The sequence below is a fragment of the Lysobacter arseniciresistens ZS79 genome, assembly GCF_000768335.1.
Lineage (GTDB): Bacteria > Pseudomonadota > Gammaproteobacteria > Xanthomonadales > Xanthomonadaceae > Novilysobacter > Novilysobacter arseniciresistens.
Genome location: NZ_AVPT01000006.1, coordinates 1 through 53,161 on the forward strand (window position 1 = coordinate 1; position 53,161 = coordinate 53,161).

Genomic DNA, 53,161 nt, shown 5'->3' on the forward strand with positions numbered 1-53,161 from the left:
GCTGCCCGAGGCGCCGGCCGCGACGAAGCCGGAACCGGCGCCGAAGCCGGTCGCCAGGACTCCCGAGCCCAAGCCCGAACCCAAGCCTGCGGCGCCGTCCGCGCCGGCGCCCGCGGCGGCCGGCGTCGGCTTCGCGGTCCAGCTCGGCGCGTTCAGCAGCGCCGCCGATGCCACCGCGCTGCGCGACCGCGCCCGCGCCGCCGGCCTCAGCGCGTTCGTGCAGACCGTGCAGACCGACAAGGGACCGTTGACCCGCGTGCAGGTCGGCCCGGTCGCCGACCGCGCCGCGGCCGAGCAGCTGAAGGCGCAGGTCGCGGCGAAGCTCGGCATCAGCGGCTTCGTCCACGCCCACCCGTGAGGCGCGGCGCGCCAGCACGATGAGCGCGATCGACTGGGTCCTGCTGGCGGTCGTCGTGGTGTCGGCGGTGTTCGGGCTGATGCGCGGATTCGTCGGCGTGCTGGCCTCGCTGGCCGCCTGGGTGCTGGCGGGCTGGGCGGCGTTCCGCTTCGGCGCCGACGTCGCGCTGGCGATGGCGGCCGATGGCGAGCCGAGCGCGACCCAGTTGCTGGGCGGTTACGCGCTGGCCTTCGTCGTGGTGCTGCTGGCGGTCGGCGTGGTCGGCTGGCTGGTGCGCAAGCTGGTGCAGTCGGTCGGTTTGACGGGCGTGGACCGGATGCTGGGGCTGGTGCTCGGCGTGGCGCGCGGTGCGTTCGTCGCCTGCGCGCTGGTGCTGCTGCTCGGCCTCACCGCGGTGCCGCGCACGCCGGAGTGGCACGCCTCGCCGGTGGTGCCGGTGCTGGTGCCGGGCGCGCAGTGGCTGCGCGCGTGGCTGCCGGACTGGGTCGCACAGCGGGTGGATTTCCGTGGCGAGTCCGACGCGCCGGCGCTGGTGTCGCCCGCCGGTGCCGCCGCGCTGCCGCTTCCGCTGCCGGTCGAGCTGCCGGCCGGTCTCGACACCGCGGCCGCCGACACACTGGTCGAACGGATGCAGTCGATCCAGGGCCACGGCCCGCGCGACGCCACGTCGCCGGACGGCGCGCCGCACGACACGCTCCAACCTGTTTCGCAACACCCCTCCAAACCAGGATCCTGAACCATGTGCGGCATCATCGGAATCGTCGGCCACAACGACGTCGCGGCCCAGCTCTACGACGGCCTGACGGTGCTCCAGCACCGCGGTCAGGACGCGGCCGGCATCGCCACCGCCAACGGCAGCCGGCTGCTGGTGCACAAGGGCAACGGGCTGGTCAGCGACGTCTTCGACGAGGACTCGATGCGGCTGCTGCGCGGCGGCATCGGCATCGGCCATTGCCGTTACCCGACCGCCGGCAGCGAGGGTGACGACGAGGCCCAGCCGTTCTACGTCAACTCGCCGTTCGGCATCGCGCTGGCGCACAACGGCAACCTGATCAACACCGATGCGCTGCGCCGCGAGGTGTTCGAGCAGGACCGCCGCAACGTCAACACCGAGTCCGACTCCGAAGTGCTGCTCAACGTGTTCGCGCACGAGCTGGATGCGCAGAAGGCGCTGACGCCGGAGGCCGCGTTCAAGGCGGTCGAGCGCGTTCACCAGCGCTGCGTCGGCGGCTACGCGGTGGTGGCGACGGTGCTTGGCCTCGGACTGGTGGCGTTCCGCGATCCCAACGGCATCCGCCCGCTGGTGCTGGGCAAGCGCAGCACAGCAGCCGGTGACGAGTACGCGGTGGCGTCGGAGTCGGTCGCGTTCGACCTGCTCGGTTTCGAGCGCGTGCGCGACGTCGCCCCGGGGGAGGGCATCGTCATCACCGCCAACGGCGAGCTGCACGCGCGCCCGTGCGCGCAGCCGGGCAAGCACACCCCGTGCATGTTCGAGTACGTCTATTTCGCGCGGCCGGATTCGATGATCGACGACATCTCGGTGCACAAGGCGCGGATGCGGATGGGCCAGACGCTGGGCGAGAAGATCCTGCGGCTGCGTCCGGACCACGACATCGACACGGTGATCCCGATCCCCGACTCCTCGCGCGACGCCGCGCTGGAGGTCGCCAACGTGCTGGGCGTGAAGTACCGCGAGGGCTTCATCAAGAACCGCTACGTCGGCCGCACCTTCATCATGCCGGGGCAGGGCGAGCGCGCGAAATCGGTCCGCCGCAAGCTCAACCCGATCCCGCTGGAGTTCCGCAACCGCGTCGTGCTGCTGGTCGATGATTCGATCGTGCGCGGCACCACCTCCAGGCAGATCGTGCAGATGGCGCGCGATGCCGGCGCGCGCAAGGTGTACCTCGCCTCGGCCGCGCCGCCGGTGCGCCACCCGAACATCTACGGCATCGACATGCCGACCCGCGAGGAGCTGATCGCCTGGAACCGCACCGACGAGGAAGTGCAGGCGCTGCTCGGCTGCGACTGGCTGGTCTACCAGGATCTGGATGCGCTGGAGCAGGCGGTTTCGGGGCCGAAGCACCGGCTTGAGCATTTCGACTCGTCCTGCTTCAACGGCGAGTACGTCACCGGCACCGAGGCCGATTACTTCGAGCATCTCAAGCGGCTGCGCTCCGACGACGCCAAGACCACCCGCCGCGGCGGCTGACCGGCCCCCGTTCCCCTGAAATGCCCACCTCGCTCTTCAGCGCCGCCCGCCACTGCCTCGATGCCTCCACACCGGAGGCGAAAGTGTCGGCGACCTTCGAGGCCGCGCAGGCATTCGCACGCGGGGAGCTGACGGTGCCCGCGGACGCACCGCCGCCCGAGCCGATCCGCATGCCCGGCCGTCCCGAACGGCCGCGGCTGGTGCCTCCGCGCGAGCTGCCCCGTCGCGGCCTGGGCAGCGACGAAGGCCGCGCCGCCTTCATCCACGCCATCGCCCACATCGAGTTCAACGCGATCGACCTGGCCTGGGACGCGGTCTACCGCTTCCGCGGCCTGCCGGCGCAGTTCCACGCCGACTGGGTGTCGTGCGCCAACGACGAGGCGCGCCATTTCGAGATGCTGTGCGCGCGCCTGCGCGAACTCGGCCATGACTATGGCGACTTCGATGCCCACAACGGCCTGTGGGAGATGGCGGAGAAGACCGCGCATGACGGGCTCGCACGCATGGCTCTGGTCCCGCGCGTGCTGGAGGCGCGCGGGCTCGACGTCACGCCCGGCATGATCGAGCGCCTGCGCGGCATGGGCGACGCCAACACCGTGGCGATCCTCGAGGTGATCCTGCAGGAGGAGGTCGCGCACGTTGCGGCGGGGTCGCGCTGGTTCCGCTGGTACTGCGAGCGCGCGGGGGTCGAGCCCGGCCCGGCCTTCCGCGAGCTGCTGGCCGAGTACGCCCGCCCGGTGCTGCATGGCCCGTTCAACCTGGACGCGCGCCGCGCCGCCGGTTTCGACGAGGACGAACTGGCCGGGCTGCTGGACAACGCGGCCGCCGGCCGGGCGTGACGCCCTCCAGACGCCGCGGACGCTACCTTGGGTCGGCGTTTGTTCCTTCCCGTGGAGAGTCCCATGCGTCGAACGATCCTGCTTGGCGGCATCCTCGCCGCATTCGCGCTGATGGCCTGCGACCGGCCCGCAGACACCGTCCCAGCCGACACCGCACCGGCCGAGCCCGAGGCACCGGCAAGCGAGCCGGTCGGCACCGGCGTCGCCGCGACGGCGCCACTGCGGGCCTTCGGCAACGAGCCGTTCTGGAGCATGCGCGATGTCGGCGGCGGCATGCTCGAGTTCTCCACCCCGGAACTGCCGGACGGCACGCGCTACGCCGCGACCCGCAGCGCGGACGCGTCCGGCATCCACTACGCCGGCGCGAACGTGCAACTGGATATCGTGCCCGGGGACTGCAGCGACGGCATGTCCGACAACATCCACCCCTACAGCGCGACGATGACCCTCGATGGCACCTCGTATTCCGGCTGTGCCGCGCCCGTATCGGCGAACGGAGAGGCCGCGGAAGAGGTGTCGCCGACGCGCTGAGGTGGCACCGGCCGGGGGGGCCTCCCGCTCAGTCGTCCAGGGCGAAGGCCTGCAGCTGTAGACCAGTGTCGTCCGCGCGCAGGAAGCGTCCCGCGCCGCCGTACCAGTCGCCCAGCACGATGCGCTGGCGACCGTCGCCGTGGTCGTGCACGGCGGGCCGGTGGGTGTGGCCGTGGATGATGCGGCGGATGCCTGACTGCTGGAACACCGCCTCCACCGCCGCCGGCGTGACATCGGTGATCGTCTCGGCGGTGCCGGCCTGCTGCAACTCGCCGTAGCGCGCCTTGCTGGCCTGCCGCGCCTGCTGCGCGAACGCCAGCCGCGCCGCCAGCGGCTGCGCCAGGAACTGCGCGCGCCACTGTGGCGAACGCGTCATCGCGCGGAACTGCTGGTAGCCGACGTCGTCCACGCAATACAGGTCGCCGTGGCCGATCAGTGCCGGCTCGCCGTCGAGCATGATCACGGACGGGTCGGGCAGCAGCCGCATCCCGCAGCGGGCGGCGTAGTCGTGGCCCAGCAGGAAGTCTCGGTTGCCGTGGATGAAGGCGATCGCGGTGCCGGCCGCGGCCAGCGATGCCAGTGCCGGCGCGACCTGCATCCCCGTCTCCGAGGGGTCGTCATCGCCCACCCAGGCTTCGAACAGGTCGCCGAGGATGTACAGCGCTTCCGCGCCCGCTGCCTCGTCCTGGAGGAAACGGAGGAACGCATCGGTGGCGCCGGGGCGCGCATCCTCCAGATGCAGGTCGGCGATGAACAGCGTGGTCATGCGTGGTGGAGTCTGGCTCGGGTGGCCATCGGCGCGGATGCGCGTGGCGGGTCCGGTGAAGAGTAGCAGGCTAAAATGACCGGCCCTGCCCGATGCCCCGCCGCACATGACAGCCCGCACCCGTTTCGCCCCCAGTCCCACCGGTTACCTGCACATCGGCGGCGCGCGCACCGCGCTGTACTGCTGGCTGGAGGCGCGCCGGCGCGGCGGCCAGTTCATCCTGCGCATCGAGGACACCGACCGCGAGCGCAGCACCCAGGCCGCGATCGACGCGATCCTGCAGGCGATGGACTGGCTCGGCCTCGACTACGACGAAGGCCCCATCTACCAGGCCCACCGGCTCGACCGTTACCGGGAGGTCGCCGAGCAGCTGGTCGCCTCCGGCCACGCCTACTACGCCTACGAGACCAAGGAAGAGCTGGAGGCCATGCGCGAGGCCGCGATGGCCGCCGGCGACAAGCCGCGCTACAGCGGCGCCGCGCGCGACGAGAACCTGCCGTACCGCGACGACCCGAACCGCGTCATCCGTTTCCGCAACCCGCTCGACGGCACGGTCGCGTGGGACGACAAGGTCAAGGGCCGCATCGAGATCGCCAACAGCGAGCTCGACGACCTGGTGATCTTCCGCTCCGACGGCTACGCCACCTACAACTTCGCGGTGGTGGTCGACGACATCGACATGGGCATCACCGACGTCGTCCGCGGCGACGACCACGTCAACAACACCCCGCGCCAGATCAACATCTACCAGGCGCTCGGCGCGCCGGTGCCGCACTTCGCCCACCTGCCGATGATCCTCGATCCGGAAGGTGCGAAATTGTCCAAGCGCACCGGCGCGGCCGACGTCATGCAGTACCGCGACGCCGGCTACCTGCCGCACGCGCTGCTGAACTACCTGGTGCGGCTGGGCTGGTCGCATGGCGACCAGGAGATCTTCTCGATCGAGGAGATGAAGTCGCTGTTCGACCTGAAGGACGTCAACGCCAAGGCCTCGCGGCTGGACCCGGCCAAGCTCGGCTGGCTCAACCAGCAGTACCTCAAGACCGACGATGCGGCGGCGGTCGGCCGGCACCTTGAATGGCACCTGCGCGACGCCGGCTACGACCTCGCCGCTGGCCCCGCGCCGGCCGACATCGTGCTGGCCCTGCGCGACCGCGTGCAGACGCTGAAGGAGATGGCCGAGCGCGCCGCGGTCTGGTTCGGCCCGCTGGTCGAATACGACGAGGCCGCGGTCGCCAAGCACCTCAAGCCGGCCGCGCGTGCGCCGCTGGCCGATGCCCGCGAGCGCCTGGCCGCGCTGCCGGACTGGACCGCCGAGGCGATCAATACCGCGCTGCACGACACCGCCGCGGCACTGGAGCTGGGCATGGGCAAGGTCGCCCAGCCGATGCGGGTGGCGATCACCGGCACCCAGGTCAGCCCCGACATCTCGCACACCGTCTACCTGGCCGGCCGCGACGAGGCGCTGAAGCGGATCGACGCCGCGCTTGCAAAAGTGTCCGCGGAGTCATAGATCAGACCCATGGCGAGCACGCACACCTGCACCGACCCGCAGCACCACGTCGACGACGGCGATGCCTTCGTCCGCGAGGTCGAGCGGGTGTGCAAGTCGCGCGGGCTGCGGCTGACCCCGATCCGCGCCCACGCGCTGCGGCTGATCGCCGCGGCGGAGCGCCCGGTCAAGGCCTACGAACTGCTCGACCTGATGAAGGCGACCCACGACGCGGCGGCGCCGCCGACGGTGTACCGCGCGCTGGAGTTCCTGCTCGAGCACGGCTTCATCCACAAGCTCTCGTCGATCAACGCCTTCGTCGGCTGCCACCATCCCGGTGGCGAGCAGCACGCGGTGCCGTTCCTGATCTGCGACCGCTGCAACTCGGCGACCGAGCTGGAGGACGAGCAGATCGTCGACGCGCTCGACCGCCGCGCCCGCGCGCTGGGCTTCCTGCCGCAGGCGCAGACGCTGGAGGTCCACGGCCTCTGCGCGGAGTGCGCAAAGGCCGGTTAGGCGTCAGAAGAACGCGCGCACGCCGAACTCGATGCCGCGGCCCGGCAGCGGCGCCAGGTCCTTCAGGAACGAGGTGTGCGGCCGTGCTTCCTCGTCGAGCAGGTTGCTGCCGTCGACGAACACCTCCCACGCGTTGCCGCTGCGGGTGTCGGCATGCCACGCCAGGTGGGCGTCGACCAGCGTGTAGCCCGGTGTCGCGGTTTCGTGCTCGGCGACGTCGTCCTGCTCCATGTAGCGGACCGCGCCGAGCGACGCGCGCCACGAGCCGGTTTCCCAGCGCAGTTCGGCGCCGGCGCGGGCCGGTGCGATCCGCGGCAGGTGGCCGTCGTTGGCGAGGCTGGCGGTGTGGTGGTGGTCGTGGTCGCCATGCGGCACCGCGATCGCCACGTCGCGGCGGCCGCTGCCGTCAAGCTCCGCATGGACCACGTCGCCGAACACCCGCATCGTCCACGCGCCACTGGCATTGTCGACGAAGGTCCAGTCCAGTTCCGCCTCGGCGCCGTTGAAGCGGGCGTCGTGCTGGGTCCACGCGCGTACCGGCAACCCGTCCTCCACGATGCCGGTATCGGCGAGATAGACGAAATCGTCGAACCGCACCTGGAACACCGACGCGCCGATGCGCAACGGCCCGTTGTGCCAGTGGACGCCAACCTCGGCGCGGTTGGCGGTCTCCACGTCCATGTCGGGATCGCCCAGCTCGATGCTGCCGGTGGCGACGTGCATGCCGCTGGAGTACAGCTCCTCGGCGGTCGGCGCGCGCTGGGCGCGGTCGAGGCCGAACGACAGGTGCACGTCCTCGCCGATGTCCCAGCGCAGCGCGGCCGACAGGCTGGTGGTGTCGAAGTCGCGGTCGGGGCCGATCGCCGTGGCGTCGTCGATGTCGATCCGGCTGCGGTCGTGGCGGGCGCCCAGTTCCAGCCGGGTCGGGCCGATCGCGCGTTCGCCGATCCAGAACAGGCCGGCGTCGCGCGAGTCCGAGCCGGGCACGAAGGCTTCGTCGCCGATCGCGAGGAACTCGCGCTGCGACCACTGCACGCCGAGCGCTCCGTCCCAGCCGGCCAGCGGCTGGTGGACCAGCTCGACGCGCGCCTCGGTGGCGGTGTTGTCGAACACGGTGCCGACCGCATCGCCCTCGAACTCGGTGTGGGTGTACTCGGTGCGCGCCAGCTTCACCCGCAGCGATTCGAACGCGCCGAGGTCGTCGAGGCCACCGCGCATCTCGCTGCGGCGCTGGTCCATCACGATCCGCGCGCCACCCTCGGCGTGGGGCTCTTCGGCGTGCTCGTCCTCGTGCCCGTCCTCCTCGTGGGCGTCGTGCGCCTCGTGGGCGTGGCCCGGCACGCCGTAGCGGCTGTTGAACAGGCTGTAGCCGGCGCCGAGGAAGCCGCGGTCGCCGATCCACGACACGCCCAGCGCGGCCGAATCGGTGCGGATCGCGCTGCCGGGCAGGATGCCGGCGATTCCGGGCTCCTCGTGGTCGGCCTCGTCCTCGTGCTCCGCGTGCGCGGCCTCGCTCTCGGCGAATCCGGGAATCTCGTAGTCGCCGGTCTCGCGGTGCAGCGCGTCGAAGTGGAACACCACGTTGCCCGACGCCGAGGTGCCGTCCAGCCGGACCATGCCGGTGCGCTGGTCGTTGACGGTGCCGGCGCGCAGCTCGGCGCGGCCTTCCAGCGGCGCCAACGTCGTGGTTTCCGGGATCCGCCCGTCGATCACGTTGACCGCGCCGCCGATCGCGCCACTGCCGTACAGCAGCGTCGCCGGGCCCTTCAGCACCTCCACCTGGTCGGCCAGGAACGGCTCGATGCTGACCGCGTGGTCGGCGCTGATGGTCGACACGTCGCCCGAACCCAGTCCGTCGCTGAGCACCTGCACGCGCGCGCCGTCGAAGCCGCGGATGATCGGCCGGCCGACGCCGGGGCCGAAGTAGGACGACTGCACGCCCGGCAGCTTGTCGACGGTCTCGCCGAGCGAGTTGGACTTGGCCGCGTCCAGCGCCTCGCCGGTCAGCACCTCGACCGGGCGCACGAGGTTGTCGGCGGTGCCCGCCAGCGGCGTGGCGCGGACCTCCACCCGGGCCAGGTCGGTCGGGTCGTGGTCGTGGCCGGCACCGGTGGGGTCCTGGGCTTCGTGCGCGGAGGCGGTTGCGACCGGCAGCGACAGCGCGATGGCAAGCGAGATGGCGAGGGGGAGGCGGCGCAGGGGAATGGAAGGCATGTCGTGGACTGTTGCGGGGATATCGAAATGTTATATTATTCCGAAACGGAATCCACCCCTCCCGGAAGTCACGGATCATGCCCCCCCAGCACCGCCATCGCCTGATCGACCGCCTCGGCGCCTACGGCTCGCTCGCCTGCGCGCTGCACTGCGCGCTGTTGCCGGTGCTGATCGCCCTGCTGCCGTCGCTCGGGGTGGCGGTGTTCGCGGGCGAGGGGCTGGAGCTGGCGTTCGTGGTGTTCGCCAGCGTGCTGGGGCTGGGCAGCCTGGCCTGGAGCTACCGCCGCCACCGGGTGCTGCGCGCGCTCGGCCTGCTCGTACCGGGCCTGCTGGTGTTGTGGTTTGCGGTGCTGTACCCGCCGCTGCACCATTCCGTGGTGCCGCACGCGGTCGCGATGACCTTTGGCGGCACCCTGGTCGGCCTGGGGCACCTGGCCAACCTGCGCCTGAACCACGGCCACGTGCACGACGCCCGCTGCGCCCACTGAGCTGGGCGGGCGCGTCGCTGTGGTAGGCTAGGCAGCTTCCCGCGCCACGACCGCGGCTCCGATGCGACATCACGGGCCCGCGCCTTCCAGTGCGGGTTTTTCAACTGTTCAGTACCGATCCGGGAGCAAGACCATGGGCAAGGGCGACCGCAAGACCGCCAAGGGCAAGCGCTACAACTCCAGCTACGGCAACGCCCGCAAGGCCGTGGCCGGGGCCGCCGGCAGCGCTGCCGCGCCGGTTGCGAAGAAGTCCGCCACCACCAAGACCGTCAGCAAGGCGCCGGCCAAGAAGGTCGCCAAGAAGGTGGTGAAGGAGTAAGCATCGGCGCCATGCCGGTGTGACAGAAAAGCCCCGCGACCGCGGGGCTTTTTCATTGCGGGGACGGGGCGACGGGTTCAGGCCAGCCGGCGGCCGCCGATGTGAACCGCGGTGGCCAGCCGACCGCCGAGCCAGTAGCCCAGCTCGCTCGGGTGGCCGATGTCCCAGCACGCGAAATCGGCCCGCATGCCGGCCCGCAGCACGCCGCGGTCGGCCAGGCCGAGGGCGCGCGCCGCGTGCACGGTGGCGCCGCGCAGCGCTTCTTCCGGGGTCAGGCGGAAGTGGGTGCAGGCCAGCTGCATCGCCTGGCGCATCGACAGCAGCGGTGAGGTGCCGGGGTTGCAGTCGGTCGCCACCGCCATCGGCACGCCGTGCTCGCGGAACGCATCCAGCGGCGGCAGCTTCGTCTCGCGCAGCACGTGGAACGCGCCGGGCAGCAGCACCGCGACGGCACCGGATGCGGCCATCGCGCGGACGCTGTCGGTGCTGGTGTGTTCGACATGGTCGGCCGACAAGCCGCCGAACTCCGCCACCAGCCCCGCGCCACCGAGGTCGCTGAGCTGGTCGGCATGCAGCTTGACCGGCAGGCCCAGGCCGCGCGCGGCCTCGAATACCCGCCGCGTCTGCTCCGGGCTGAAGCCGATGCCCTCGCAGAACGCGTCGACCGCATCGACCAGCCCCTCGCCGTGCAGCCGCGGCAGCCAGTCGATGACCGCGTCGATGTAGGCGTCGGGCCGGTCCTTGAACTCCGGGGGCAGTGCGTGGGCGGCGAGGTAGGTGGTGCGCACGTCTATGCCGAGTTCGGCGCCGACCTGCCGTGCGACCCGCAGCATCTTGCGCTCGTTGTCGAAATCGAGCCCGTAGCCGGACTTGATCTCCAGCGTGGTTGCGCCGTCGGCCAGCAGGGCGCGGGCGCGGGGCAGCGACTGGCGCAGCAGCCCGGCCTCGTCGGCCGCGCGCACCGCGCGCACGGTCGAGACGATGCCGCCGCCGGCGCGGGCGATGTCCTCGTAGCTGGCGCCCTGCAGGCGCATCTCGAACTCGCGCGCGCGGTCGCCGGCGAACACCAGGTGGGTGTGGCAGTCGACCAGCCCGGGGGTGACCCAGCCGCGGGCCTCGATCACCTCGTCGGCGAGGGTGGCCGGGTCGCCGGGCAGCTCCGCGCGCGGGCCGACGTAGGCCAGCAGGCCGTCGCGCCAGGCGAGCGCGCCGTCGCCGATTTCACCGTAGCCGTCGCCGTCGAGCGTGGCCAGCGAGGCGCCGAGGAGCAGGCCGTCCCAGCGGCCGGTGGTGGATGCGTCGTTCGTGTCCATGCCGGCATTGTAGGCGGCGCCCCGGCCCCGCCGGCGTGGCGGGCGCCCTGCCGGGGTCGCCTCCCGCGCCGCGCCACGCGACAATCGCAGCATGACCGAGCCCCGAGACACCCTTCGCACCTGGCAGCCCGACGGCTGGCACGGCGCCGCCGCCGAAGACGCGCACGCCCCGCTGCCGTGCCGCGTGCCGGGCATCGCCAACCTCCACTCGCACGCGTTCCAGCGCGCGATGGCCGGCATGGCCGAATGCCGCTCGCCGGCGATACCGGGCACGCGCGCCGAGCACGACTCGTTCTGGACCTGGCGCGAGACGATGTACCGCTTCGCCGGCCGCTTCACCCCCGACACGCTGTACGCGGTCGCGGCGCAGCTGTACGCGGAGATGCTCGAAGCCGGCTACACCAGCGTCTGCGAGTTCCATTACCTGCACCACGCGCCCGGCGGCCGCCGTTACGACGACCCCGCGGCGATGTCCCGCGCGCTGCTGCGGGCCGCGCGTGATACCGGCCTCCGCATCACCCTGCTGCCGGTGCTGTACATGACCGGTGGCTTCGACGGCCGCGCGCTGGGTGAGCGCCAGCAGCGCTTCGGCCACGACGTCGACGGCTACCTGCGCCTGCTCGACAGCCTGCGTGGCGAGCAGGATGACACCGTCCGCGTGGGTTGCGCGCTGCACAGCCTGCGCGCGGTGCCGCCGGATGCGATGCGCACGGTGCTGGCCGCGTTGCCGGCCGACGGCCGCGTGCATATCCATATTGCCGAGCAGATGGCCGAGGTCGAGGAATGCATCGCCCTGCGCGGTGCGCGGCCGGTGCAATGGCTGCTGGAGAACGCCGCGGTCGACCGCCGCTGGACGCTGGTGCACGCCACCCACCTGGCCGGATCGGAAGTGCTCGGGATCGCCCACTCCGGCGCGACCGTCGCGATCTGCCCGACCACCGAGGCCAACCTCGGCGACGGCCTGTTCCCGCTGCGCGAGTACCTGGACGCCGGCGGCCGGTGGGGCATCGGCTCGGACTCGCACATCTCGGTGTCACCGGTGGAGGAGCTGCGCTGGCTCGAGTACGGCCAGCGCCTGGCCACCCAGCGCCGCAACATCGCCGCCGACGCGCGCGTCCCCAGCGTCGGCGAGACCCTGCTGCGCGGCGTGGTCGCCAGCGCCGCCGACTCGACCGGGCAGGCGGTCGACATCGCGGCGGACAGCCTGCTGCTCGACACCGACGCGCCCCTGCTTGCCGGTGCGACCGATCTTGACGCGATCGACCGCTGGATCTTCGCCGGCAACCGCAACCTGGTGCGGGAAACGGTGGTCGCGGGCAAGCGCGTGGTCGAGGGCGGGCGGCATGTCGCGGCCGACGCGATCGCCGCGGGTTACCGCAACGCGATCCGCGAGCTGCTGCGCGACTAGCGATCGCAGGCCCCCGCGGACGCACGTGCATACGGATGTAGGAGCGACGTGAGTCGCGACCCACTGACAACCGGAAGTATCGAGGTCCACGCGATGTTGCAGTCGCGCGACCGGAACACCGCGTCAATCGAAAGCACTGTTGCGAGGTCAGTGGGTCGCGACTCACGTCGCTCCTACCTCCCGGATACCCGTCACGCGACGGCGAACAGGTCCGACCGCGGCAGCGCACCTTCCAGTTCCAGCAGGAACTGCTTGGTCGGCAGGCCGCCGCCGAAGCCGGTCAGGCTGCCGTCGGCGCCGATCACGCGGTGGCAGGGCAGCACGATCGGCAGCGGGTTGCGGCCGTTGGCAGCGCCGACCGCGCGCATCGCGGTCGGCCGGCCGACCCGCGCGGCCAATTGCGCATAGCTGACCGTCTCGCCATACGGGATCGAGGCCAGCGCGTGCCATACCGTGCACTGGAACGCCGTTCCGCGCGGCGCCAGCGGCAGGTCGAACCCGCGTCGCTTGCCGTCGAAGTACTCGCGCAGTTGCTGGCGCGCGCGGTCGAGCAGCGGATGCGTGCCTTCGCGCCAGTCATCGCCGCGGCGCACCGGATGGCGCGAGACGTGGAATTCGACCGCGTGCAGGCCGTCGTCGCCGGCCGCCAGCAGCAGCGGTCCGATCGGGCTTTCGATGGTGGTGTAGATCGTACTCATCGGGTTTCTCCGTGGGTCCGTGCGCGGGCCGTGCGCGTGGGCCGTGATCGCGTGCGGCTGGTGGCCGGAGCGGGGCGGGTCGGGTCGCCGCGCGGCTCGCCTGCGCTGCGGCCTCGGCATCGTCGGTGGCCTTGCGCCAGAGCTGCATCACCGCATAGGCCCGCCACGGGCGCCAGGCCTCGGCGCGTGCCGACAGCGCCCGGCTGGTCAGCGCCGCGTCACCCGCCGCGGCGACGCGCCGGAGCACCAGGTCCTCGGCCGGGAAGGCATCCGGGTGGCCGAGCGCGCGCATCGCGATGTACTGCGCGGTCCACGGGCCGATGCCCGGCAGCGCGACCCAGCGGGCGGCGAAGTCGTCGAGCGTACGCTCGGGGTTGAAGTCGACGCGGCCGTCGAGCACGGCGCGCGCGACCCCGCGGATGGTCCCGGCGCGCGCCCGCATCAGCCCGATCGTCGACAGGTCGGCGTCGGCCAGTGCCGCGGGCGTGGGGAACAGGTGGTCGAGCCCGGGCGCGCACGGTGTATCGAGCGGGCGGCCGAACCGTTGCGACAGCCGCGTCGCCAGCGTGCGTGCCGCGGCCACGCTGACCTGCTGCCCGAGGACCGCGCGGACCGCGATCTCGAAACCGTCCCAGCCGCTTGGCAGGCGCAGCCCGGGCCGGTGCCGCAGCAGCGGCCGCAGGACCGGGTCGGCCGAGAGCGTCGCGGCGATGACCTGCGGGTCGGCGTCGAGGTCGAACATCCGCCGCAGCCGCGCGACGATTGGCAACAGCCGCGCCGGCGCGATGCCGTGCATCTGCAGTTGCAGCGCGTGGCCGTCATCGGCCACGGCCGATACGCGCAGCCAGCCCGGTTGCGCGTGGGGGGTGTCGTCGGGCGGCGGGACCACCCGCGCATAGCTGTCGGCGTCGACCACCTCCACGCCCGGCAGTGCCCGCGTGCGCAGGAAGTCGAGCATCGCTCCGAACTCGTACGGTGGCCGGTAGCCCAGCCGCAGCGTCAGGGTTTGGTCGGACGCTGCGCGCGGTCGCCGCCGCAGCTCGCGCGGCGCCATCCGGTAGGCCTCGCGGAAACTGGTGTTGAACCGCCGCAGGCTGCCGAAACCGGCTGCCAGCGCGACCTCGGTGATCGGCAGCGAGGTCTCGGTCAGCAGCTGCTTGGCGAACAGCAGCCGGCGGGTGCCATGCACGCCCAGCGGCGCGGCGCCGAGGCGGTCGACGAACAGCCGCCGCAACTGGCGCTCGCCCAGCCCGACCCGCTGCGCCAACGCCGCCAGCGGCTCGTCGGCCAGCACACCCTGGTCGATCAGCTGGAGCGCGCGGGCGACGGTGGCGTCGCCGCGGCGCCAGGCGTCGTCGCCCGGCGACAGCTCCGGCCGGCAGCGCAGGCAGGGTCGGAAGCCCGCGGCTTCGGCCGCCGCGGCGTTGGGGTAGTAGGTGACGTTCTCGCGCCGCGGCGGAGGCGCCGGGCAGACCGGCCGGCAGTAGATGCCGGTGCTGGTGACCGCGGTGAAGAACAGCCCGTCGAAACGCGCGTCGCGGCTCAGCCGGGCCTGCTCGCAGACCTGTGGGTCGGGGGTGGCGGCGAGGGCGGCGGTGGACGACATGGGTGCAGGCTAGCACCGGGTCCGGGCCGGAACTCGCCGGTTTCGGACATGGATGTTCCGGGGTTCAGGCGATGGCGTCGCGTCGCCTACAGGTGCCCGGGTTCCAGCACCTGCAGCGCATCGCCGTCGCCGTCGTTCGCCGCCGGCGGCAGTCCCAGCAGCCGCATCAGCAGCGGATACACGTCGACGTTGTCGAACGCCGGCACCACCACGCCGTCGCGGATCGAGGGGCCGCGCGCGATGAAGATCGCCCGCATCGACGGCAGCGCCGGGTCGAAGCCGTGGGCGCCGCGGATGCCGGTCTTCGGCCACTGCGCGATGCGCTCGCGCGGCGCCGTGCTCCAGCCTTTGTCGGTCTGGCAGACGATCGCCGGTACGCGCGGGTGGCTGCCGTAGTGCCAGTGCGCCGGCAGCTCGCCCTTGCGCCAGCAGCGGTAGTGGTCGTGCCTGCCGAGCAGTTGCGCCTCGGCCGCGGCGGTGCGCCCCGGCAACGGCTCGAAACCCGCCGACGGCCCGCCACTGACCGCCTGTGCGTCGGCCGGGTCGACCATGTCCTCCAGCGCGATCACCTGCGCCGCCGGCACCGGCGCCATGCCGTGGTCCGACACCAGCACGATGTCGACCGCGTCGGCGAGGCCGCGCGCGTCCAGTCCGTCCAGCAGCCGGCCGATCGCGTCGTCCACCTCGGCCAGCGTCGCCGCCACCCCGGGCGAGTCAGGCCCGGCGTCGTGGCCGGCGTGGTCGAGCGCATCGAAGTACAGCGTCGCGAACCGCGGGCGCGTGGCCGCAGGTTCCGACAGCCAGCCCAGCACGGTGTCGACCCGCGCCGGCATCGTCATGTCGCCGTCGTAGGGCAGCCAGCGGGTGGGCCGCACGCCGCCGATCGCCGCCTCGCTGCCGGGCCAGAACAGCGTCGCGGTCGGCAGGCCGGCGTTTTCGGCGGCGACCCAGACCGGTTCGCCGCCCCACCAGCGGCCGTCGCCGACCGCTTCCTGCCGGCCCAGGCTGAACCTTCCCAGCGCCGCGTCGCGCATCGTGTTGTTGACGATGCCGTGCTGGTCGGGCCGTAGGCCGGTGACCACGGTGTAGTGGTTCGGGAACGTCAGGCTCGGGTACGACGGCGAAAGCCACCGGGCCCGCGCGCCGTCGGCGGCGAGGCGCGCGATGTTCGGGGTGACGCCGCGATCGAGGTAGTCGGCGCGGAAGCCGTCGATCGAGACCAGCAGGAGCGCCGGGCGCGCCGTATCCGGCCCGGTGTCGGCCCCCGGCGCGGACGCCGGCCCCCGCACCAGCAGGGACTGGCAGCCGGCCGCCGCCAGCGCGATGAAGGCGGCGACGGCCGCGACCCGGATCCTGTGCATCCCCCGATCATAGCCAGCCGATGTTGCAGGCCATCGCCCGCCGGTTTGCACGTTCCGGCGGAACGCCGCGCGCGCCCGCGCATTCACGCTGTCGGCGTGCTGAACCGTGGCCCCGCTGCACCCGGACGATGATCGGGCGGGGCGTATGCTGGCCCGGACGGGCATGCGCCCGGCCATCCCGAGGTGACCCATGAAACGCCTGCTGCTCACCTGCCTGATCGCTCCGCTCGCATTCGCTGCGGCGGCGCAGGTCGAGACCACCGACGCGCGTGTCGACGCCGGGGCTGCCGAAGCCGAAGCTATCGTCGACACCCGCACCAGCACCGAGACCACCACCGAGCGCGATGCCCGCCGCGACTGCATGCGCTACACCGGCAGCCTGATCCTCGCCGAGCGCAACCGCCGGGCCGCGGATGCGGAAGGCAACGATGTCGACGAGATGGACCGCGACGACTGCGTGGCCGCCAACGGCCGCGTCTACAGCCGCGAGGATCTGCGTCGCACCGGTGCCACCGACATCGCCGACGCGCTGCGCCGGCTCGACCCGGCGATCCGCTGAGTCGCGCCGCTCAGTCCAGGTAGGCCGGGAACGCCGGCAGCGCCTCGAAATCCTCCGGCGCGTGCTGGATGACCAACCGGCCGTCGTGGACCTGCAGCAACTGCCGCACCCGGTCGAATGACGCCAGCGTGTCGGCGCGGTCGACATTGAACGCCGGCACCCGCCCGCGCTCGTAGTTGCTGCGGCTATGGTAGAGGTCGCCGGACAGCACCACCGTGCCGGCGTTGTCGAGTTCGAGCAGCAGCACGCGGTGCCCCGGCGTATGCCCCGGCGTGCGCAGGATCCGCACCCGGCCGTCGCCGAACACGTCGTGGTCGCCCTCGATGACCTCGCGCTTGCCCGCGAAGCCGTCGAAATGTGCCCGCGTGACCGGTCCCGGCGTCGGCGACTGCGAGGCCCACGCCAGTTCGGTCGCATCGACCAGCCAGGTCGACGCCGGGAACCGCGCGAGGTTGCCGGTGTGGTCGTAGTGCATGTGCGACAGCGCCACGTAGTCGATCGCTGTCGGCGCCAGCTCCAGCGCCTGCAACTGGGATTGCAGCGTGACCGGCACCCGGAACCGCACGCCTTCCTCCTCGAGCACCTGTCCCGGCCGCGCGGCGATCGCGTCGCCCAGGCCGGTGTCCCACAGCAGCGTGCCGTCGGGGTGCCTGACGAGGTAGCACGGCTCGACGAGCGCGCCGGGCTGGCCGGCATAGCTGTCGTCGTCGGCGAACATGCCCATGTCGTCGAACTCGATCCGGCCGCAGTCCAGCGCGTACAGCCGCACGTCGCCGCTGGTGTCGGCTGCGCGGGCGGGGCCGGAGGCGGGCAGCGCCGTGGCCAGCAGCACCGCGGCGAGCAGGAGGGAACGTGTCGGAAGGTGCATGGGAACAGGCCGGTGGGGGAGGAATGGCAAGCCTACGGCGATCGCGCGTGCCATGCCGCCGACACTGCATGCCCCAGGTGGGATAATCGCGGCTTCGCTCCAGACCACAAGGATCCGCGTCGATGTCCACCCGCCACGACCCCTCACGCACCATCCGCGCGCCGCGCGGCACCGAACTCAGCTGCAAGTCGTGGCTGACCGAGGCGCCGTACCGGATGCTCCAGAACAACCTGGACGCCGAGGTTGCGGAGCGTCCGGAGGATCTGGTGGTCTACGGCGGCATCGGCCGCGCCGCGCGCGACTGGGAGAGCTACGACGCGATCCTCGAATCGCTGCGCAACCTGTCCGACAACGAGACCCTGCTGGTCCAGTCCGGCAAGCCGGTCGGCATCTTCCCGACCCATCCCAACGCCCCACGCGTGCTGATCGCCAACTCCAACCTCGTCCCCGCGTGGGCGACCTGGGAGCACTTCCACGAGCTCGACCGCAAGGGCCTGATGATGTACGGCCAGATGACCGCCGGCTCGTGGATCTACATCGGCAGCCAGGGCATCGTGCAGGGCACCTACGAGACCTTCGTCGAGATGGGCCGCCAGCATTACGGCGGCGACCTCACCGGCAAGTGGATCCTCACCGCCGGCCTGGGCGGCATGGGCGGCGCGCAACCGCTGGCGGCGTCGCTGGCCGGCGCCTGCAGCCTCACCGTCGAATGCCAGCAGAGCCGCATCGACTTCCGCCTCAAGACCCGTTACGTCGACGAGCAGGCCACCGACCTCGACGATGCGCTCGCCCGTATCGAGAAGTACACGAAGGCCGGCACCGCAAAGTCGATTGCGCTGCTCGGCAACGCCGGCGAAGTGCTGCCAGAGCTGGTCAAGCGCGGCGTGCGCCCGGACGCGGTCACCGACCAGACCAGCGCGCACGACCCGGTGCACGGCTACCTGCCGATCGGCTGGAGCGTCGAGCAGTGGATCGAGGCGCAGAAGGCCGACCCCGACACCGTGCGCGACGAGGCCAAGAAGTCGATGCGGGTGCATGTCGAGGCGATGCTGGAGTTCGAGAAGCGCGGCGTGCCGACCTTCGACTACGGCAACAACATCCGGCAGATGGCCAAGGACGAAGGCTGCGACAACGCCTTCGACTTCCCCGGCTTCGTCCCCGCCTACGTGCGGCCGCTGTTCTGCCGCGGCGTCGGCCCGTTCCGCTGGGTCGCGCTCAGCGGCGACCCGGAGGACATCTACAAGACGGATGCGAAGGTCAAGGAGCTGATCCCCGACGACAGTCACCTGCACAACTGGCTCGACATGGCGCGCGATCGCATCGCCTTCCAGGGCCTGCCGGCGCGCATCTGCTGGGTCGGCCTGGGCCAGCGCCACAAGCTTGGCCTGGCGTTCAACGAGATGGTCCGCAACGGCGAGCTGAAAGCGCCGGTCGTGATCGGCCGCGACCACCTCGACAGCGGGTCGGTCGCCAGCCCCAACCGCGAGACCGAGGCGATGCAGGACGGCAGCGACGCGGTCAGCGACTGGCCGCTGCTCAACGCCATGCTCAACGTCGCCGGTGGCGCCACCTGGGTCAGCCTGCACCACGGCGGCGGCGTCGGCATGGGCTACAGCCAGCACAGCGGCGTGGTCATCGTCTGCGACGGCAGCGAAGAAGCCGACCGCCGCATCGAGCGCGTGTTGTGGAACGACCCCGGCACCGGCGTCATGCGCCACGCCGACGCCGGCTACGACATCGCGAAGCGCTGCGCGAAGGAGCAGGGGCTGAAGCTGCCGATGGTCGATTGACGCGGCGGTACGGTTAGTCTGTTGCAACCGGCCGTTCACGAACGGCCGGACCATGGATCAAAGTCAACTCAGGGAGGAGAGTCAATGGACGCCAGAAGCGGCGCGCATTGGGTCGCGTGGGCGAACACCCACGCCAGGAACAGCCGCCGGATCGAGGATCTCGAAGGGTCCTTCCGGCGCGATGTCGAGACGTTCATCACCGTATTGGAAAGGGCGGGAGCGCGCGTCGAGGTCTCGGCGACGCGCCGCAGCCGGAAGCGTGCCTACCTCTTCCACTGGTCATGGAAGATCGCGAACGGCAAGTGCCGACCCGCCGACGCCGACCCGATGGCCGGGGTCGGTATCCGCTGGGACCATGGCGACGATGTCGCGAGCAGGGCGGCGGCGCTGGAAATGACCCGCGGCTTCGGCCTGGCGATGCCGCCACGCAGCGTCTACGCGCCGGCGCTTTCCAGCAACCATATCGCCGGGCGCGCGATCGACATGACCATTCGCTGGAACGGGACGGTGGAACTGCCCCGCAAGGACGGCTCGACGGTGGCCATTGCCTGGACGCCGAACGTCAACAGCAACCTCCCGCTGCATGATGTCGGTGCTTCGTACGGTGTGCGCAAGCTGCGTTCCGACGCGCCGCACTGGTCGTTCAACGGGAGGTAGCGAATCATGCGTAACCGCTTCATCAGGAACATCGCCGCCACGAGCTGCTGTGCGCTGTTGGCGGGATGCGTTTCGGGCGTCGCCGCCGACGGCTTTGGAAGCCAGCCGGCGGACGAGCCAACGATTGGCTGGTTGCATGGTCCGTGCATCGCCCTGGCGGATGACAACGTCGCACCGGGATCCGCCGTCACGGTCGTGACGCTGGACGATCCGCAACGCGTGGCCATGGCACGGATCGAAGGGCGCGCCGAAGCCGCGGAGGACTGTCCGGCGCTGATCGAGGACCGCCGCGAAGCGAACCTCGCCAGCGGTGTGTCGTTCTACCGGGTAGCGCCGCTCGACGAGGCGGCGTTGGCAATCGGTGTGTTGCAGTCGCCAGGCGCCGCTGCGGGATCCGAAGCGGCGCTGGATATCAACCGCGACGGTCGCCGCGATACCTACGGTCACTGCGCCACGGCCGAAGGGATCCGGTTCTTCGTCCGCGGCGATCCAGACGGGAACGGCCGCCCGCTGTGGACCGGGTACTACTATCTCGGCTACGACCTGCAGCCCGACTGTAGCGACGACTTGGCAGGAACCTGAGCGCGGGGACGCAAGCGACGACGGGCGAATCGACACCCCGCCCGCCGCCGACCGTCCGGGCTACTGCCCGAACGCCACCGTGCCGGTGTAGCTGACCATCCACTGCACGCCGTAGCGGTCGCGGCAGATGCCGAACTTCTCGGCCCATTCGACCTTCTGCATCGGCATCTCGACGTTGCCGCCGTCGGCCAGCCCGGCGAACACGCGATCGGCTTCGTCGCCGCTGTCGGCTTCCACCGCGACGTAGCTGTTGGTGCCGACCTTGAAGTCCTGCGGCCGGGTCACGTCCGAGGCCATCAGAACCGACGAGCCCAGCGGCAGGGCGATGTGGGCGATGCGGTCGAGCATCCCTTCGGCAATGCCCATCTTCTCGCCACCGAACTCGCGGAACGTCATCGCCATCGCGAGTTCGCCACCCAAGACGCGGCGGTACTGGTCGAAGGCCTCGCGGGCGTTGCCGTCGAAGTTGAGGTAGGGGTTGGCGTGCTTCATCGTCGGGCTCCATGGTGGGGAGGCGGGGTGCCTCCCTTTCCCGATGCGACGAACGACGATGCCGGGGATCGACAACAACCCGGCGCGAACCTCAGAACTTGTGGGTCACCCGCACGTACAGGTCGCGGTCGACGCGGGCCCGGGTGCCGGCGGGGTGCTCGATCTCGCGCCGCTCGCGGAACCGCGCCTCCATCGAGGTCTTCGGCCGGAACTGCCACTGGTAGGCGATTTCGGCGAGCCGGTCGTTGGGGCGGTGGTCGGGCGAGAGCAGCCAGCCGGCGTCCACCCGACCGGCGACCAGACCGATGTGGTGGCGCGGGGCGAAGTCGAGCACGCTGGCCTGCACCTGCCAGGCGAGGCCGCCGGCGTCGCCGCTGCCACCGGTGCCGGTCGCGGCCGCGAGCGGGGTCTCCAGTGCGTAGCCGACCTCGGCACCAACCACCAGTTTCGGCTCGTCGGTGCGCAGCGGCCATTCGGCGGCGACGCGCGCGTCGACGGTGGTGTAGTCCTCGCGCGAGGGGTCGGCCAGGCCGCGGTCGGCGAGGCTGTCGGGCATCCACGTCACCGATACCATCCGCTGCGTGACCGGGCCGAGCCGCTACCGGTTCTCCAGCCCGAGGAACACGCTGGCGCGGCTGTCGCGGTCGCTGAAATCCAGCGGCGCGTGGGCGACGCTGCCGCTGCCCTTGCGGTGCCGGTACTGGCCGATCACGTGGCCACGCCAGCCGCCCGCGACCGGGACGTCGACGTGCACGCCGTCGGTCCAGTTGATGTCGGTGTTGGGGCTGTCGTTGCGGTCCAGCCCCTTGGAGGCGACGCCCGGCACGGTGAAGCCGGTCTGGAAGCGGCCGACCTTGAACCGCGGGCCGTCGTCCGGCGCCTGGTAGCCGAGGTAGGCCTCGTCGAGGGTGACGTCTCCGAACGCGGCGCCGGTGCGGCTCGGTGCCCAGGCGCGCAGGTAGGCGTCGCTGCCGTCCTGCTCGCTGCTGAAACGGCCCGCCAGCCGGGTGCGGACGCGCCAGTGGTCGTTGAAGCCGCGCTCCACCGCCAGCCGCAGCCGCGCGTTGAACGCGTCCTCGTCGGACTCGACGCCGGTGCGGGCGGTGCGCTCGCTGGCGAAGTAGCCGGCGCGCAGGTCGCCGCTGAATGCCCAGCCGCCATCGCCGGCCGGAGCCGCGGTCGCGCCGGAACTGGCCGCCAGGCCGGTCGCGAGCAGCACCATCGTCATCGTGGGGGAGGGGAGGAAGGGGCGCATCGGGGGAGCCTCGGCATGCCGGAAACGGCGACGGCGCGAGCATCCTCCCGCCCCGCCCGGGGCGCGTTGATCCGGGTCAATCCGGCGTGTTGTGACGGGGTTCCCGCCGGGCGTGGCGCGTGGGTGCCGGGCGCCGGCGCCGGGAGGTGAATAATGCGGTGACGCCCCCCCGCCGCCGGAGCCGCCCGATGCGCCTGATCCGCAGCCTCACCCGCACCAAGTCCATCGAGCAGTCGATCGCCGACGCCGCCGAGCCGGGGCGCCAGCTCCGGCGCTCGCTCAGTGCCTGGGACCTGATGATCCTCGGCGTCGCGGTGGCGGTCGGAGCGGGCATCTTTTCGGTGGGCGCGCGTGCGGCGGGCGACTTCGCCGGGCCGGCGGTGACGCTGTCGTTCGTGCTGGCGGCGCTGACCTGCGCGCTGGCGATCATGTGCTACGCCGAGTTCGCCTCCACCATCCCGGTCGCCGGCAGCGCCTACACCTACACCTACGCGACGCTGGGCGAGTTCCTGGCCTGGATCATCGGCTGGGACCTGATCCTGGAGCTGCTGACCGCCGCGGCGGTGATCGCCAAGTACTGGGGCATCTACCTGTCCACGGTGTTCGACCTGTTCGACATCACCGTGCCGACCACCCTGCAGCTGGGCGCGGTCGCGCTGGACTGGGGGCCGCTGTTCATCGTCGGCGTGTTCACCGCGCTGCTGATCGCCGGCACGCAGATCTCGGCGCGGGTCAACAACGTGTTCACCGTGATCAAGGTCGGCATCGTGGTGTTCGTGATCGTGGTCGGCCTGACCTACTTCAACGCCGACAACCTGAGTCCGTTCGTGCCGCCATCGGCGCCGACGGCGGGCGCCGCGGCCGACGTCTGGTCGCAGTCGCTGGTGTCGTGGCTGACCGGTGCCGAGCCGGCCAGGTACGGCGTGGCCGGGGTGCTGTCGGGCGCGGCGCTGGTGTTCTTCGCCTTCATCGGCTTCGACGTCGTCGCGACCTCGGCCGAGGAGGTCCGCGACCCGCAGCGCACCCTGCCGCGCGGCATCTTCGGCGGCCTGCTGCTGGTCACGCTGCTGTACATCGGCGTGGCGCTGGCGTTGACCGGCATGGTCCCGTACGGGCTGCTGGCCGAGGCGGAAAACCCGTCGCTGGCGACCGCCTTCGTCGCGGTCGGCGCCGACTGGGCGGCGCAGCTGATCTCGGTCGGCATCCTGGTCGGCCTGACCACGGTGATCATGGTGCTGCTGATGGGGCTGGCGCGGGTGCTGCTGGCGATGAGCCGCGACGGCCTGCTGCCGCGCTGGCTCAGCGTCACCTCGTCCACCCGTCGCACGCCGGTGCGCCTGCAACTGCTGTGCGGCGCGGTGGTGGCGCTGCTGGCCGGCTTCACCAACGTCGAGATCCTCGAGGAGATGATCAATATCGGCACGCTGTCGGCGTTCGTGCTGGTCAGCATCGGCGTGCTGGTGCTGCGCCGCACCCGGCCCGACCTCGACCGTGGCTACCGCGTGCCGTTCGCGCCGGTGCTGCCGGTGGCCTCGGCGCTGCTGTGCTTCTACCTGATGCTCAACCTGACCACGCTGACGTGGGTCCGCTTCGCGGTGTGGCTGGCGGTGGGCGTGCTGATCTACTTCGCCTATGGCCGGCGCCATTCACGGGTGGGAATGGCGCCGGAGCGGGGCGTGCCGCCGGCGGCGTAGCGCCGTCGCGCTCAGAGCCTGCCCGGCGCTTCCACGTGCCGGGCGAAGCTGTCGAGGATCGCCTGCCAGCCGTCGCGCTGCATGTCGGCCGGGTTCTGGTCCTCGGCGTCGAAGGTGACGTGCACGCGCACGCCTTCGGCTTCCTCCTCGAACCGCACCGTCGCCTCGCGGCCGTCGTCCATGCGGTAGGCCAGCCGCGACTGCGGCACCACCTCGGTGTAGGTGCCGCCGAAATCGAAGCCGGCGCTGCCGTCGCGCGCTTCCATGCGGGTGTTGAAGCGGCCGCCCTCGCGCAGGTCGACGGTGCTGCTCGGGGAGTGCCAGTCCGGCGAGGCGGTGTTCCAGCGGACGATGTCGTCGGGGTTGCTGTAGGCGTCCCAGGCGGTCTGCAGGTCGGTGCGGGCGAGGGTGTCGACGGTGATCTTCATGCGGGGCTTCCGGGTGGGTGGCGCGCGGGAGTGGCGCCTTCAACTGGACGACGGGCGGCGATGCGTGGATTCGACACGCAGGCGCGTAACCGGGATGTGTCGATTCCGCCGCCGCCCGTCCGTCGCCAAGGATCCGGTGCCGTCACGCCGGCCCCGTACCATGCCCCGTTCCCGAGCCAGGACCGCCGATGAGCCACGACGCCCCGCCCACCACCGCCGACGAATCCGCCGCCGCCGCGCTGCCCGGCCACGTGCCGAGCGGCCCGCTGTGGGCCGAACTGCGCGACGCGATCCGTGGCACCGGCGCCGACTACACGAAGATCCCGCTGCGCCGCGCGGTGTTCCTGCTGGCGGTGCCGATGGTGCTGGAACTGGTGCTCGAGTCCACCTTCGCGGTGGTCGACATCTTCTTCGTCGCCAAGCTCGGCGCCTCGGCGGTGGCGACGGTCGGGCTGACCGAGAGTTACCTGTTCCTGCTGTACGCGATCGCGATGGGGCTGGCGATGGCGACCACCGCGGTCGTCGCGCGCCGCGTCGGCGAGCACAAGCGCGAGGCGGCCGCGGTCAGCGCGGTGCAGGCCATCTGGATCGCCGCGCTGGCGTCGCTGCCGTTCGCGCTGGCCGGCATCGTCTGGGCGCGCGAGCTGCTGCAGCTGATGGGCGCCGACCCGTGGACGCTCGAGCACGGCTACCGCTACATGCAGTGGGCGCTGGGCAGCAACGCGGTGATCATGCTGCTGTTCGTGATCAACGCGGTGTTCCGCGGCGCCGGCGACGCCTCCAGCGCGATGCGCGTGCTGTGGGTCGCCAACGGCCTCAACATCGTGCTCGACCCGCTGCTGATCTTCGGTTTCGGCCCGGTGCCGGCGATGGGCATCGAGGGCGCGGCGATCGCGACCACCATCGGTCGTGGCGTGGGCGTGCTGATGCAGCTGTGGATCCTGTTCCGCGGCGGCCAGCACATCCGTGTCGCCGCCTCGCAGCTGGGCTGGGACGGCGCCACGCTGCTCAACATCGTGCGCACTTCGCTGGGTGGCATTGGCCAGATGATCGTGGCGATGACCTCGTGGGTCTTCCTGATGCGCATCCTCGCCAGCATCGGCAGCGAGGCGGTGGCCGGCGCGACGATCGCGATCCGGCTGATGATGTTCACCACGATGCCGGCCTGGGGCATGTCGAACGCGGCGGCGACGCTGGTCGGGCAGAACCTCGGCGCGGAGCAGCCGGATCGCGCGGAGGCGTCGGTGTGGCGGATCGGCTGGTACAACATGGCCTATCTGGTCGCGGTGTCGGTGCTGTTCTTCCTGTTCCCGCGCGAGCTGGTCGGGTTTTTCACCGGCGACGCCGGCGTGATCGACGTCGGCGCCGAGTGGCTGCGGATCTTGTCGTACTCGTTCTTCGTCTACGGCTGGTGGATGGTCGCGGTGCAGGCGTTCAACGGCGCCGGCGACACGGTCACGCCGACCAAGATCAACCTGGTGTTTTTCTGGCTGATCCAGATCCCGTTGTGCTGGTGGTTGGCGCTGCAGCTGGACTGGCGGCAGACCGGCGTGTTCTGGGGCGTGTTCGTGTCGGAGACCGCGGTCGGCCTGTTCACCCTGTGGCTGTTCACGCGGGGCAAATGGAAGACCGCGCAGGTGTAGCGGCCCTGCACGGTTGTTGCAGGAAGCGTCGGCCGGTGTCGGGGCCGCCACCCCGCATCGACCCGACCCGGGTAGGCTGGCCGGACCCGCCCGCCTCCGGAGCCCCGCCATGTCCGATCCCACCAACGCCCCCGTCCGCCTGCGCATCGATTTCGTGTCCGACGTGGTCTGCCCGTGGTGCGCGATCGGGCTGGCGGCGTTGGAGCAGGCACTGGAGCGCACCCGCGGCGAGGTCGAGGCCGACATCCACTTCCAGCCGTTCGAGCTGAACCCGGGCATGGCGGCCGGGGGCGAGGACGCGGTGGAGCACCTGCAGCGCAAGTACGGCATGCCGCCGGCGCAGCTGGAGGCCAACCAGCAGGCGATCGTCGAGCGCGGCGCGGCGCTGGGCTTCACCTTCGACATGGACCGGCGCCGGCGCATCCACAACACCTTCGACGCGCACCGGCTGCTGCACTGGGCCGAGGCCGAGGGCCGTGCGCGGGAGCTGAAGCACGCCCTGTTGCGCGGCTACTTCACCGAGGGCCGCGACGTGTCCGACCACGACACCCTGGCCGATATCGCCGCCGCCGCGGGGCTGCCGGCGGACGGCGCGCGGCGCATCCTCGCCGGCGACATGTACGCCGACGAGGTGCGCATCGCCGAGCAGTTCTTCCAGGCCAACGGTATCCGCTCGGTGCCGGCGGTCATCCTGGAGCGCAAGCACCTGGTGTCCGGCGGGCAGCCGGTGGACGTGTTCGAGCAGGCGCTGCGGCAGGTCGCCGCGGCGAAGCTGGCGGGCGCGGCGTCAGCCTGACGAGGCGCCGTCCAGGTCCACCACCGGCTTGAACCCGCCGTAGATCATCCGCGCGCCGTCGAACGGCATCGGGTTGGTCTTCGGGTCCATCCGCGGGTCGTCCATCATCTTCTTGAAGCCCGCGTCGCGGGTCGCCTTGTCGGGCCATTCGACCCACGAGAACACGATCGTCTCGTCCTCCTTGCCCTGCACGGCGCGTCGGAAGTCGGTCTGCGTGCCGTCGGGCACGTCGTCGCCCCAGCACTCCACCACGCGGGTGGCGCCGTACTCGATGAACACCGCGTCGCCGGTGCTCGCGTGGTCGATGAACTTCTGCCGGTTGGCGGTGGGTACGGCGATGACGAATCCATCGATGTAGGCCATGGCGGTTCTCCTGTGCGGTGAGGGTGCTCTGTACGACGGGCGATGGCGACGGGATTCGACACCCCGCGCGGGTCATTGCGGCGACGGCGGCGGGTAGGGCGCGTCCCGTAGCAGCCGGGCGAGGTGGGCGGCGTTGCTGGCAAGCGTCTTCGTGGTCGAGGCGGTCTTTTCCGGCGTGTCGTCAAGGTCCTTGTAGTCGGTCTTGTGCATCGCCTCGCCGACCCAGTAGGTCGCGCCGGCGGCGGGGATGGTGAAGCCGAGGTCGGCCAGGCCCTGGTACAGCTCGGCGGTGACGTGGTGGGCGCCGTCCTCGTTGCCGACCACCGCCACCGTGGCGACGCGGCCGAAGGTGGGATAGCAGCCGTTGTCGTCGATCTCGCCGAGGAAGGCGTTGAGCCGCTCCAGGACCTGTTTGGCGAGGCTGCTGGGCTGGCCCATCCAGATAGGCGTGGCGACCACCAGCACCCGCGCGTCGAGGATGCGCCTGCGGATCCCCGGCCACTCGTCGCCCTCGCCTTCGTCGGCGCGCACGCCGTGCTTGATGTGGTTGTCGACGATGCGCGTGCTGTCGGTGTCGAAGCCGTGCGACGCGAGCGCGGCGAGGACCTGGTCGAGCAGCAACTGGGTGGAGGATTCGGCGGGCGAGGCGGTCAGCGTGCAGTTGAGGCCGAAGGCGGACAGCGGCATGGAGCACTCCCGGGACGATGAACGGACAGCCTCGCACCGGCCGGGTTAATGCCGCGGGCAGGCGCCGTGAGCGCGTGCGCCGACCGGTGCTCGGCCGGGGCCACGCTGCGGGCACGAGCGCGCACCGGCCGCACGCGGACGCAGCGTTCCGCGGGCCGCGTGCCGTGCCGCACCCGCCGGCGTACGCTCGTGGGCCATCCCCGTCCCGGAGCCTGCCGTGCCCGACCTGTCCATCTTCCCGATCACCCGCCGCTGGCCGGCGCGCCACCCCGAACGCATCCAGCTGTACTCGCTGGCGACGCCCAACGGGGTCAAGGCCTCGATCATGCTGGAGGAAACCGGGCTGGCCTATGAGCCGCACCGGGTCGACATCACACAGGGCGAGAGCCACACGCCGGAGTTCCTCTCGCTCAACCCCAACGGCAAGATCCCCGCGATCATCGACCCCGACGGCCCGGGCGGCCGGCCGCTGGCACTGTTCGAGTCCGGCGCCATCCTGCTGTACCTGGCCGACAAGACCGGCCGCTTCATCCCCGCCGACCCGGCCGGCCGCTGGGAGGCGATCCAGTGGCTGTTCTTCCAGATGGCCTCGATCGGGCCGATGTTCGGCCAGGTCGGCTTCTTCCACCGCTACGCCGGCAAGGAGATCGAGGACCCGCGCCCGCGGCAGCGCTACGTCGACGAGAGCCGGCGCCTGCTCGGCGTGCTCGACGCGCGCCTCGACGGCCGCGACTGGCTGCTCGGCGACGACTACACCATCGCCGACATCGCCACGCTGGGCTGGGTCGACAACCTGATCAACTTCTACGAGGCGCGCGAGCTGGTCGGCTACGACGACTTCGCCCACGTCGACGCCTGGCTGCAGCGCGGGCTGGCGCGGCCGGCGGTGCAGCGGGGGCTGAAGGTGCCGGCGGGGGAGTAGGGCGGGAGTCGCTGACCGGCCCGGTTGGTTCGACGTCGGGTGCGTGCTACGGTTGCATCGCAAATGCAACGCAAAAGGTCCCGCCGATGAAATCCGCCACCCTGCCATCGCTGCGCGTCGCCCCCGAGCTGCGCCAGGCCGCCGAATCGGTGCTCCGCGAAGGCGAGAGCCTGTCCAGCTTCATGGAGCAGACCCTGCGCGATGAAGTGAACCGCCGCCGCATGCAGGCCGAATTCATCGCCCGTGGCCTCGCTGCGCGGGACGAGGCCAGGCGCACCGGCACGTACTACTCCGCCGATGAGGTCCACGCCGGGCTGCGCGACATGCTCACCGCCGCCGAGGCCAAAGCCGGGCGCGGCGCGTGACATGGCAGGTGCGTTACACGCCGTCCGCGCGCGACGACCTCGAGCGCCTGTACGGCTTTCTGCTTGAACACGACATCGCGGCGGCGCGCGGCGCGCTGACGGCCATCGGGAAGGGCGCGGAGCTGCTGCGGGAGTTTCCCTTCACCTGCCGCAAGATCGATCCCGACAACCCGCTGCTGCGCGAACTGCTGATGCCCTTCGGCAATGCCGGTTACGTGCTGCTGTATGAAATCGAGGACGAACGCACCGTCACCATCCTCGCCGTACGCCACCAGCGCGAAGACGATTACCACTGAGGGTGTTGCAGGCCCTCGCCGACGGGGTTCCGGGGGTGGTGATCGGGGTCGCCGACCTCGTCGACCGGGTCGCTGAGGTGGCGCGAGAGGTTCGCGACGTCCCGAACGGGGTCGCGGACCTCACGAGCGAGGTCCCGGACCTCGCGGATGATGTCCGCAACCCCGCGCGCGAGGTCCGGAACCTCGTGATTGATGTCCGGAACCTCATCGATGAGGTTCGGGACCTCGTGTTCGCGGGAGATGGCTGCATGATCGCCACAGATGCCGGTTTCCTCTGCGGTATCGGGCCGCAGGGGTGGTTGAAGCCGTGCACGGCCAGGGGCGACACTGGCTCGCCAATTCACCCAGGAAGGGACGCATGACAAGGATGTGGGCCGTGGTGGGCGACGCCACCAGCAGCGGCGGGCAGGTGGTGACCGGCTCGCCCTTCACCGATATCGACGGCAAGCCCGTCGCCCGGGTCAACGACAAGGCGACCTGCCCGACGCACAAGGGCACGTTCCCGATCGTCGACGGCGACCCGACCACCATCATCGACGGCGAGGCCGTGGCCCTGCATGGCAGCTCGCTCGCCTGCGGCTGCAAGGTGCTGGCTGTGCAGCAGGTGCGGGTGTTTCTGGATGCGGGCGGTGGAGGTGGCGGGGGCCGTGGCGGCAGCGGCTGTTCCGGCGCATCGGGCGGCGCGAGTGGCGCAGCGGCCGGTGCATCTCCCACCGCTGCAGTTGACGCGAAGGCGGCTGCGACTACGGCTGTGACGACGGTGCCGGCGTTCGACGAGCAAATCCGCTTCGTCGGCCCGACCGGGGCACCGCTGTCCAACCTTGGCTACCGCCTGCACCTCGCCGACGGCTCGACCGCGGAAGGCGTCACCGATGCGGATGGGCGGACCGGGCGCGTCGCCACCGCGCAGGCGGTCGGCTTCGATTCCGCCGAACTGCTGCCGCCGACGGGCGCGCAGGATTGCTGCGCGGCCGCCGCGCTGCCGGCGCAGCGCGTCCCGGTTGCGTTGAACGGCGCCGCGACCAACGCCACGGCCGTCGGGTCTTCCACCCACGAGGTGGCCACCAAGGCCGAGGACCGCGGCCTGACCTCCGGCGAGGTCGCGATGCTGCGGCAGGTATTCGGGTCGTCGGTGGACTACAGCGCGGTGAAGCTGCACAACCACGGCTACTGGATGCTCTTCGGCTTCCAGCCGGACGACACGGCGACCGCGCCCAATGGCGAGATCTACTTGCCGGCGGAGCTGTTCAAGGCGGATTTCTCACTGGAGATGGACGTCCACAAGCGCCTGCTGGTCCACGAGATGACGCATGTCTGGCAGTACCAGCTGGGCTATCCGGTCAAGCGTGTACGGGCGCCACGCCCGCGGATGTCCTACGCGTACACACTGGCTGTGGGACGGAAACTCCGCGACTACAACATGGAGGCACAAGGGAACATCCTGGCGGACTACTTTCTGGTGAAGTTCCGTAACGCCCAGAACGAGGTCTATGAAGCTCGCTACGCTCGATACCCGAACGTCCTCCCCCTTTACGAAAGTGTCCTCGCGCCGTTTATCGCCAACCCTGCGGAGACCACCAACCTGCCCCAGGTGACCGAATGAGAACCTGCAGTCTCCTTCTCTGTCTCGTCGTCCTGCCGACTACCGGCGGCTGCACCCAGCCTGCCGGGATGTATCAGCAAGCGCAGGTTCGCGTTGTCGATTCGCAGCTGTGTTTTGCAGTCGCCGACACTGACGAGGCCCGGCGTACGCCGCCGATGCTGACAGCGATATCGGTCGACCGGTTCACCGGCTCGGACTGGGAGTACGTCTGGCGCTGGATCACGCCGCTGGAGCCCGTGGTGACGTTGACCCCCGACGAGTGCATTCCGTTTGGCACCGCCCTGGTTGCGGGCGGATCCAACGAGCTCGTCGCCACGCTGCAGCCGGGAGAGCGCTACGGCGTGTCGATCAACTCGCAGATCGTGAATCCGGCATCGGGTGGGGATCCCACCGTCGGACGCATTTACAGCCGGCACTTCTGCTTGCAGTCGTCGGCGGGCGCAGGCCTGACCGTGGTCGAAGTGCCACGGGTCCGGGGTGAGTTGAAGTGGGAGGTGTGTGGGCCGCACGTTATGGGCGATTCGGGCGCTGCGAATGAAACGTAAGCCCTCTTTCGACGATTGCAGATGATGCGTCCGGTCGTCCTGCTGTTTGTGCTCGGACTGGCGGCCTGCAGCACCCATGCCGCCGACCGCGATCCGCGCCTGACCTTGAAGCAGTGGGGGCTTGCGTACTGCATTGCAGAGCACGTCGAAGGCGGGGCGGGGCACGGCGGCGCGGCCATGGGCGGCTACTTCCAGCTGGGCAGTCACGAAAGCGAAGACGCTTACGCGAACGTTCGCCGGTTCTTCGACGACTGGGTGGAAAAGCGCCCAGCCGTGCCGAAGACGCCCGGTACCGACCTGTCGCTGATGACCTGCATCAACGCCTACGAGTCGGCAGAGTACGCGAGCGTGGTTCGTGAGCAGGACCGGTTTCTGCCGCCGTCGGTCGAGTGACTCCCAGCCGAGAGCTCTGCAGCGCGACACTCGCCCATGAAAAAGCCCGTCATCCGGCGGGCTTTTTCCGTTACTTCCGTTGCCGCAACCCTCAGCCCAGTAACAACCGGTTCATCCGCTGCACAAACGCGGCGGGGTCGGGCAGGGTGGCGCCGGCGGCGATCTCGGCCTGCTCCAGCAGCAGGTTGGCGATGTCCTTCGCAGTCGCCTCGTCGGCCTCGGTCTGCACGCGCTGCACCAGCGGGTGCTGCGGGTTCACCTCCAGCGTCGGCTTGCTGTCGGGCAGGTCCTGGCCGGCCTCGCGCAGTAGGCGGGCGAAGTGCGGGGCCATGTCGTAGTCCGACAGCGCGAGGCAGGACGGCGAGTCGGTCAGGCGGGCGGACACGCGCACCTCGCCGACGCGCTCGCCGAGCAGTTCCTTGAGCCGGGCGACCAGCGGTTCGGCGGCCTTCGCCGCTTCCTCGTGCTGCTGTTTCGCCGCCTCGTCCAGCGGCAGCTCGCCCTTGGCGACGCTCTGCAGCTTCTTGCCGTCGTACTCGTGCAGGTAGCCGAGCATCCATTCGTCGATGCGGTCGGACATCAGCAGCACTTCGATGTCGCGCGCCCTGAACGCCTCCAGCTGCGGGCTGCCGGCGGCGGCCGCGTGGGTTTCGGCGGTGACGTACCAGATGGTGTCCTGGCCCTCGGCCATGCGGGCGATGTAGTCATCGAGCGAGACCGTCTTCGCGGCGCCCTCGGCCTTCGTGGAGGCGAAGCGCAGCAACCTGGCGATGCGCTCGCGGTTGCCGGTGTCCTCGCCAATGCCTTCCTTCAGCGTGTTGCCGAAGGCCTTGATGAAGGTGTCGAACTTTTCCGGCTCGTTCTTCGCCAGCGACTCGATCATGTCGAGCACGCGCTTGGTGCAGCTGGCCTTGATCTTCTCCAGCTGGCGGTTCTGCTGCAGCAGCTCGCGGCTGACGTTGAGCGGGAGGTCGTCGGCGTCGACCACGCCGCGCACGAAGCGCAGGTAGTTGGGCAGCAGTTCCTCGGCGGCGTCCATCACGAACACCCGCTTGATGTAGAGCTTCAGCCCCTTGCGCTCGTCGCGGCCACCCATCATCAGCTCGAACGGCGGTTGCGCCGGCAGGTACAGCAGGGTGGTGAAGCTCTGGTTGCCTTCGACGCGGTTGTGGCTCCACGCCAGCGGGTCGGCGAAGTCGTGGCCGAGCGACTTGTAGAAGCCCTGGTAGTCCTCGTCGGAGATCTCGGACTTGGCCTGGGTCCACAGCGCGGAGGCGGCGTTGATGGTGTCCCACTCGTCCTGGCCGGCGGGCTGGGTGTCCGTGGACTCGTCGGCGGCATCGGCGGCGTCGCTGTCCTTCGGCATCCGGATCGGGAAGGCGACGTGCTCGGAGTAGCGGTGGACCAGCGAGCGCAGCTTCCAGCCCGACAGGAACTCGTCCTCCTCCGGTTTGAGGTGCAGCACGACGGTGGTGCCGCGGCCCGGCAGCTCGACCTGCTCCAGCGTGTACTCGCCCTTGCCGTCGCTCTCCCACTTCACGCCCTCGCTGGCCGGCGCGTCGGCGCGGCGGGTCAGCACGGTCACCCGGTCGGCGACCACGAAGGCGGAGTAGAAGCCGACGCCGAACTGGCCGATCAGGCGGGTGTCGGCCTTTTTGTCCTGCGCCATCGCCTCCAGGTAGCGGCGGGTGCCGGAGCTGGCGATGGTGCCGATGTTGGCGACCACCTCGTGGCGGTTCATGCCGATGCCGTTGTCGGCGATGGTGATCGTGCGGGCCTTCTCGTCCCAGCTGACGTCGATGTGCAGCTCGCCGTCGCCGGCCAGCAGGGACGGGTTGGCCAGCGACTCGAAGCGCAGCTTGTCGCAGGCGTCGGAGGCGTTGGAGATCAGCTCGCGCAGGAAGATCTCCTTGTGCGAGTACAGCGAATGGGTCACCAGGTGCAGGACCTGGGCGACCTCGGCTTCGAACTGGCGGGTTTCGGGGGCGGTGTCGGGCTGGGTGCTCATGCTGTGATTTCCGTGTCGCGTGGAGCGGGTGAAGCCTGCAACATCGGGGCCGGATGGGCGGAAAACAACGGTCCGGCGGCGCGAACCGGCCGTTGCGGCAACGGGGCGCCGACGCGCGCCCGGTAGCATGGCGCGCATGGCGTCCCCCACTCCCTGGCGCGGCCGGCTGCTGGTGCTGGCCGGCATCGCGCTGGCCGCGTTCAACCTGCGCACCGCGATCACCTCGCTGACCCCGCTGCTGGAGATCGTCGGCGACGCGCTGCGCTTCGGTTCCACCGCCGCCGGCGTGCTGGGCATGCTGCCGACCGCGGCGTTCGCGGTGTTCGGGGTGGCGACCCCGCCGATCGCGCACCGGCTCGGGCTGGAGCGCACGGTGGTGCTGGCGATGGCGCTGGCCGCGGCCGGCATGCTGGTGCGCGGCTTCGCCGGCGGCACGGCGGGGCTGATGGCCAGTTCGCTGCTGGCACTGGCCGGCATGGGCATGGGCAACGTGGTGCTGCCGCCGCTGGTCAAGCGCTACTTCTTCGACCGGGTCGGCGCGGTCAGCTCGGTCTACATCACCACCATGCAGCTGGGGACGATGGCGCCGGCGTTCGTCGCGGTGCCGCTGGCACTGGCGATGGGCTGGCGGGTGTCGCTGGCGGCGTGGGTGCTGCCGGCGGTGCTCGCCCTGCTGCCGTGGCTGTGGGTGCTGCGCGGCGGCCGCGAGCGGCTGGCGGCGATCGCGCCGGGTGGCGCCGCGGTGCTGCCGCGGGCGGTGCTGCCGGCCGGCGCGCACGTGTGGCGCTCGCCGCTGGCGTGGGCGATGGCGGCGCTGCTGGGCATGACCTCGCTGGTGACCTACGCGATGTTCACCTGGATCCCGCGCTGGATGACCGACGCCGGCCTCGACCCGGCCGCGGCCGGCGCGATGCTCGGCGTCTACACCGCCACCGGGCTGGCGACCTCGCTGGCGGTGCCGGTGCTGGCCGCGCCGGTGCGCTCGCCGTTCCTGCTGGTGCTGCCGATGCTGGCGCTGTACGTGGTCGGCTACACCGGCCTGCTGCTGGCGCCGGCGTCGCTGCCGGCGCTGTGGACCGGCCTGCTCGGCCTGGCCGGCGGCACCTTCCCGCTGGCGCTGACGCTGATCAACCTGCGCACGCGCACCGCGGCCGGTTCGGCGGCGCTGTCGGGCTTCATGCACTGGACCGGCTACGCGGTGGCCTGCGCCGGGCCGGTGGTGGTCGGCCAGCTGCGCGACGTCACCGGCGGCTGGCACTGGCCGGTCGCCTTCCTCGCGCTGTGCATCGGGGTGCTGGCGTGGGGCGCGTGGGCGTCGTCGCGGCCGCGGGTGCTGGAGGACAGCTGGTGACGCGACGGCCGGGCCGGGTTCAGTCGACGTGGTGCATCCACGCGCAGTCCAGCCCGTCCAGGCCGACGTGGACCAGCAGGCCGATCGCCAGCAGCCGGGTGCGCCGGGGCAACAGCAGCAGCGCGTAGGCCGCGATCGCCGGTGCCCGGTGCAGCGGGTGGAAGCCGATGCTGCAGCGGTCCGGCACGTAGACCGGGTCGGCCCACAGGTGGTCGATGTCGATCAGCCAGCCGGCCAGCATCCACAACCACGCGCGGCGCCAGCGGTCGCGGAAGAACACCCGTGCGATCGCCAGCGGCACCAGCGCGTGCAGCACGAGGTGGAAGACGGAGCGGAAATCCAGGTCCAAGGCGGGCGGCGGGCGGCGGGCAGGCCCCCGAGTCTAAAGGCGCCGGCCGCGCCCGGCCGCGGCTTGACGTGGATCAGCCGGTATTGATGCCGGCGGGGGTATCACTGGGGCGTCGCCGCCACAGGAGCCCCCGATGAACCGCCGCTTCACGTCCGTGTCCGCCTCCATCCTCGACGCCATCGGCGATACCCCGCTGGTCGAGATCGACGACGTGTTCGCCAAGTGCGAGTTCATGAACCCGTCCGGCTCGATCAAGGCGCGCATCGCGCTGTACATGGTCGAGAAGGCCGAGGCCGAAGGCCTGCTGAAGCCCGGCGACACCATTGTCGAGGCGACCAGCGGCAACACCGGCAACGCGCTGTCGATGGTCGCCGCGGTCAAGGGCTACCGAATGCGCGTGGTGATGCCCGAGGGGCTGTCGAACGAGCGCGTGGCGATCTCGCGGGCGTACGGCGCGGAGGTCGAGTTCAGCGGCAACTTCCACGTCAACTCGGCGCTGGAGCGGGCGCGCGCGCTGGGGCGGCAGGAGGGTTTCTTCTGCCCGGGCCAGTTCGACTCGGAATGGAACGTCGAGGAGAACCGGGTGATCCTCGGGCCGGAGATCCTGTCGCAGCTGCCCGATGGCCGGGTGCCGGATGCGCTGGTGGCGGGCGTGGGCACCGGCGGCACGCTGATCGGCGTCGGCCAGGCGTTCCGCGCGGTCAACCCGGACGTGCGGCTGTTCGCGATGGAGCCGTCGGAGTCGCGCACGATCCTCTGCGGCGAGGTCGACACCCACGCGATCGAGGGCATCTCCGACGGTTTCGTGCCGGGCATCTTCACCCGCCACGGCGAGCTGGTGAACGAGCTGCTGTCGGTCACCGACGAGGAAGCGATCACCGCGATGCGCGGGCTCGCGCGCGGACACGGGCTGCTGTGCGGGCCCAGCTCGGGCGCGCATCTGGTCGCCGCCCGCCGCGTGCGCGAGCGCCACCCGGAGCTGCGCACGGTGGTGACGCTGTTCTGCGACGAGGGCGAGAAGTACCTGCAGGACCATTTCAGTGCGCCGGCGCCGGGGCTGATCGACGCCGCGTTCGGCTGAGGTGCGGGCCGCTCCGGCGCGCTCCGGCTCGACTCAGGCCAGCGCCAGCCGCCGGGCCAGCTGCCGCACCTCGTCGCGCAGCGCCGACGGGGCGCGGATCTCGAACTCGAACGGCAGCCGCGCCAGCTCGCGGGCGAACCAGCCCAGGTGGTCGGTGCGCGCGCGCAGCAGCACGCCTTCCGGGTCGGGTTCCAGCGTGCCCAGCGGGTAGAACAGGGCGCGGCTGGCGCCGTCGAGGTCGGTGCGCAACAGCACCTCGACCGGGTGCGCGCGCGGCATGTTGGCCAGCGACGCCGACAGGTGCTCCAGCGCGTCGAACCCGGCCGGGCGGCCGAAGCTCGCCGGCAGCGGCTGCACCGACAGCACCCGGTCGAGCCGGAACGAGCGCAGCTCGCCGCGCAGGTGGCAGAAGCCGGCCACGTACCAGTGGCCGCCGCGGAAGCCGAGGCCGTACGGATCGAACGGCCGCACGCTCGCGTCGCCGGCGGCGTTGCGGTAGGCCAGCTGCACCCGCTGGCGGGCCTGGGCGGCGGCGCTGAGGGTGGCCAGCGCACCGTTGTCGCCGGTCGGCGGGGCGTGCGACAGGTCGAGGGTGACGGTCTCGTCGACCGCGCGCACGCGCTGCTTCAGCCGCGCCGGCATCACCCGTTCGAGCTTGGCGCCGGCGCTGGCGACCGCCGGTTGCGCCTCGGTCAGCCCGAGGCTGCGCGCGGCCAGCAGCCCGACCGACAGCGCCAGCGCCTCTTCGTCGGTGAACATCATCGGCGGCAGCCGGAAGCCCGGCACCAGCGCGTAGCCGCCGTAGCGGCCGCGCTCGGCGGTGATCGGGATGCCGAACTCCTCGAGGATCGCGACGTAGCGCCGCAGCGTGCGGCCGTCCACGCCGAGCCGCCGCGCCATGTCCGGGCCGCTGATGCGGCCGTGGGCCTGCAGCAGTTCCAGCACGGCCAGCACGCGGGTGGTGGGGTGGGGCATGGCCGCAAGGCTAGCAGTCAATCAGGGCCGCAATAGCCCTGATTCGGCGTCATGGTGGACGCCCACTCCCACCGACCGCCGGACGGACCCGATGAACCAGCCCTACCTCCTGTTCGATGCGTATTCGACCGTGGTCGAGCTGCGCCGCTACACCCTCCACCCGGGCCGCCGCGACGAGCTGGTCGAGCTGTTCGAGCGCGAGTTGGTCGAGAGCCAGGAGGCCGAGGGCATGCGCCTGGTCGGCCAGTTCCGCGACCTCGACCACCCGGACCGGTTCGTCTGGCTGCGCGGCTTCGCCGACATGGCGGCGCGTGGCCGCGCGCTGCCGGCGTTCTACGGCGGGCCGGTGTGGAAGGCGCACCGCGACGCCGCCAACGCGACCATGCTCGACTCCGACGACGTGCTGCTGCTGCGGCCGGCGTACAGCGCGTCGGGGTTCCAGATCCCGCGGCTGCAGCGGCCGCCGCGCGGATCCACCGGCGACGGCAGCGGGCTGGTGGTCGGCACCGTGTACCGGCCGCATGGCGGCGTCGACCGCGACTTCCTCGACTTCTTCCAGTACGACATGGTGCCGCTGCTGGACGCGACCGGCGCGCCGGTCACCGCGGCGCTGGTGACGGAGACGGCGGCCAACAACTTCCCGGCGCTGCCGGTGCGCGGGGACGAGCGCGTGTTCGCCTGGTTCGCCCGCTTCGACGGCCCGGGCGCCTACGCGCACCACCTGCGGCGGCTGGCCGCGCACCCGAACTGGGAAGGCGTGCTGGCGCCGGCGCTGCGCAGCCGGCTGTCGGCGCCGCCGGAGGTGCTGCGGCTGGTGCCGACGGTGCGCTCGCGGCTGCAGGGGCTGGAGCATGCGCCGGCGCAGGGCCTCGTCTCCGCCGCCTCGCAGGTCCAGCAGGAACCGCGGCACGCCGCTGTCGTGGCACAGCCGCTCGATGCTGTCGGGGCGTGACGGCCGCACCCGCATCGCCTCCATCGCGCCGACGTGCGAGTTGTGCGCCCACACCACCGCCCTGGCGCCTGGCCCGCGGGCGTCGAGCAGGTGGCACAGGGTCTCGAACATGTGGGTGTCGCGCAGGTTCCAGCTCTCCGCGCCGCCGTAGTACATCACCCGGTAGTAGCGTTCGGCGGCGGCTACCAGCCGTGCGTTCTGGGCGGCGTCGAGGAAGTCGTCGCCGTCGTGGCCGGCGTAGTCGCGGCCGGCGAGGTGCACGTCGACCATGCGGTCGCGCGCGCTGGACAGGTCGGTCATGGGCTGGCCCCGGTTCCGGCGGTCGTCGCCACCGTGGTCGCCCCGACCTTGCGTGGGCGTGAAGCCGTTACCCGGGCGCGGATCCGCCGCCTTCGCACAGCGCGCGCTTGCGGGCCGGCGTCAGCTGCTTGATCGCGTACTCGGCGCGCAGCGCGCTGCCGCGGTCGGCGTGCTCGAAGCGGGCCAGCAGCCGCACCGGTGGCCGTGCGCGGGTGTAGCGGGCGCCCTTGCCGGCGACGTGCTCGGCGTAGCGGCGCTCCACGTCGGTGGCGATGCCGGTGTAGATGCTGCCGCCGCGGCATTCGAGCAGGTAGACGAACCAGGCCATCGCGGCAGTGTACGGACGCGGCAGGTCGTCGGTCATCGACCGGTGGACACGGGCCGTGCACGGTCGCGCTCCCACAGTGGTGGCCCGTTTTCCGGTGGTGCGCGCATGGGTGCCTGGCTGACCGACACGATCCACTCGATGGGCTACTTCGGCGTGGTCCTGCTGACCTTCCTCGAGAACGTGTTCCCGCCGATCCCGTCGGAACTGATCATGCCGCTGGCCGGCTACCTCGCCGCCGAGGGGCGCATGACGGTGTGGGGCGCGATCGCCGCCGGGACGCTCGGGTCGCTGCTGGGCGCGCTGCTGCTGTACGGCGTCGGCGACCGCATCGGCGAGGACCGGCTGAAGGATTTCGCCGACCGCCACGGCCGCTGGCTGACGTTCTCGCGCGGGGATATCGACCGCGCCTCGCGCTGGTTCCAGCGGCGCGGCGGCTGGGCGGTGTTCGTCTGCCGGCTGATCCCCGGCATCCGCTCGCTGATCTCGATCCCCGCCGGCATCCACCACATGCCGCTGGCGGCGTTCCTCGCGTGGAGCGCGCTGGGCACGGCGCTGTGGACCGGCCTGCTGGTCGGTGTCGGCTACGTGCTGGGCAGCAACTTCGAGCGCGTCGGCGAATTCATCGACCCGGTCACCAAGATCGTGCTGGCCGCGGTGCTGGTGTACTACCTGTGGCGCGTGGCGACCCACAAGGGTGCGCGGCGGGACTGAGTGGCACGCACCGCGCGCGCTTCATCCACAACACCCGCACGAGCGAGGACGACTGGCACGGGTTCAAGGGCGGCGACCAGCGCGAGACCGGCCCGGACGATGCCGCCGCCCAGGGCGGTGAGCGGCCGCCCGGCCGCCACAGCTAGCTGCGCGGCTCAGTCCCCGACCGGCACGGGGTTGTCGGCGCTTTCGGGCGGGGCCGCCTCGTCGTGGGTGGCGCGGCAGTCGGTCTCGGCCTGGCCGGTGAGGCCGAAGCACGGGTCGATGGTCGGGTCGACGTCGCCGCCCGGCGCGGGCGTGGGGGTCTCGTCGATGACGGTGGTGGCGGAGTCGGCCGGCTCGACCGGTTCGAGCTCGCGGCGGTCGCAGGCGGTGATCGACAGCGACAGCAGGGCCGCGGCGCAGGCGATGGCGATGCGGTGGTCCATGGGGGGCTCCGGCGTGTGGGGACGCCGGCAATGTCCCACGTGCGTCGCGCGCCGCGGTTGACGCCGCCATCACGGAAAAAACTGCGCGCGATGCAGATCCGTCCCCGCAAACCGCCGCGCAAACCCCCGTCCCGTCGACCGCGTGCGCTGGCATGCGTCTTGCGCCCGTTTTCCGTGAGTCACCGGGAACGGGTCCGCGGCCCCCGCCGCGGCGCCCTCCCTGAAGGAGGTAGCGATGCGAAGCGACAACAAGATGGGCGAGGACCTCAAGGCCGTCGCCGAAGACGTGATGCAACTGGGTGCGCGATGCGTGCAGGCGGGTCGCGCGTGGTTGAACGAGAGGAGAAACGAGATGACCGACCGTAACGACGACTATCGCCCCGAAAACAACAGCAACCGGAGCTCCTACCAGTCCCGCCCGGGCGCGCCGCAGCCGCGCGCGCAGGGGTCACGCGGCCGCCAGCAGCAGGGTTACCAGCAGGGCTACCAGCAACCGCAGGGGAGCTACCAGCAGGGTGGTTACCAGCCGGGTGCGTACCAGCAGGGCTGGCAGCAGGGCCGCTCGCAGTACCAGCCGCACTACCAGCAGCAGGGCAGCCAGGCGCAGGCGGGCCGCTACGGTTCCCAGGAGTACGCGTCGCAGGACTACGGCCGTGCCCAGGCGTGGGGCCAGGAAGGCATGGAGCGCGAGTACGGCCAGTCGTTCGAGCAGGGGCTGGGCCAGACATCGTTGGGCCAGGGGCCGTACGAGCGCGATGACTTCGGTTATGGCGCGCGTGCGCAGTCGGGCTGGCAGCAGTCGCGCGGCTCGCAGTCGCAGCAGTACGGCATGCCCCGCCAGGATTCGCACCAGGAATACCAGGGCAGCAGCCGCGGTGCCTACGCACAGCAGGGCTACAGCGGCTACCAGTCGCGTGGGCCGGGCGAGGGCTACGGCAGCAGCTCGGGATACGGCAACCCCGACCAGGACCGCTACGGCAGCCACAACTACAGCGGCGAGTCGTTCATCTCGCCGGCCGACACCCAGCAGGTGCATTCGGGCCGCGGCCGCCAGAGCTACGCGCGCCCGGACTATGGCAGCGGCTATGGCACCGCCGGCTACGGCATGGGCTACAGCGGCGTCGGTCCGCGCAACTACACGCGCTCGGACGAGCGCATCACCGAGGACCTGTGCGAGCGCCTGACCCACGACCACGACATCGACGCCAGCGACATCGAGGTCAAGGTCGCCAACGGCACCGCCACGCTGGAGGGCACCGTTTCCCAGCGCTGGATGAAGCACCGCGCCGAGGACCTGGCCGACAACTGCAGCGGCGTGCGCAGCGTCGACAACCGCATCCGGGTGCAGTCGCAGTCGGAAACCTCGGGTTACGCCAGCGCCTCGCGTGAAAGCGGTTCGTCCGCCCGCGCGAGTGGCGGCAGCCAGACCGGTTCGCCGACCACGCCGACCAGCGGCTCGACCGGCACCGCGCACTAGGCGACGGAACGGCATGGATGCGGCAAACGGAAGGCCCGCCGGATGGCGGGCCTTTCTGCATGGTGCGGGTGATTGCGAATGCGGAGCCGGGTCGCGCGCCTAGACCGACAGCATCCGCATGCCGTCGTCGTTGCGCGGCGAACGCGTCGCCTGCGCGGCCTCGCCATCGTCGTCGCGACCTTGCCCGTACCCGTCCTGGCCGGGCGCGGCACGCCGCGCACCGCGCCGTTCGCGCGCAAGCTGGTTGTGGATCGTGCGCACGCTGACGCCGAGCATCCGCGCGGCGCGGGCCTTGTCGTTGTCGTAGTACTCGAGGGTCTTGCGCAGCATCTCCTGCTGCACCTCGGCGTAGCTCATGCCGACGGTGAACACCACGGTTTCCGCATCGTCGTCGCCGGCGCGGCGGCGCAGCGCGGGGTGGGCCGGATTGCCGATGTCGACAACGTCGCCGGTGCCGAGGATGAAGGCGCGCTGCACCACGCTGCGCAGCTCGCGCACATTGCCGGGCCAGTCGTAGGCCATGATCGCGCCGGCGGCATCGTCGGCCAGCCGCTTGTTTGTTCCGTGCTCCTCGTTCAGCGCGGCGAGGAAGTGCCCGGCCAGCAGCAGCGCGTCGTCGCCGCGGACGCGCAGCGGCGGCAGCTCGACAATGAAATCCGCCAGCCGGTAGAACAGGTCCTCGCGCAGCAAGCCCTCGTCGATGGCCCGGGCCGGGTCGCGGTTGGTGGCGGCGACGATGCGGGTGTCGAACTCGACCGCGGTGGTGCCGCCGACCCGGGTGATGGTGCCGGTCTCCAGCGCCCGCAGCAGGTAGACCTGCAGCGCGGCCGGCATTTCGGTGATCTCGTCGAGGAACAGCGTGCCGCGGTTGGCCTGCTCGAAGTAGCCGACGTGGCGCGCGGCGGCGCCGGTGAAGCTGCCGCGTTCGTGGCCGAACAGGTGGCTGGCCAGCAGGTCGGGTGCGATCGCGCCGCAGTTGACCGCGACGAACCGCCCCGGCCGCCCGCTCATGACGTGTACCGCGTGGGCGACCAGCTCCTTGCCGGTGCCGCTTTCGCCGGTGACGAGCACCGACGCCGGGGTGGTCGCGACGCGGGCGAGGTCCTGCTGCAGGCCGCGGATCGCGGGGCAGTCGCCGACCATGCCGGTCGCGACGCGCGGGCCGGTGTCCGGGCTGTCGTCATACAGGCCGGGGGTGGTGTCGTCGTCCTGGGCGTCGGCGTCGCGCGGATCGGGGGCGTCGTTGTCCATGCCGCCCACGCTAGCGGCGACGCGGTTAACGAGCCGTCACCGGCGTGTTGCGACGGGGCGCGTCGCGCCTCGCGTTCAGCCGGCGACGACCACGCGGATCGCCACGTCGCCGATCTCGACCCGCTGTCCCGCGCGGACCTTGCAGGTCTTGCGCAGCTCCACCGCGCCGTCCACCCGCACCTCGCCGGCGGCCACCAGCGCCTTGCCGGCACCGCCGCTGTCGCACACGCCGACCAGCTTGAGCAGCTGGTTCAGCTCGACGTGGTCGCGGTCGAGTTCGAAATCGATGGTCTGCATGCGGGTGGCGGCGTTGTACGGGGCGGGCGCGCAGGTTGGCAGGCGGCCCGGCCCGGCGCAACGCGTGGGCGGCGATCCGCGCAACGGCGGCCAAGCGAAGCTGCGATCATGCGCGCATGACCGATACCGCGCCCGACCTGTCCTTCGCCTCCCTTCCACTGCCGCCGGCCCTGCTGCCGGGGGTCGAGGCGCTGGGCTACACGCAGCTGACGCCGGTGCAGGCGCAGGCGCTGCCGGCGATCCTCGACGGCCGCGACGTGATCGCTCAGGCGCCGACCGGCAGCGGCAAGACCGCTGCGTTCGGTCTCGGCCTGCTGCGCGACATCGACCTGGCGACGGTGCAGACCCAGGCGCTGGTGCTGTGCCCGACCCGCGAGCTGGCCGACCAGGTCGCGCAGCAGCTGCGCAAACTCGCGCTCGGCCTGCCGAACCTGAAGGTGTCGGTGCTGTGTGGCGGGGTCGCGCTCGGCCCGCAGCTGGCCTCGCTTGGCCACGACCCGCACGTGGTGGTCGGCACGCCGGGCCGCATCCAGGAGCTGCTGCGCAGGAAGGCGCTGCACCTGCGCGGCGTGCGCACGCTGGTGCTCGACGAGGCCGACCGCATGCTCGACATGGGCTTCGAGGAGCCGATCCGCGAGATCGTCGGCAAGCTGCCCAAGACCCGGCAGGGCCTGATGTTCTCGGCGACCTTCCCCGAGCCGATCCGCGCGCTGGCGGCGTCGATGCTGCGCGAGCCGGTGGAGGTGACCGTCGACGGCGACCACCGCGCGACGATCGAGCAGCGCTTCTACGAGGTCGAGCCATCGCAGCGGACCGCGTTGCTGGCGGCGCTGCTGCTGGAGTTCCGGCCCGCCTCGTGCGTGGTGTTCTGCAACATGCGGCGCGACGCCGACGAGGTTGCCGGCTCGCTGCAGCACCACGGCTTCGACGCACTGGCGCTGCACGGCGACATGGAGCAGCGCGACCGCGACGAGGTGCTGGTGCGGTTCGCCAACCGCAGTTGCAGCGTACTGGTGGCCAGCGACGTCGCCGCGCGCGGGCTGGATGTGGAGGACCTCGCCGCGGTGGTGAACTACGGCCCGCCGAGCGACCCCGACGTGTACGTGCACCGCATCGGCCGCACCGGCCGCGCCGGCCGCGAAGGCCTGGCGCTGAGCCTGTGCGCGCCGCGCGAGGTAGCGCGCGCCGAGGCGGTCGCCGGGCGCAGCGGCCAGCCGATCCGCTGGCACCGCGCGACGCCGCTGGTCGGCAAGGCCCGCAACGTCGCGCCGGCGCCGATGGCGACGCTGCGCATCGATGGCGGCAAGACCGACAAGCTGCGACCCGGCGACATCGTCGGCGCGCTGACCGGCGAGGCCGGGCTGCCGGTATCCGCGGTCGGCAGGATCAACGTGTTCGCGACCCGCAGCTACGTCGCCATCGCGCGCGACCGCGCCGCCGCCGCGCTGGCGCGGCTGCGCGACGGCAGAATCAAGGGCCGCCGATTCCGCATCAACCGGCTCTGACGCCTCCGTTTACCGCTGGTTGACGCTGAAGCGCCCCGGGCCGATCAGCGCGATCACGATGGCGGTGCCGAGGAACATGCCCTGCAGCTCCAGCGCCCAGCCGCCCTGGCCGTTGAGGCTGGTCAGCTCGCCCATGTGCACCAGGACGATCGCCACCAGCATGTTGATCGCGACCAGCAGCCCGCCGATGCGCGCGTGGAAGCCGGCGATCAGCATCAGCGGCGCCACCACCTCGCCGATCAGCACCGCGTAGCCGAGGAAGCCCGGCAGGCCCTGCGCCTCGACCATGCCGGCGATGCCCGACATGCCGCCGTTGAGCTTGGCGATGCCGTGCAGCAGTACCAGCACGCCGAGGGTGACGCGCAACAGCAGCTTGCCGAGGTCGTTCTGGGTGTTCGGGTTCATCGGTGTCCCCTTGGTGGTTTGGGTGTGACGGCGGAAGGTATCGCCCGGCGCCGCCGACGGCCGATCCTACCCCGTCGCGCCGCGGGCGCTAGTCCCCGACGTGCTTGGATTCGGCGGTCGCCAGCACCTCGACGTGATCGACCCGGCGCGGCCGCGACAGCAGCGGGTGGACCAGCACCGCGGCCAGGATCACCACCACGCCGAGGTAGAACGGCGGTTGCAGCTCGTGCTGCTCGCCCAGCAGCACGATCGCCAGGATGATCGCGTAGACCGGCTCCAGGTTGACCGCCAGCTGCGCGGCGAACGCGCTCATGTGCCGCAGCGCCACCAGCGACAGCGCGAACGGCAGCAGCGTGCAGGCCAGCGACAGCACCAGCAGCAGCACGATGTCACGCGTGCCCGGCATCACAAGCAGGTCGCCGGAGAAGGCCTCGGCGATCGCGTCGACCGGGAAGAACGGCATCAGCGGCGCCAGCAGGGTCAGGGCCACCGTGCCGGCGCCGAGCTCGATCGCGGTGACGGTGAGCGGCTCGCCGCGGTCGACCAGCCGCTTGTTGAGCGAACCGAACATCGCCACCAGCAACGCCGACAGCGCGCCCACCACCACGCCGATGCGCATGTCGCCGGGGATGCCGCCGACCACCAGCGCGACACCGGGCAGCACCGCCACGCCGAGTGCGAGGTCACGCTTGCTGAAGCGGGTGCGCGCCAGCCACGGTTCGACCAGCGCGGTGAACGCGGTGGCCAGCGCGATGCAGGTGGCCGCGACCGAGGCGTTGGCGAGCTTGATCGCGCCGTAGAAGGTCAGCCAGTGCAGCGCGACCAGCACGCCGACCCCGGCGTAGGCCCACAGCAGCCGCGCCGGCATCGCCCGCAGCCCGCGCCAGACCTTCGGCAGCAGCGCCAGCGCGACCACCACCAGCAGCATGCGCGCCCAGACCAGCGGCAGCGCGGGCAGGGTGATCAGCTTGCCGAGGATGGCGGTGAAGCCCCACAGCACGACGCAGAAGTGGATCTGCAGGAAAGCCTTGTTCGTGGGTGTCATCGCCATCGCGCGAGTGTGCCCAAAGGCGCGGCGCGGGAGTAGGTGCCGGATCGGGCCATTCGTCGCGTTTCGGGCCGGCGGCACTATTGCGCGCGGCAGTCGGGGCGGACAATGACCGCTTTGCCCCCGCCCCCACGCTCATGCCCACATCCGATGGCGGTTCCGCCGCCGCGTCACCGACCTTGCACGATGCCTCGCCGGCCAGGCCGCTGCGCGAGTGGCTGACCCCGCTCGAGCTGGTGGTTCTGGCGGCCATCTGGGGCGTCTCCTTCATGTTCCAGCGGGTCGCCGCGCCGGAGTTCGGTACCGCGGTGCTGTCGGAGCTGCGCCTCGCATTCGGGGCGCTGGTGCTGCTGCCGTTCCTGTGGGCGCAGCGGGCCGCCTTCCCGGCGCGGGTGTGGCCGAAGGTGGTGCTGGTCGGCGCGATCAATTCGGCGGTGCCGTTCGCGCTGTTCGCCTGGGCCGCGCAGCACGCGCCGGCCGGCATCAGCGCCATTACCAACGCGATGGCGGTGCTGTTCACCGCGCTGGTCGGGTTCCTGTTCTTCGGCGAGAAGATCGGCCTGCGCCGGGCCGGCGCGTTGCTGGTCGGCTTTGCCGGCGTGGTGGTGCTGGCCAGCGGCAAGACCGCCGGCGCGAGCCTGGGGCTGGCGGTGGCGGCCGGCTGCGCCGCGGCCTTCATGTACGGCGTCGGCGTGCACCTGTTGCGCCGGTATTTCACCGGCATGCCGCAGGCCGCGCTGGCCTCGGCGACGCTGGGCACCTCGGCGCTGCTGACGCTGCCGTTTGCCATCGCCGACTGGCCCGATGCGCCGGTGTCGGCGCAGGCGTGGTGGTCGGCACTGCTGCTGGGCGTGCTCTGCACCGGGCTGGCCTACGCGGTGTACTACCGGCTGGTGCAGCGCATCGGCGCCAGCCGCGCGGTGACCGTGACCTACCTGGTGCCGCTGTTCGCGGTCGGCTGGGCGTGGTGGCTGCTGGACGAGCCGCTGACGGTGTCGATGGGCATCGCCGGGCTGCTGATCCTCGGCAGCGTGGCGATCAGCCAGAAGGCGAAGCGCTAGTTCAGCGCCGCAGCCGGTCGATCAGCGCCATCGCGGCGGCGGGGTTGCGCTCCTTGGCGGCGCTGATGAAGAAGATGAAGGCCTCGCGCGGCTTTCCGGTCGCGCGTGCGGCGGGTTCGATCCGCGGCAGGTCGACGGGTTCGTCGCCGGCCGCCCACGCGTGGGCACGTTCGGCCCAGCGGTCCAGCGACGCGGCGGGGTAGCCGGTGGCGATGTCCGCCTGCGAGCGCATCAGCCGCGCGTAGACGAAGTCGCCGGTGATGTCGGCGAACGACGGGTAGTCGTCGCTGTCGGCGAACACGGTCGCCATGCCGTGTCGGCGGACCAGCACCAGGTAGTCCCCATCGACGAAGGTCGGGTCGCGCACGTCGAGGACGTGGCGCAGGCGGTGGCCGTCGACGGTGGCCGGCAACCGCTGCAGGAAGGCTGCGAAGTCGTCGCGGTCCAGCCGCCTGTTGCTGTCGAACTGCCAGACGATGGGGCCCAGCCGGTCGCCGAGGGCGACGATGCCGCCGAGGAAGTCGTCGATCTGTCCGCCGGTGCCGGCCAGCACGCGCGACTGCATGATCCGCTTGGGCGCCTTGGCCGAAAACACGAAGCCCGGCGGCGTTTCGGCGGCCCAGCGGGCGTAGGTTTCGGGCTTCTGGCTGCCGTAGTAGGTGCCGTTGATCTCGATCGCGCTGAGGCGGCGGCTGGCGTATTCCAGCTCGCGCCGCTGCACCAGTCCGTCGGGGTAGAAGTTGCGGCGCCAGGGCGCGAAGGTCCAGCCGCCGACGCCGACCCGGATGCCGTCAACCGCGGGTACGCCGGCGTCGGTGTCGGGCGGCTCGCTGGCGGATGGGGCGAACAGGTCGGGGGCGTCGTTGCGTGGGCTCAATCCGGGGTCACTCGTATTCGTCGCTCTCGAATTCCACCATCACGTCGAGGTTGTCGGCCAGTGCCCTGACCGCGTCACGCACCTTGGCGTGGGTGGATGCGTTGGGGGTGTCGATCTCGATCACCTGCATGCCGGGGCCCTGGTCGTCGGGCAGGCCGGCCGAGCTGGAGTCGGGGTCGTCCATGTGCGGCATGAGGTCGGAGATTTCCTCGACGTGCTCGACGCCGTCGATGCTGGTCAGCAGGTTGCCGATGGCACGGGCGTCGTCGTCGCTGCCGGTGATCCGGATGCGGAGCTGGGGCATGGGGGTGGCCTCGCTGGGGGATGCAGCGAGGCTAGGCAGCGCGCGGGAAACGCGACGTGACGGCGCCGCCGCGGCACCCGGCCGGCACGCGGCGGCCTTCACCACGGCCCCGCTAGGCTGCGCGCATGGAGCCGACCCCGATCCCGACGCCGCCGCAAACCGATGGCCACCGGCACGTTACGTTGCGCCCGCTGGAACGCAGCGACCTGCACTTCGTCCACGTGCTCAACAACAACCGCAGCGTGATGGGCTACTGGTTCGAGGAGCCGTACGAGTCCTTCGTCGAGCTGGAGGAGCTGTACCGCAAGCACATCCACGACCAGTCCGAGCGGCGCTTCATCGTCGAGCACGAGTCTCCCGAGACGCAGGCGCACGAGCGGGTGGGGCTGGTGGAGCTGGTCGAGATCGACCACCTGCACCGGCGCGCCGAGTTCCTGATCATGATCTCGCCCGAGCACCAGGGCCGCGGCTTCGCCAAGGCGGCGACGCGGCGCGCGGTCAATTACGCCTTCCGGGTCCTCAACCTCTACAAGCTCTACCTGCTGGTCGACGTCGACAACGCGCCGGCGATCCGCGTCTACGAGGGTGCCGGGTTCCAGCGCGAGGGCGTGCTGGTCGACGAGTTCTTCAGCGACGGCCGCTACCGCAGCGTGATCCGCATGTGCATCTTCCAGCACGAGGCGCTGGGCAGCGACGAGGCACGGCGCGACGCCTGAACGCCGCGTCGCCCGGGCCGCTGTTCAGCCGGCGTCGCCGGTGTCCGCCTCGCGTACCGGCAGCGGCACGTTGCACAGGTCGATGTGGCCGGCCGGGAGCTTGTACCAGTCGTCGCGGCGGTTGCGGCGCGCCTCGGTGGCGGCGGCGAAGGTGGCGCTGTCGGTGCGCAGCACTTCCAGGTGGCTGCGCTCGGCCTCGGGCACCTCGCTGGCGAGGCGGATCGCCTTGATCGGGGTGCGCTGCGCCGGGTCCTCGTAGAAGCCCAGCGGGCCGGTGCCGCGCGACAGCACGGACAGCCGCTCGATGCCGTCGACCACGCGGCCGACCACGGTGATGTTGCGGTCGAGCTGGCGCGGCGACTGGCCGGTGACGACATACAGTTCGGCGCCGGTGCTGGAATCGGCGGCCATGTCGCGCCCGGCGCCGAGCGTGCCGTAGCAGTGCGCCATCCAGGCGATGCCGGCGTCCGGGTCGCGCCCGGCCGGGAAGCCGTCGACGAAGCCGACCTGCGGTGCCCAGCCGTCGGCGTCGGGCAGCACGGTGAAGTCGAGCCCGGCGGCGGGCCGCTCGAACTCGGCCGGCAGGTGCGCCTTCGCGCTGCCGAGCGACCTGCGCTCGTCCTCGTCCTCGGTCGGGTCGCCGAACTGTACGACGAAGTTGTCCTGCGAGCGGTAGATACTCAACCCGTCCCAGAATCCTTCCTTCGCAAGCGTGCGGATGTTGCCGACGTGCGCCGGGGCGAACTGCGGCGCCAGCTCGATCACCACGCGGCCGCTGTCGAGCTCCATGTACAGCGTGTTGGCGGGGTCGAGCGGTCGCCAGTGGGCGTCGGGCGAGGCGTCGAGGATCTCCTGCGCCGACAGCGGCTTGGCCGGTGCGTCGGCCGCAGCCGGCTCCTGCGCGAAGGCGGTGGCGGCGAACAGGACGGTCAGCAGGGCGGGCGGCAGCAGGCGCGGGTTCGGCACGGTCGGGCTCCAGGGAGGGACCGGCCGATTCTGGCCGAAGCGCATGCCGCCGGACAAACCGCTGCCCGCGCAGCCGGACTCAGAAGTCGAACAGCTCGCCGAGCAGGTGCTTCTTCTTCCGGCGCCGGTGGTAGTCGTCGTGCGACGAATAGTGCTGAGGCGGATAGCCCGGCTGGCGCGGCGGCGGGGGCGACGGGGGCGGCTGGCGGGCCGGTGGCGCGAGCTCGGCGGCGGAGCGCTCGATCAGCTTGTCGAGCTCGCCACGGTCCAGCCAGACGCCGCGGCACTGCGGGCAGTAGTCGATCTCGATGCCCTGGCGGTCGGCCATGGCCAGGTTGACGCCCTTGCAGACGGGACACTCCATCGGATGCTCCTTTCGGGGGATACGGTGGATGTCGGGCCGCGGTGGCCGCGAATCAAGCCGTGGCGTCGCTGGCAGCCGCGTGGCGGGCGATGAAGTCGCGCACCTGCGGGTACACCTGCCGGCGCCAGCGGCGGCCGCTGAAGATGCCGTAGTGGCCGGCGCCGTCGACGGTGATGTGCTCGCGCTGGCCGTCGGCGACGCCGGTGCACAGCGCATGCGCGGCGCGGGTCTGGCCCTGGCCGGAGATGTCGTCGAGCTCGCCCTCGATGGTCAGCAGCGCGGTGCCGGTGATCGCCGCGGGGTCGACCCGCTCGCCGTCGATCGTCCACAGCCCGCGCGGCAGAAGGTGTTCCTTGAACACGATGCGCACGGTGTCGAGGTAGTACTCGGCCGGCATGTCGAGCACGGCGTTGTACTCGTCGTAGAAGCGCCGGTGCGAGGCGGCATCCTCGAGGTCGCCCTCGACCAGGTGCTGGTAGAAGTCCCAGTGCGACTGCGCGTGGCGCTCGGGGTTCATCGCCACGAAGCCGCCGTGCTGCAGGAAGCCGGGGTACACGCGGCGGCCGTGGCCGGGGTAGTTGGCCGGCACCGGGTGGACGAGGTTGGCCTCGAACCACCACAGCGGCCGGTGCACGGCGAGGTCGTTGACCTGGGTGGGGCTTTCGCGGGTGTCGATCGGGCCGCCCATCATCACCAGCGAGCGCGGGGTCTGCTCGCCGCGCGCGGCCATCAGCGACACCGCCGCGAGCACCGGCACGGTCGGCTGGCAGACGCTGATGACGTGCAGCGTGTCGGCGCCGATCTCGCGGATGAAGTCCTCGATGTAGTGGACGTAGTCGTCGAGGTTGAAGCGTCCCTCGCTGGCCGGGACCATGCGAGCGTCGACCCAGTCGGTGATGTAGACCTTGTGGTCGCGCAGCAGGGTGCGGACGGTGTCGCGCAGCAGGGTGGCGTGGTGGCCCGACAGCGGCGCCACCACCAGCACCGGCGGCTGGCCCTTCATGCCGGTGATGTTGCCGGCGTCGTCGGCGTAGCGCTTGAAGCGCAGCAACCGGCAGAACGGCTTGCGCATCACCTCGCGCTCGATCACCGGGTACTCGCGGCCATCGACCTCGACGTGGTGGATGCCGAACTCGGGCTTCTCGTAGTCCTTGCCGATCCGGTACAGCAGCTCGTAACCGGCCGCCAGGCGGTTGGCGCCGGGCAGGGTGGACAGCCAGCTGCCGTTGGCGGCGAACATCTTGGAGCCGGCCTCGGCCCAGTAGGTCATCGGCGCCATCCACGCGCGGCCGAGTTCGTGCATCTGGTAGAGCAGCATGCGCTCCGTTCCCCGGTACGGATATGTTGCGGTGCAGCGTAGCGGATCGCCGCGGCGGAAACGTGAATCGGGCCGGGTGGCCAGGCCCTATGCCGGCAGTTCCAGCGCCGCCACGCCATCCCGCAGTGCCGGCGACAGCCACAGGTGCGAGCCGAGCGGGGCGAGGCCGATGCGCGCGAACCGCTCGCGGTAGAACTTCGCCGGCCGGGCGTGGAAGCCTTCGGTGTCGCCGTCGATGCCGTCGGCGCGGGTGAAGGTCTCCAGGAACGCAACGCCGCCGCACAGCCCGGCCAGCGCCGGCAGGCCGCGGTCGAGCTCGCGCGTGGGCAGGTAGTGCAGCACGTCGCTGCAGACCAGCAGGTCGACCGGCGCGCAGGGGCGCAGGTGCTCGAAGTCGCCGAAGCGGGCGAAGTGCAGGTTGCGCCGCGCACCGAAGCGCTCGACCGCGTAGGCGCTGCTGTCGAAGCCGAGGTACTGCAGCTTCGGCCGCAGCTTCAGCAGCGGCGCCCGCCACGCGCCTTCGCCGGCACCGATGTCGAGCACGCTGCGGAGCGGGCGTTCGAGGTGGTACTCGGCGGTCGCGACCGCAAGCGCGACCTTGCGCGCAAGCCGGGCGCCGCCGCCGATCGCCCTGTCCTTCAGCGCCGGGTCGCGGTACCAGCGGTCGAAATAGGCCTGGTCGTATTGCTTGGTCATCGGCTTGGCACTTCTGTCTGTCGGTGGCGGTGTTGGTGCGAGCCGCGGCCGGTGCATGGCGGGCACTGCGGCAGGCTCGGCGCCCGTGCGATGCTATCGCGCCCGTCGACCGGACCGTGCCCGTGGCCTATCTCTGGACCAAGACCTTCCACCTCGTGTTCGTGATTGCGTGGATGGCGGCGGTGTTCTACCTGCCGCGGATCCTGGTCAACATCGCCGAGGCCGGCGAGTCGCCGCAGGTGCGCGCGCGGCTGGTACTGATGGGCCGGCGGCTGCTGCGCTTCGGCCACGTGATGTTCGGGCTGGCGGCGGTGCTGGGCCTGGTGTTGTGGCTGCA

61 protein-coding genes and 1 pseudogene (1 of these 62 cut by a window edge) are annotated in these 53,161 nt (G+C 71.3%); 33 read left to right on the forward strand and 29 right to left on the reverse strand.

Annotation, left to right across the window (positions count from 1 at the left end; translation table 11 throughout):
* The 5 genes from N799_RS04730 to N799_RS04750 all read left to right on the forward strand — a co-directional run.
* Nucleotides 1–358: SPOR domain-containing protein (locus N799_RS04730; protein WP_036208643.1), on the forward strand; the 358-nt coding region annotated here is incomplete at its 5' end.
* Nucleotides 359–377: 19 nt separating this feature from the next.
* Nucleotides 378–1,094, forward strand: a complete 717-nt coding sequence (locus N799_RS14305) for a CvpA family protein (protein ID WP_052101244.1) — start codon at nucleotides 378–380, stop codon at nucleotides 1,092–1,094.
* Nucleotides 1,095–1,097: 3 nt separating this feature from the next.
* Complete coding sequence (gene purF, locus N799_RS04740; RefSeq protein WP_036208645.1) at nucleotides 1,098–2,567, forward strand: amidophosphoribosyltransferase; 1,470 nt, start codon at nucleotides 1,098–1,100, stop codon at nucleotides 2,565–2,567.
* Nucleotides 2,568–2,587: 20 nt separating this feature from the next.
* Nucleotides 2,588–3,406 carry a ferritin-like domain-containing protein gene (locus N799_RS04745; RefSeq protein WP_036208648.1) on the forward strand — a complete coding sequence of 273 codons (819 nt, stop codon included), beginning with the start codon at nucleotides 2,588–2,590 and terminating at the stop codon, nucleotides 3,404–3,406.
* Nucleotides 3,407–3,469: 63 nt separating this feature from the next.
* Nucleotides 3,470–3,937, forward strand: a complete 468-nt coding sequence (locus tag N799_RS04750) for a COG3650 family protein (RefSeq protein WP_036208650.1) — start codon at nucleotides 3,470–3,472, stop codon at nucleotides 3,935–3,937.
* Between the two features lie 28 nt (nucleotides 3,938–3,965).
* Here N799_RS04750 and N799_RS04755 read toward each other — a convergent pair whose 3' ends face one another.
* A complete protein-coding gene (locus tag N799_RS04755) occupies nucleotides 3,966–4,703 on the reverse strand; it encodes a UDP-2,3-diacylglucosamine diphosphatase (protein WP_036208653.1) in 738 nt (245 codons plus the stop codon).
* Nucleotides 4,704–4,809: 106 nt separating this feature from the next.
* Between N799_RS04755 and gltX the strand changes: the two genes are divergently transcribed.
* Both gltX and N799_RS04765 read left to right on the forward strand, forming a co-directional pair.
* Nucleotides 4,810–6,216 (forward strand): glutamate--tRNA ligase, encoded by a 1,407-nt coding sequence (gene gltX, locus N799_RS04760; RefSeq protein ID WP_036208656.1) that lies wholly within the window; start codon nucleotides 4,810–4,812, stop codon nucleotides 6,214–6,216.
* Between the two features lie 9 nt (nucleotides 6,217–6,225).
* Entirely contained in the window at nucleotides 6,226–6,711 is a 486-nt protein-coding gene (locus N799_RS04765) for a transcriptional repressor (RefSeq protein ID WP_036208658.1), read from the forward strand.
* Nucleotides 6,712–6,714: 3 nt separating this feature from the next.
* On the opposite strand, the gene N799_RS04770 is transcribed toward N799_RS04765, so the two are convergent.
* Complete coding sequence (locus tag N799_RS04770; protein WP_036208661.1) at nucleotides 6,715–8,925, reverse strand: TonB-dependent receptor domain-containing protein; 2,211 nt, start codon at nucleotides 8,923–8,925, stop codon at nucleotides 6,715–6,717.
* 77 nt (nucleotides 8,926–9,002) lie between these two features.
* On the opposite strand from N799_RS04770, the gene N799_RS04775 reads away from it, so the two are divergent.
* Together N799_RS04775 and N799_RS04780 are read left to right on the forward strand one after the other, a co-directional pair.
* A complete protein-coding gene (locus N799_RS04775) occupies nucleotides 9,003–9,413 on the forward strand; it encodes a MerC domain-containing protein (protein WP_036208663.1) in 411 nt (136 codons plus the stop codon).
* 133 nt (nucleotides 9,414–9,546) lie between these two features.
* On the forward strand, nucleotides 9,547–9,732 hold the full coding sequence (locus N799_RS04780; protein ID WP_036208665.1) for a 30S ribosomal protein THX: 186 nt from the start codon (nucleotides 9,547–9,549) through the stop codon (nucleotides 9,730–9,732).
* A gap of 77 nt (nucleotides 9,733–9,809) precedes the next feature.
* Here N799_RS04780 and hutI read toward each other — a convergent pair whose 3' ends face one another.
* Nucleotides 9,810–11,045, reverse strand: a complete 1,236-nt coding sequence (hutI, locus tag N799_RS04785) for an imidazolonepropionase (protein WP_036208667.1) — start codon at nucleotides 11,043–11,045, stop codon at nucleotides 9,810–9,812.
* Nucleotides 11,046–11,136: 91 nt separating this feature from the next.
* Between hutI and N799_RS04790 the strand changes: the two genes are divergently transcribed.
* Nucleotides 11,137–12,453 (forward strand): formimidoylglutamate deiminase, encoded by a 1,317-nt coding sequence (locus N799_RS04790; protein ID WP_081974697.1) that lies wholly within the window; start codon nucleotides 11,137–11,139, stop codon nucleotides 12,451–12,453.
* A gap of 191 nt (nucleotides 12,454–12,644) precedes the next feature.
* Here N799_RS04790 and N799_RS04795 read toward each other — a convergent pair whose 3' ends face one another.
* From N799_RS04795 to N799_RS04805, 3 genes are all read right to left on the reverse strand, one after another.
* Nucleotides 12,645–13,142, reverse strand: coding sequence for a methylated-DNA--[protein]-cysteine S-methyltransferase (locus N799_RS04795; RefSeq protein ID WP_238978761.1), 498 nt, complete (start codon nucleotides 13,140–13,142; stop codon nucleotides 12,645–12,647).
* Nucleotides 13,030–14,757 carry a DNA-3-methyladenine glycosylase 2 gene (locus tag N799_RS04800; RefSeq protein WP_238978749.1) on the reverse strand — a complete coding sequence of 576 codons (1,728 nt, stop codon included), beginning with the start codon at nucleotides 14,755–14,757 and terminating at the stop codon, nucleotides 13,030–13,032. The genes N799_RS04795 and N799_RS04800 overlap by 113 nt, the downstream gene beginning before the upstream one ends.
* An 86-nt stretch (nucleotides 14,758–14,843) precedes the next feature.
* Nucleotides 14,844–16,118 carry an alkaline phosphatase family protein gene (locus N799_RS04805; RefSeq protein WP_036208674.1) on the reverse strand — a complete coding sequence of 425 codons (1,275 nt, stop codon included), beginning with the start codon at nucleotides 16,116–16,118 and terminating at the stop codon, nucleotides 14,844–14,846.
* A 190-nt stretch (nucleotides 16,119–16,308) separates the two neighbouring features.
* On the opposite strand from N799_RS04805, the gene N799_RS04810 reads away from it, so the two are divergent.
* Nucleotides 16,309–16,677: a hypothetical protein gene (locus N799_RS04810; protein ID WP_036208677.1), complete on the forward strand. Its 369-nt coding sequence runs from the start codon at nucleotides 16,309–16,311 to the stop codon at nucleotides 16,675–16,677.
* A gap of 10 nt (nucleotides 16,678–16,687) precedes the next feature.
* Here N799_RS04810 and N799_RS04815 read toward each other — a convergent pair whose 3' ends face one another.
* Nucleotides 16,688–17,545, reverse strand: a complete 858-nt coding sequence (locus N799_RS04815; RefSeq protein ID WP_036208680.1) for an N-acyl homoserine lactonase family protein — start codon at nucleotides 17,543–17,545, stop codon at nucleotides 16,688–16,690.
* 122 nt (nucleotides 17,546–17,667) lie between these two features.
* Between N799_RS04815 and hutU the strand changes: the two genes are divergently transcribed.
* From hutU to N799_RS04830, 3 genes are all read left to right on the forward strand, one after another.
* Entirely contained in the window at nucleotides 17,668–19,335 is a 1,668-nt protein-coding gene (gene hutU, locus N799_RS04820; protein ID WP_036208682.1) for a urocanate hydratase, read from the forward strand.
* Between the two features lie 84 nt (nucleotides 19,336–19,419).
* A complete protein-coding gene (locus N799_RS04825; protein WP_036208685.1) occupies nucleotides 19,420–19,992 on the forward strand; it encodes a hypothetical protein in 573 nt (190 codons plus the stop codon).
* Nucleotides 19,993–19,998: 6 nt separating this feature from the next.
* Nucleotides 19,999–20,574 carry a hypothetical protein gene (locus N799_RS04830; RefSeq protein WP_152597816.1) on the forward strand — a complete coding sequence of 192 codons (576 nt, stop codon included), beginning with the start codon at nucleotides 19,999–20,001 and terminating at the stop codon, nucleotides 20,572–20,574.
* A 60-nt stretch (nucleotides 20,575–20,634) separates the two neighbouring features.
* Here N799_RS04830 and N799_RS04835 read toward each other — a convergent pair whose 3' ends face one another.
* From N799_RS04835 to N799_RS04845, 3 genes are all read right to left on the reverse strand, one after another.
* Nucleotides 20,635–21,066 (reverse strand): VOC family protein, encoded by a 432-nt coding sequence (locus N799_RS04835; RefSeq protein WP_036208691.1) that lies wholly within the window; start codon nucleotides 21,064–21,066, stop codon nucleotides 20,635–20,637.
* A 91-nt stretch (nucleotides 21,067–21,157) separates the two neighbouring features.
* Nucleotides 21,158–21,622: a hypothetical protein gene (locus N799_RS04840; RefSeq protein WP_036208693.1), complete on the reverse strand. Its 465-nt coding sequence runs from the start codon at nucleotides 21,620–21,622 to the stop codon at nucleotides 21,158–21,160.
* Nucleotides 21,623–21,664: 42 nt separating this feature from the next.
* The gene (locus N799_RS04845) at nucleotides 21,665–22,321 is read right to left on the reverse strand and encodes a hypothetical protein (protein WP_152597817.1); all 657 of its coding nucleotides are present in this window, start codon (nucleotides 22,319–22,321) and stop codon (nucleotides 21,665–21,667) included.
* A 188-nt stretch (nucleotides 22,322–22,509) separates the two neighbouring features.
* Here N799_RS04845 and N799_RS04850 point away from each other — a divergent pair, with 188 nt between their 5' ends.
* Complete coding sequence (locus tag N799_RS04850) at nucleotides 22,510–24,015, forward strand: amino acid permease (protein ID WP_036208702.1); 1,506 nt, start codon at nucleotides 22,510–22,512, stop codon at nucleotides 24,013–24,015.
* Between the two features lie 11 nt (nucleotides 24,016–24,026).
* Here the strand turns inward: N799_RS04850 and N799_RS04855 are convergent, their stop codons facing one another.
* Nucleotides 24,027–24,443 carry an SRPBCC family protein gene (locus N799_RS04855; RefSeq protein WP_036208705.1) on the reverse strand — a complete coding sequence of 139 codons (417 nt, stop codon included), beginning with the start codon at nucleotides 24,441–24,443 and terminating at the stop codon, nucleotides 24,027–24,029.
* Nucleotides 24,444–24,631: 188 nt separating this feature from the next.
* Here N799_RS04855 and N799_RS04860 point away from each other — a divergent pair, with 188 nt between their 5' ends.
* Together N799_RS04860 and N799_RS04865 are read left to right on the forward strand one after the other, a co-directional pair.
* Entirely contained in the window at nucleotides 24,632–26,086 is a 1,455-nt protein-coding gene (locus tag N799_RS04860; RefSeq protein WP_081974698.1) for an MATE family efflux transporter, read from the forward strand.
* Nucleotides 26,087–26,195: 109 nt separating this feature from the next.
* Nucleotides 26,196–26,882, forward strand: a complete 687-nt coding sequence (locus tag N799_RS04865; protein WP_036208708.1) for a DsbA family oxidoreductase — start codon at nucleotides 26,196–26,198, stop codon at nucleotides 26,880–26,882.
* Here the strand turns inward: N799_RS04865 and N799_RS04870 are convergent.
* Both N799_RS04870 and N799_RS04875 read right to left on the reverse strand, forming a co-directional pair.
* Nucleotides 26,874–27,245, reverse strand: coding sequence for a DUF1428 domain-containing protein (locus N799_RS04870; RefSeq protein WP_036208711.1), 372 nt, complete (start codon nucleotides 27,243–27,245; stop codon nucleotides 26,874–26,876). The genes N799_RS04865 and N799_RS04870 overlap by 9 nt on opposite strands.
* A 72-nt stretch (nucleotides 27,246–27,317) precedes the next feature.
* The gene (locus N799_RS04875) at nucleotides 27,318–27,932 is read right to left on the reverse strand and encodes a flavodoxin family protein (protein WP_036208716.1); all 615 of its coding nucleotides are present in this window, start codon (nucleotides 27,930–27,932) and stop codon (nucleotides 27,318–27,320) included.
* 217 nt (nucleotides 27,933–28,149) lie between these two features.
* On the opposite strand from N799_RS04875, the gene N799_RS04880 reads away from it, so the two are divergent.
* The 7 genes from N799_RS04880 (at nucleotide 28,150) to N799_RS04910 (ending at nucleotide 32,056) form a co-directional block, all read left to right on the forward strand.
* Nucleotides 28,150–28,854 (forward strand): glutathione S-transferase N-terminal domain-containing protein, encoded by a 705-nt coding sequence (locus tag N799_RS04880; protein WP_036208718.1) that lies wholly within the window; start codon nucleotides 28,150–28,152, stop codon nucleotides 28,852–28,854.
* Between the two features lie 86 nt (nucleotides 28,855–28,940).
* Nucleotides 28,941–29,219 carry a YlcI/YnfO family protein gene (locus N799_RS04885; protein ID WP_036208720.1) on the forward strand — a complete coding sequence of 93 codons (279 nt, stop codon included), beginning with the start codon at nucleotides 28,941–28,943 and terminating at the stop codon, nucleotides 29,217–29,219.
* The gene (locus N799_RS04890) at nucleotides 29,216–29,515 is read left to right on the forward strand and encodes a type II toxin-antitoxin system RelE/ParE family toxin (RefSeq protein ID WP_036208723.1); all 300 of its coding nucleotides are present in this window, start codon (nucleotides 29,216–29,218) and stop codon (nucleotides 29,513–29,515) included. The genes N799_RS04885 and N799_RS04890 overlap by 4 nt, the downstream gene beginning before the upstream one ends.
* A gap of 5 nt (nucleotides 29,516–29,520) precedes the next feature.
* Entirely contained in the window at nucleotides 29,521–29,877 is a 357-nt protein-coding gene (locus tag N799_RS04895; protein ID WP_152597818.1) for a hypothetical protein, read from the forward strand.
* Between the two features lie 17 nt (nucleotides 29,878–29,894).
* Nucleotides 29,895–31,118, forward strand: coding sequence for a PAAR domain-containing protein (locus N799_RS14625; RefSeq protein WP_238978752.1), 1,224 nt, complete (start codon nucleotides 29,895–29,897; stop codon nucleotides 31,116–31,118).
* Nucleotides 31,115–31,663, forward strand: coding sequence for a hypothetical protein (locus N799_RS04905; protein WP_036208729.1), 549 nt, complete (start codon nucleotides 31,115–31,117; stop codon nucleotides 31,661–31,663). The genes N799_RS14625 and N799_RS04905 overlap by 4 nt, the downstream gene beginning before the upstream one ends.
* A gap of 21 nt (nucleotides 31,664–31,684) precedes the next feature.
* Nucleotides 31,685–32,056, forward strand: coding sequence for a hypothetical protein (locus N799_RS04910; RefSeq protein WP_036208732.1), 372 nt, complete (start codon nucleotides 31,685–31,687; stop codon nucleotides 32,054–32,056).
* Nucleotides 32,057–32,147: 91 nt separating this feature from the next.
* On the opposite strand, the gene htpG is transcribed toward N799_RS04910, so the two are convergent.
* The gene (gene htpG / locus N799_RS04915) at nucleotides 32,148–34,064 is read right to left on the reverse strand and encodes a molecular chaperone HtpG (protein WP_036208735.1); all 1,917 of its coding nucleotides are present in this window, start codon (nucleotides 34,062–34,064) and stop codon (nucleotides 32,148–32,150) included.
* Between the two features lie 136 nt (nucleotides 34,065–34,200).
* Between htpG and N799_RS04920 the strand changes: the two genes are divergently transcribed.
* A complete protein-coding gene (locus N799_RS04920) occupies nucleotides 34,201–35,415 on the forward strand; it encodes an MFS transporter (RefSeq protein WP_203225026.1) in 1,215 nt (404 codons plus the stop codon).
* Between the two features lie 19 nt (nucleotides 35,416–35,434).
* Here N799_RS04920 and N799_RS04925 read toward each other — a convergent pair whose 3' ends face one another.
* Complete coding sequence (locus N799_RS04925; protein ID WP_036208947.1) at nucleotides 35,435–35,758, reverse strand: DUF6122 family protein; 324 nt, start codon at nucleotides 35,756–35,758, stop codon at nucleotides 35,435–35,437.
* Nucleotides 35,759–35,897: 139 nt separating this feature from the next.
* On the opposite strand from N799_RS04925, the gene N799_RS04930 reads away from it, so the two are divergent.
* Nucleotides 35,898–36,845 (forward strand): PLP-dependent cysteine synthase family protein, encoded by a 948-nt coding sequence (locus tag N799_RS04930; RefSeq protein WP_036208740.1) that lies wholly within the window; start codon nucleotides 35,898–35,900, stop codon nucleotides 36,843–36,845.
* A 33-nt stretch (nucleotides 36,846–36,878) separates the two neighbouring features.
* On the opposite strand, the gene N799_RS04935 is transcribed toward N799_RS04930, so the two are convergent.
* Nucleotides 36,879–37,820, reverse strand: coding sequence for a helix-turn-helix transcriptional regulator (locus N799_RS04935; RefSeq protein ID WP_036208742.1), 942 nt, complete (start codon nucleotides 37,818–37,820; stop codon nucleotides 36,879–36,881).
* Nucleotides 37,821–37,911: 91 nt separating this feature from the next.
* Here N799_RS04935 and N799_RS15795 point away from each other — a divergent pair, with 91 nt between their 5' ends.
* A complete protein-coding gene (locus tag N799_RS15795) occupies nucleotides 37,912–38,772 on the forward strand; it encodes an NIPSNAP family protein (protein WP_203225027.1) in 861 nt (286 codons plus the stop codon).
* Here the strand turns inward: N799_RS15795 and N799_RS16115 are convergent.
* Nucleotides 38,704–39,072 (reverse strand): annotated as a pseudogene (locus tag N799_RS16115) (erythromycin esterase family protein); the annotation flags it as partial. The gene N799_RS15795 and the pseudogene N799_RS16115 sit on opposite strands and share 69 nt — an antisense overlap.
* A gap of 67 nt (nucleotides 39,073–39,139) precedes the next feature.
* Nucleotides 39,140–39,436 (reverse strand): GIY-YIG nuclease family protein, encoded by a 297-nt coding sequence (locus tag N799_RS04945; RefSeq protein ID WP_238978756.1) that lies wholly within the window; start codon nucleotides 39,434–39,436, stop codon nucleotides 39,140–39,142.
* Between the two features lie 69 nt (nucleotides 39,437–39,505).
* On the opposite strand from N799_RS04945, the gene N799_RS04950 reads away from it, so the two are divergent.
* Complete coding sequence (locus N799_RS04950; protein ID WP_036208745.1) at nucleotides 39,506–40,111, forward strand: DedA family protein; 606 nt, start codon at nucleotides 39,506–39,508, stop codon at nucleotides 40,109–40,111.
* Between the two features lie 155 nt (nucleotides 40,112–40,266).
* Here the strand turns inward: N799_RS04950 and N799_RS04960 are convergent, their stop codons facing one another.
* The gene (locus tag N799_RS04960) at nucleotides 40,267–40,539 is read right to left on the reverse strand and encodes a hypothetical protein (protein WP_036208750.1); all 273 of its coding nucleotides are present in this window, start codon (nucleotides 40,537–40,539) and stop codon (nucleotides 40,267–40,269) included.
* Between the two features lie 235 nt (nucleotides 40,540–40,774).
* Here N799_RS04960 and N799_RS14310 point away from each other — a divergent pair, with 235 nt between their 5' ends.
* Nucleotides 40,775–42,016 carry a BON domain-containing protein gene (locus tag N799_RS14310; protein ID WP_052101245.1) on the forward strand — a complete coding sequence of 414 codons (1,242 nt, stop codon included), beginning with the start codon at nucleotides 40,775–40,777 and terminating at the stop codon, nucleotides 42,014–42,016.
* 99 nt (nucleotides 42,017–42,115) lie between these two features.
* Here N799_RS14310 and N799_RS04970 read toward each other — a convergent pair whose 3' ends face one another.
* The gene (locus N799_RS04970) at nucleotides 42,116–43,267 is read right to left on the reverse strand and encodes a sigma-54 interaction domain-containing protein (RefSeq protein WP_052101246.1); all 1,152 of its coding nucleotides are present in this window, start codon (nucleotides 43,265–43,267) and stop codon (nucleotides 42,116–42,118) included.
* Between the two features lie 75 nt (nucleotides 43,268–43,342).
* On the reverse strand, nucleotides 43,343–43,564 hold the full coding sequence (locus N799_RS04975) for an RNA-binding S4 domain-containing protein (RefSeq protein WP_036208752.1): 222 nt from the start codon (nucleotides 43,562–43,564) through the stop codon (nucleotides 43,343–43,345).
* Between the two features lie 116 nt (nucleotides 43,565–43,680).
* Here N799_RS04975 and dbpA point away from each other — a divergent pair, with 116 nt between their 5' ends.
* Nucleotides 43,681–45,069: an ATP-dependent RNA helicase DbpA gene (gene dbpA / locus N799_RS04980; RefSeq protein ID WP_036208754.1), complete on the forward strand. Its 1,389-nt coding sequence runs from the start codon at nucleotides 43,681–43,683 to the stop codon at nucleotides 45,067–45,069.
* A 9-nt stretch (nucleotides 45,070–45,078) separates the two neighbouring features.
* Here the strand turns inward: dbpA and N799_RS04985 are convergent, their stop codons facing one another.
* Nucleotides 45,079–45,474, reverse strand: a complete 396-nt coding sequence (locus N799_RS04985; RefSeq protein ID WP_036208756.1) for a DoxX family protein — start codon at nucleotides 45,472–45,474, stop codon at nucleotides 45,079–45,081.
* An 88-nt stretch (nucleotides 45,475–45,562) separates the two neighbouring features.
* Entirely contained in the window at nucleotides 45,563–46,525 is a 963-nt protein-coding gene (locus tag N799_RS04990) for a DMT family transporter (protein WP_036208758.1), read from the reverse strand.
* 134 nt (nucleotides 46,526–46,659) lie between these two features.
* Between N799_RS04990 and N799_RS04995 the strand changes: the two genes are divergently transcribed.
* On the forward strand, nucleotides 46,660–47,583 hold the full coding sequence (locus tag N799_RS04995; RefSeq protein ID WP_081974700.1) for a DMT family transporter: 924 nt from the start codon (nucleotides 46,660–46,662) through the stop codon (nucleotides 47,581–47,583).
* Between the two features lies 1 nt (nucleotide 47,584).
* Here the strand turns inward: N799_RS04995 and N799_RS05000 are convergent, their stop codons facing one another.
* Both N799_RS05000 and N799_RS05005 read right to left on the reverse strand, forming a co-directional pair.
* Entirely contained in the window at nucleotides 47,585–48,433 is an 849-nt protein-coding gene (locus tag N799_RS05000) for a DUF72 domain-containing protein (RefSeq protein WP_052101260.1), read from the reverse strand.
* Nucleotides 48,434–48,467: 34 nt separating this feature from the next.
* The gene (locus N799_RS05005) at nucleotides 48,468–48,764 is read right to left on the reverse strand and encodes a hypothetical protein (protein WP_036208760.1); all 297 of its coding nucleotides are present in this window, start codon (nucleotides 48,762–48,764) and stop codon (nucleotides 48,468–48,470) included.
* A 125-nt stretch (nucleotides 48,765–48,889) separates the two neighbouring features.
* On the opposite strand from N799_RS05005, the gene speG reads away from it, so the two are divergent.
* A complete protein-coding gene (gene speG, locus N799_RS05010) occupies nucleotides 48,890–49,480 on the forward strand; it encodes a spermidine N1-acetyltransferase (RefSeq protein ID WP_052101247.1) in 591 nt (196 codons plus the stop codon).
* Between the two features lie 24 nt (nucleotides 49,481–49,504).
* Here speG and N799_RS05015 read toward each other — a convergent pair whose 3' ends face one another.
* The 4 genes from N799_RS05015 to N799_RS05030 form a co-directional block, all read right to left on the reverse strand.
* On the reverse strand, nucleotides 49,505–50,491 hold the full coding sequence (locus N799_RS05015) for a peptidylprolyl isomerase (protein WP_081974706.1): 987 nt from the start codon (nucleotides 50,489–50,491) through the stop codon (nucleotides 49,505–49,507).
* A 34-nt stretch (nucleotides 50,492–50,525) separates the two neighbouring features.
* Complete coding sequence (locus N799_RS05020) at nucleotides 50,526–50,810, reverse strand: TFIIB-type zinc ribbon-containing protein (protein ID WP_036208762.1); 285 nt, start codon at nucleotides 50,808–50,810, stop codon at nucleotides 50,526–50,528.
* Nucleotides 50,811–50,862: 52 nt separating this feature from the next.
* Nucleotides 50,863–52,125, reverse strand: a complete 1,263-nt coding sequence (locus N799_RS05025; RefSeq protein WP_036208973.1) for a polyhydroxyalkanoate depolymerase — start codon at nucleotides 52,123–52,125, stop codon at nucleotides 50,863–50,865.
* A 90-nt stretch (nucleotides 52,126–52,215) separates the two neighbouring features.
* Nucleotides 52,216–52,824, reverse strand: coding sequence for a class I SAM-dependent DNA methyltransferase (locus N799_RS05030; protein WP_036208764.1), 609 nt, complete (start codon nucleotides 52,822–52,824; stop codon nucleotides 52,216–52,218).
* Between the two features lie 116 nt (nucleotides 52,825–52,940).
* Here N799_RS05030 and N799_RS05035 point away from each other — a divergent pair, with 116 nt between their 5' ends.
* Nucleotides 52,941–53,161, forward strand: the 5' portion of a protein-coding gene (locus N799_RS05035; RefSeq protein ID WP_152597820.1) for a CopD family protein. It continues 205 nt past the right edge of the window; only the first 221 of its 426 coding nucleotides appear in the window; the start codon lies at nucleotides 52,941–52,943; its stop codon lies beyond the right edge, outside the window.

Coding starts and splice junctions, on each gene's coding strand:
- N799_RS04810 (WP_036208677.1), top strand. CDS start 16,309: ATGAAACGCCTGCTGCTCACCTGCCTGATCGCTCCGCTCGCATTCGCT.
- N799_RS04945 (WP_238978756.1), bottom strand. CDS start 39,436: ATGACCGACGACCTGCCGCGTCCGTACACTGCCGCGATGGCCTGGTTC.
- N799_RS04970 (WP_052101246.1), bottom strand. CDS start 43,267: ATGGACAACGACGCCCCCGATCCGCGCGACGCCGACGCCCAGGACGAC.
- hutU (WP_036208682.1), top strand. CDS start 17,668: ATGTCCACCCGCCACGACCCCTCACGCACCATCCGCGCGCCGCGCGGC.
- N799_RS04840 (WP_036208693.1), bottom strand. CDS start 21,622: ATGCCCGACAGCCTCGCCGACCGCGGCCTGGCCGACCCCTCGCGCGAG.
- N799_RS04865 (WP_036208708.1), top strand. CDS start 26,196: ATGTCCGATCCCACCAACGCCCCCGTCCGCCTGCGCATCGATTTCGTG.
- N799_RS04855 (WP_036208705.1), bottom strand. CDS start 24,443: ATGAAGATCACCGTCGACACCCTCGCCCGCACCGACCTGCAGACCGCC.
- dbpA (WP_036208754.1), top strand. CDS start 43,681: ATGACCGATACCGCGCCCGACCTGTCCTTCGCCTCCCTTCCACTGCCG.
- htpG (WP_036208735.1), bottom strand. CDS start 34,064: ATGAGCACCCAGCCCGACACCGCCCCCGAAACCCGCCAGTTCGAAGCC.
- N799_RS04885 (WP_036208720.1), top strand. CDS start 28,941: ATGAAATCCGCCACCCTGCCATCGCTGCGCGTCGCCCCCGAGCTGCGC.
- N799_RS04815 (WP_036208680.1), bottom strand. CDS start 17,545: ATGCACCTTCCGACACGTTCCCTCCTGCTCGCCGCGGTGCTGCTGGCC.
- N799_RS05030 (WP_036208764.1), bottom strand. CDS start 52,824: ATGACCAAGCAATACGACCAGGCCTATTTCGACCGCTGGTACCGCGAC.
- N799_RS04910 (WP_036208732.1), top strand. CDS start 31,685: ATGATGCGTCCGGTCGTCCTGCTGTTTGTGCTCGGACTGGCGGCCTGC.
- gltX (WP_036208656.1), top strand. CDS start 4,810: ATGACAGCCCGCACCCGTTTCGCCCCCAGTCCCACCGGTTACCTGCAC.
- N799_RS04800 (WP_238978749.1), bottom strand. CDS start 14,757: ATGTCGTCCACCGCCGCCCTCGCCGCCACCCCCGACCCACAGGTCTGC.
- N799_RS04985 (WP_036208756.1), bottom strand. CDS start 45,474: ATGAACCCGAACACCCAGAACGACCTCGGCAAGCTGCTGTTGCGCGTC.
- N799_RS04775 (WP_036208663.1), top strand. CDS start 9,003: ATGCCCCCCCAGCACCGCCATCGCCTGATCGACCGCCTCGGCGCCTAC.
- N799_RS04990 (WP_036208758.1), bottom strand. CDS start 46,525: ATGGCGATGACACCCACGAACAAGGCTTTCCTGCAGATCCACTTCTGC.
- N799_RS04780 (WP_036208665.1), top strand. CDS start 9,547: ATGGGCAAGGGCGACCGCAAGACCGCCAAGGGCAAGCGCTACAACTCC.
- purF (WP_036208645.1), top strand. CDS start 1,098: ATGTGCGGCATCATCGGAATCGTCGGCCACAACGACGTCGCGGCCCAG.
- hutI (WP_036208667.1), bottom strand. CDS start 11,045: ATGGACACGAACGACGCATCCACCACCGGCCGCTGGGACGGCCTGCTC.
- N799_RS04995 (WP_081974700.1), top strand. CDS start 46,660: ATGCCCACATCCGATGGCGGTTCCGCCGCCGCGTCACCGACCTTGCAC.
- N799_RS04805 (WP_036208674.1), bottom strand. CDS start 16,118: ATGCACAGGATCCGGGTCGCGGCCGTCGCCGCCTTCATCGCGCTGGCG.
- N799_RS04935 (WP_036208742.1), bottom strand. CDS start 37,820: ATGCCCCACCCCACCACCCGCGTGCTGGCCGTGCTGGAACTGCTGCAG.
- N799_RS04755 (WP_036208653.1), bottom strand. CDS start 4,703: ATGACCACGCTGTTCATCGCCGACCTGCATCTGGAGGATGCGCGCCCC.
- N799_RS04875 (WP_036208716.1), bottom strand. CDS start 27,932: ATGCCGCTGTCCGCCTTCGGCCTCAACTGCACGCTGACCGCCTCGCCC.
- N799_RS15795 (WP_203225027.1), top strand. CDS start 37,912: ATGAACCAGCCCTACCTCCTGTTCGATGCGTATTCGACCGTGGTCGAG.
- N799_RS04850 (WP_036208702.1), top strand. CDS start 22,510: ATGCGCCTGATCCGCAGCCTCACCCGCACCAAGTCCATCGAGCAGTCG.
- N799_RS04905 (WP_036208729.1), top strand. CDS start 31,115: ATGAGAACCTGCAGTCTCCTTCTCTGTCTCGTCGTCCTGCCGACTACC.
- N799_RS04950 (WP_036208745.1), top strand. CDS start 39,506: ATGGGTGCCTGGCTGACCGACACGATCCACTCGATGGGCTACTTCGGC.
- N799_RS04860 (WP_081974698.1), top strand. CDS start 24,632: ATGAGCCACGACGCCCCGCCCACCACCGCCGACGAATCCGCCGCCGCC.
- N799_RS04750 (WP_036208650.1), top strand. CDS start 3,470: ATGCGTCGAACGATCCTGCTTGGCGGCATCCTCGCCGCATTCGCGCTG.
- N799_RS04870 (WP_036208711.1), bottom strand. CDS start 27,245: ATGGCCTACATCGATGGATTCGTCATCGCCGTACCCACCGCCAACCGG.
- N799_RS04835 (WP_036208691.1), bottom strand. CDS start 21,066: ATGAAGCACGCCAACCCCTACCTCAACTTCGACGGCAACGCCCGCGAG.
- N799_RS05015 (WP_081974706.1), bottom strand. CDS start 50,491: ATGCGCTTCGGCCAGAATCGGCCGGTCCCTCCCTGGAGCCCGACCGTG.
- N799_RS04825 (WP_036208685.1), top strand. CDS start 19,420: ATGGACGCCAGAAGCGGCGCGCATTGGGTCGCGTGGGCGAACACCCAC.
- N799_RS04790 (WP_081974697.1), top strand. CDS start 11,137: ATGACCGAGCCCCGAGACACCCTTCGCACCTGGCAGCCCGACGGCTGG.
- N799_RS04765 (WP_036208658.1), top strand. CDS start 6,226: ATGGCGAGCACGCACACCTGCACCGACCCGCAGCACCACGTCGACGAC.
- N799_RS04960 (WP_036208750.1), bottom strand. CDS start 40,539: ATGGACCACCGCATCGCCATCGCCTGCGCCGCGGCCCTGCTGTCGCTG.
- N799_RS04930 (WP_036208740.1), top strand. CDS start 35,898: ATGAACCGCCGCTTCACGTCCGTGTCCGCCTCCATCCTCGACGCCATC.
- N799_RS04830 (WP_152597816.1), top strand. CDS start 19,999: ATGCGTAACCGCTTCATCAGGAACATCGCCGCCACGAGCTGCTGTGCG.
- N799_RS14305 (WP_052101244.1), top strand. CDS start 378: ATGAGCGCGATCGACTGGGTCCTGCTGGCGGTCGTCGTGGTGTCGGCG.
- N799_RS04845 (WP_152597817.1), bottom strand. CDS start 22,321: ATGCGCCCCTTCCTCCCCTCCCCCACGATGACGATGGTGCTGCTCGCG.
- N799_RS04770 (WP_036208661.1), bottom strand. CDS start 8,925: ATGCCTTCCATTCCCCTGCGCCGCCTCCCCCTCGCCATCTCGCTTGCC.
- N799_RS05020 (WP_036208762.1), bottom strand. CDS start 50,810: ATGGAGTGTCCCGTCTGCAAGGGCGTCAACCTGGCCATGGCCGACCGC.
- N799_RS04975 (WP_036208752.1), bottom strand. CDS start 43,564: ATGCAGACCATCGATTTCGAACTCGACCGCGACCACGTCGAGCTGAAC.
- N799_RS05005 (WP_036208760.1), bottom strand. CDS start 48,764: ATGCCCCAGCTCCGCATCCGGATCACCGGCAGCGACGACGACGCCCGT.
- N799_RS04745 (WP_036208648.1), top strand. CDS start 2,588: ATGCCCACCTCGCTCTTCAGCGCCGCCCGCCACTGCCTCGATGCCTCC.
- N799_RS04920 (WP_203225026.1), top strand. CDS start 34,201: ATGGCGTCCCCCACTCCCTGGCGCGGCCGGCTGCTGGTGCTGGCCGGC.
- speG (WP_052101247.1), top strand. CDS start 48,890: ATGGAGCCGACCCCGATCCCGACGCCGCCGCAAACCGATGGCCACCGG.
- N799_RS14310 (WP_052101245.1), top strand. CDS start 40,775: ATGCGAAGCGACAACAAGATGGGCGAGGACCTCAAGGCCGTCGCCGAA.